General features: G+C 74.7%; 44 protein-coding genes and 6 pseudogenes. 29 read left to right on the forward strand and 21 right to left on the reverse strand.

Translation table 11 applies throughout. From position 1 onward, the window contains the following. The 4 genes and pseudogenes from ABD981_RS09910 to ABD981_RS09925 all read left to right on the forward strand — a co-directional run. A pseudogene (locus ABD981_RS09910) lies at positions 1–364 on the forward strand (radical SAM protein); the annotation flags it as partial. Positions 365–489: 125 nt separating this feature from the next. Beyond that, positions 490–1,443: an adenosine kinase gene (locus ABD981_RS09915; protein ID WP_046910067.1), complete on the forward strand. Its 954-nt coding sequence runs from the start codon at positions 490–492 to the stop codon at positions 1,441–1,443. Positions 1,444–1,472: 29 nt separating this feature from the next. Beyond that, positions 1,473–2,177 (forward strand): ribonuclease H family protein, encoded by a 705-nt coding sequence (locus ABD981_RS09920; protein ID WP_046910068.1) that lies wholly within the window; start codon positions 1,473–1,475, stop codon positions 2,175–2,177. A 262-nt stretch (positions 2,178–2,439) separates the two neighbouring features. Further along, positions 2,440–3,165 carry a GNAT family N-acetyltransferase gene (locus ABD981_RS09925; protein WP_123954868.1) on the forward strand — a complete coding sequence of 242 codons (726 nt, stop codon included), beginning with the start codon at positions 2,440–2,442 and terminating at the stop codon, positions 3,163–3,165. 132 nt (positions 3,166–3,297) lie between these two features. On the opposite strand, the gene ABD981_RS09930 is transcribed toward ABD981_RS09925, so the two are convergent. Both ABD981_RS09930 and ABD981_RS09935 read right to left on the reverse strand, forming a co-directional pair. Next, complete coding sequence (locus tag ABD981_RS09930) at positions 3,298–3,711, reverse strand: STAS domain-containing protein (RefSeq protein WP_046910070.1); 414 nt, start codon at positions 3,709–3,711, stop codon at positions 3,298–3,300. Between the two features lie 163 nt (positions 3,712–3,874). Next, on the reverse strand, positions 3,875–4,789 hold the full coding sequence (locus ABD981_RS09935) for a universal stress protein (RefSeq protein ID WP_046910071.1): 915 nt from the start codon (positions 4,787–4,789) through the stop codon (positions 3,875–3,877). Between the two features lie 144 nt (positions 4,790–4,933). Here ABD981_RS09935 and ABD981_RS09940 point away from each other — a divergent pair, with 144 nt between their 5' ends. The 7 genes and pseudogenes from ABD981_RS09940 (at position 4,934) to ABD981_RS09960 (ending at position 11,846) form a co-directional block, all read left to right on the forward strand. Next, positions 4,934–5,572, forward strand: a complete 639-nt coding sequence (locus ABD981_RS09940) for a choice-of-anchor M domain-containing protein (protein ID WP_165590984.1) — start codon at positions 4,934–4,936, stop codon at positions 5,570–5,572. A 142-nt stretch (positions 5,573–5,714) separates the two neighbouring features. Further along, complete coding sequence (locus tag ABD981_RS09945; protein WP_046910073.1) at positions 5,715–6,848, forward strand: choice-of-anchor M domain-containing protein; 1,134 nt, start codon at positions 5,715–5,717, stop codon at positions 6,846–6,848. Beyond that, positions 6,845–8,407, forward strand: a complete 1,563-nt coding sequence (locus tag ABD981_RS09950) for an anchored repeat ABC transporter, substrate-binding protein (RefSeq protein WP_046910074.1) — start codon at positions 6,845–6,847, stop codon at positions 8,405–8,407. The genes ABD981_RS09945 and ABD981_RS09950 overlap by 4 nt, the downstream gene beginning before the upstream one ends. Further along, a pseudogene (locus tag ABD981_RS38800) lies at positions 8,404–9,594 on the forward strand (choice-of-anchor M domain-containing protein); the annotation flags it as partial. The gene ABD981_RS09950 and the pseudogene ABD981_RS38800, both read left to right, overlap by 4 nt. Positions 9,595–9,667: 73 nt before the next feature. Next, complete coding sequence (locus ABD981_RS38805; RefSeq protein ID WP_425586397.1) at positions 9,668–10,060, forward strand: hypothetical protein; 393 nt, start codon at positions 9,668–9,670, stop codon at positions 10,058–10,060. Between the two features lie 110 nt (positions 10,061–10,170). Further along, positions 10,171–10,911: pseudogene (locus ABD981_RS38810) on the forward strand (anchored repeat-type ABC transporter ATP-binding subunit); the annotation flags it as partial. Next, the gene (locus ABD981_RS09960; RefSeq protein ID WP_046910075.1) at positions 10,908–11,846 is read left to right on the forward strand and encodes an anchored repeat-type ABC transporter permease subunit; all 939 of its coding nucleotides are present in this window, start codon (positions 10,908–10,910) and stop codon (positions 11,844–11,846) included. The pseudogene ABD981_RS38810 and the gene ABD981_RS09960, both read left to right, overlap by 4 nt. Positions 11,847–11,856: 10 nt before the next feature. Here the strand turns inward: ABD981_RS09960 and ABD981_RS09965 are convergent, their stop codons facing one another. Further along, positions 11,857–13,503 carry an FAD-dependent oxidoreductase gene (locus tag ABD981_RS09965; RefSeq protein WP_046910076.1) on the reverse strand — a complete coding sequence of 549 codons (1,647 nt, stop codon included), beginning with the start codon at positions 13,501–13,503 and terminating at the stop codon, positions 11,857–11,859. A gap of 36 nt (positions 13,504–13,539) precedes the next feature. Next, complete coding sequence (locus ABD981_RS09970; RefSeq protein WP_046910077.1) at positions 13,540–14,466, reverse strand: AurF N-oxygenase family protein; 927 nt, start codon at positions 14,464–14,466, stop codon at positions 13,540–13,542. Positions 14,467–14,625: 159 nt separating this feature from the next. Between ABD981_RS09970 and ABD981_RS09975 the strand changes: the two genes are divergently transcribed. Then, entirely contained in the window at positions 14,626–15,021 is a 396-nt protein-coding gene (locus ABD981_RS09975; RefSeq protein ID WP_046910078.1) for a nuclear transport factor 2 family protein, read from the forward strand. A 78-nt stretch (positions 15,022–15,099) separates the two neighbouring features. Next, positions 15,100–16,128 carry a sigma-70 family RNA polymerase sigma factor gene (locus tag ABD981_RS09980; protein ID WP_123954872.1) on the forward strand — a complete coding sequence of 343 codons (1,029 nt, stop codon included), beginning with the start codon at positions 15,100–15,102 and terminating at the stop codon, positions 16,126–16,128. Positions 16,129–16,177: 49 nt separating this feature from the next. Here the strand turns inward: ABD981_RS09980 and ABD981_RS09985 are convergent, their stop codons facing one another. Further along, positions 16,178–17,305 carry a hypothetical protein gene (locus ABD981_RS09985; protein ID WP_345528799.1) on the reverse strand — a complete coding sequence of 376 codons (1,128 nt, stop codon included), beginning with the start codon at positions 17,303–17,305 and terminating at the stop codon, positions 16,178–16,180. Between the two features lie 635 nt (positions 17,306–17,940). Between ABD981_RS09985 and ABD981_RS09990 the strand changes: the two genes are divergently transcribed. The 5 genes from ABD981_RS09990 (at position 17,941) to ABD981_RS10010 (ending at position 21,268) form a co-directional block, all read left to right on the forward strand. After that, a complete protein-coding gene (locus ABD981_RS09990) occupies positions 17,941–18,849 on the forward strand; it encodes an RNA polymerase sigma factor (protein WP_123954874.1) in 909 nt (302 codons plus the stop codon). Continuing rightward, the gene (locus ABD981_RS09995; protein ID WP_046910079.1) at positions 18,846–19,907 is read left to right on the forward strand and encodes a CU044_5270 family protein; all 1,062 of its coding nucleotides are present in this window, start codon (positions 18,846–18,848) and stop codon (positions 19,905–19,907) included. The genes ABD981_RS09990 and ABD981_RS09995 overlap by 4 nt, the downstream gene beginning before the upstream one ends. 186 nt (positions 19,908–20,093) lie before the next feature. Next, positions 20,094–20,258, forward strand: a complete 165-nt coding sequence (rpmG, locus tag ABD981_RS10000; RefSeq protein WP_046910080.1) for a 50S ribosomal protein L33 — start codon at positions 20,094–20,096, stop codon at positions 20,256–20,258. 2 nt (positions 20,259–20,260) lie between these two features. Beyond that, positions 20,261–20,383, forward strand: a complete 123-nt coding sequence (gene ykgO, locus ABD981_RS10005; protein ID WP_046910081.1) for a type B 50S ribosomal protein L36 — start codon at positions 20,261–20,263, stop codon at positions 20,381–20,383. Between the two features lie 87 nt (positions 20,384–20,470). After that, entirely contained in the window at positions 20,471–21,268 is a 798-nt protein-coding gene (locus ABD981_RS10010; RefSeq protein WP_046910082.1) for an aminoglycoside adenylyltransferase family protein, read from the forward strand. A gap of 6 nt (positions 21,269–21,274) precedes the next feature. Here ABD981_RS10010 and ABD981_RS10015 read toward each other — a convergent pair whose 3' ends face one another. Together ABD981_RS10015 and ABD981_RS10020 are read right to left on the reverse strand one after the other, a co-directional pair. Beyond that, on the reverse strand, positions 21,275–21,877 hold the full coding sequence (locus ABD981_RS10015; RefSeq protein ID WP_345528810.1) for a GNAT family N-acetyltransferase: 603 nt from the start codon (positions 21,875–21,877) through the stop codon (positions 21,275–21,277). A gap of 77 nt (positions 21,878–21,954) precedes the next feature. Then, the gene (locus ABD981_RS10020) at positions 21,955–22,584 is read right to left on the reverse strand and encodes a TetR/AcrR family transcriptional regulator (protein ID WP_240495505.1); all 630 of its coding nucleotides are present in this window, start codon (positions 22,582–22,584) and stop codon (positions 21,955–21,957) included. Between ABD981_RS10020 and ABD981_RS10025 the strand changes: the two are divergent. After that, positions 22,549–23,076 (forward strand): annotated as a pseudogene (locus tag ABD981_RS10025) (FAD-dependent oxidoreductase); the annotation flags it as partial. The gene ABD981_RS10020 and the pseudogene ABD981_RS10025 overlap by 36 nt on opposite strands. Positions 23,077–23,085: 9 nt before the next feature. Here ABD981_RS10025 and ABD981_RS10030 read toward each other — a convergent pair. Further along, positions 23,086–23,910 carry a hypothetical protein gene (locus ABD981_RS10030; protein WP_046912493.1) on the reverse strand — a complete coding sequence of 275 codons (825 nt, stop codon included), beginning with the start codon at positions 23,908–23,910 and terminating at the stop codon, positions 23,086–23,088. A 355-nt stretch (positions 23,911–24,265) separates the two neighbouring features. Here ABD981_RS10030 and ABD981_RS38815 point away from each other — a divergent pair, with 355 nt between their 5' ends. Beyond that, positions 24,266–25,453, forward strand: a complete 1,188-nt coding sequence (locus ABD981_RS38815; protein WP_046912495.1) for a chitosanase — start codon at positions 24,266–24,268, stop codon at positions 25,451–25,453. Here ABD981_RS38815 and ABD981_RS10045 read toward each other — a convergent pair. Both ABD981_RS10045 and ABD981_RS10050 read right to left on the reverse strand, forming a co-directional pair. Further along, entirely contained in the window at positions 25,443–25,877 is a 435-nt protein-coding gene (locus tag ABD981_RS10045; protein ID WP_345528814.1) for a hypothetical protein, read from the reverse strand. The two genes, ABD981_RS38815 and ABD981_RS10045, sit on opposite strands and share 11 nt — an antisense overlap. 40 nt (positions 25,878–25,917) lie before the next feature. After that, positions 25,918–26,472 (reverse strand): GNAT family N-acetyltransferase, encoded by a 555-nt coding sequence (locus ABD981_RS10050; protein WP_046907832.1) that lies wholly within the window; start codon positions 26,470–26,472, stop codon positions 25,918–25,920. A gap of 48 nt (positions 26,473–26,520) precedes the next feature. On the opposite strand from ABD981_RS10050, the gene ABD981_RS10055 reads away from it, so the two are divergent. Then, positions 26,521–27,138, forward strand: coding sequence for a TetR/AcrR family transcriptional regulator (locus ABD981_RS10055; RefSeq protein WP_123954479.1), 618 nt, complete (start codon positions 26,521–26,523; stop codon positions 27,136–27,138). Positions 27,139–27,187: 49 nt separating this feature from the next. Here the strand turns inward: ABD981_RS10055 and ABD981_RS10060 are convergent, their stop codons facing one another. Continuing rightward, the gene (locus ABD981_RS10060) at positions 27,188–28,585 is read right to left on the reverse strand and encodes an NAD(P)/FAD-dependent oxidoreductase (RefSeq protein WP_165590935.1); all 1,398 of its coding nucleotides are present in this window, start codon (positions 28,583–28,585) and stop codon (positions 27,188–27,190) included. Between the two features lie 157 nt (positions 28,586–28,742). Further along, positions 28,743–30,995, reverse strand: a complete 2,253-nt coding sequence (locus ABD981_RS10065; RefSeq protein ID WP_046907830.1) for a sulfatase family protein — start codon at positions 30,993–30,995, stop codon at positions 28,743–28,745. Between the two features lie 411 nt (positions 30,996–31,406). Between ABD981_RS10065 and ABD981_RS10070 the strand changes: the two genes are divergently transcribed. Continuing rightward, on the forward strand, positions 31,407–31,868 hold the full coding sequence (locus tag ABD981_RS10070) for a hypothetical protein (protein WP_123954477.1): 462 nt from the start codon (positions 31,407–31,409) through the stop codon (positions 31,866–31,868). A 106-nt stretch (positions 31,869–31,974) separates the two neighbouring features. On the opposite strand, the gene ABD981_RS10075 is transcribed toward ABD981_RS10070, so the two are convergent. Next, a complete protein-coding gene (locus ABD981_RS10075; RefSeq protein ID WP_240495219.1) occupies positions 31,975–32,610 on the reverse strand; it encodes a CGNR zinc finger domain-containing protein in 636 nt (211 codons plus the stop codon). A gap of 65 nt (positions 32,611–32,675) precedes the next feature. Between ABD981_RS10075 and ABD981_RS10080 the strand changes: the two genes are divergently transcribed. Then, a complete protein-coding gene (locus ABD981_RS10080) occupies positions 32,676–33,938 on the forward strand; it encodes an MFS transporter (RefSeq protein WP_046907827.1) in 1,263 nt (420 codons plus the stop codon). Positions 33,939–33,962: 24 nt separating this feature from the next. Here the strand turns inward: ABD981_RS10080 and ABD981_RS10085 are convergent, their stop codons facing one another. Next, positions 33,963–34,421 carry a GNAT family N-acetyltransferase gene (locus ABD981_RS10085; protein WP_046907826.1) on the reverse strand — a complete coding sequence of 153 codons (459 nt, stop codon included), beginning with the start codon at positions 34,419–34,421 and terminating at the stop codon, positions 33,963–33,965. Between the two features lie 139 nt (positions 34,422–34,560). Next, positions 34,561–34,881, reverse strand: coding sequence for an ArsR/SmtB family transcription factor (locus tag ABD981_RS10090; RefSeq protein WP_046907825.1), 321 nt, complete (start codon positions 34,879–34,881; stop codon positions 34,561–34,563). A 100-nt stretch (positions 34,882–34,981) separates the two neighbouring features. Here ABD981_RS10090 and ABD981_RS10095 point away from each other — a divergent pair, with 100 nt between their 5' ends. Then, a complete protein-coding gene (locus ABD981_RS10095; protein WP_046907824.1) occupies positions 34,982–35,332 on the forward strand; it encodes a VOC family protein in 351 nt (116 codons plus the stop codon). A 102-nt stretch (positions 35,333–35,434) separates the two neighbouring features. On the opposite strand, the gene ABD981_RS10100 is transcribed toward ABD981_RS10095, so the two are convergent. Together ABD981_RS10100 and ABD981_RS10105 are read right to left on the reverse strand one after the other, a co-directional pair. Next, positions 35,435–35,635 carry a ferredoxin gene (locus ABD981_RS10100; protein ID WP_046907823.1) on the reverse strand — a complete coding sequence of 67 codons (201 nt, stop codon included), beginning with the start codon at positions 35,633–35,635 and terminating at the stop codon, positions 35,435–35,437. A gap of 14 nt (positions 35,636–35,649) precedes the next feature. Beyond that, entirely contained in the window at positions 35,650–36,840 is a 1,191-nt protein-coding gene (locus ABD981_RS10105) for a cytochrome P450 (protein WP_046907822.1), read from the reverse strand. A gap of 529 nt (positions 36,841–37,369) precedes the next feature. Here ABD981_RS10105 and ABD981_RS10110 point away from each other — a divergent pair. From ABD981_RS10110 to ABD981_RS10120, 3 genes and pseudogenes are all read left to right on the forward strand, one after another. Then, entirely contained in the window at positions 37,370–39,574 is a 2,205-nt protein-coding gene (locus ABD981_RS10110) for an RICIN domain-containing protein (protein ID WP_046907821.1), read from the forward strand. Between the two features lie 55 nt (positions 39,575–39,629). Next, positions 39,630–39,998, forward strand: coding sequence for a VOC family protein (locus ABD981_RS10115; protein ID WP_046907820.1), 369 nt, complete (start codon positions 39,630–39,632; stop codon positions 39,996–39,998). Between the two features lie 349 nt (positions 39,999–40,347). Beyond that, positions 40,348–41,451, forward strand: a pseudogene (locus ABD981_RS10120) (alginate lyase family protein); the annotation flags it as partial. Positions 41,452–41,511: 60 nt separating this feature from the next. Here the strand turns inward: ABD981_RS10120 and ABD981_RS10125 are convergent. From ABD981_RS10125 to ABD981_RS10135, 4 genes and pseudogenes are all read right to left on the reverse strand, one after another. Next, positions 41,512–41,799 (reverse strand): hypothetical protein, encoded by a 288-nt coding sequence (locus ABD981_RS10125; RefSeq protein WP_345528824.1) that lies wholly within the window; start codon positions 41,797–41,799, stop codon positions 41,512–41,514. Between the two features lie 97 nt (positions 41,800–41,896). Then, positions 41,897–42,076, reverse strand: a pseudogene (locus ABD981_RS38820) (HAAS signaling domain-containing protein); the annotation flags it as partial. Next, on the reverse strand, positions 42,073–42,444 hold the full coding sequence (locus ABD981_RS10130; RefSeq protein ID WP_046907819.1) for a PadR family transcriptional regulator: 372 nt from the start codon (positions 42,442–42,444) through the stop codon (positions 42,073–42,075). The gene ABD981_RS10130 and the pseudogene ABD981_RS38820, both read right to left, overlap by 4 nt. Before the next feature lie 98 nt (positions 42,445–42,542). Then, on the reverse strand, positions 42,543–42,887 hold the full coding sequence (locus tag ABD981_RS10135; RefSeq protein ID WP_046907863.1) for an ArsR/SmtB family transcription factor: 345 nt from the start codon (positions 42,885–42,887) through the stop codon (positions 42,543–42,545). A gap of 910 nt (positions 42,888–43,797) precedes the next feature. On the opposite strand from ABD981_RS10135, the gene ABD981_RS10140 reads away from it, so the two are divergent. Both ABD981_RS10140 and ABD981_RS10145 read left to right on the forward strand, forming a co-directional pair. Next, positions 43,798–44,037 carry a hypothetical protein gene (locus ABD981_RS10140; protein ID WP_345528827.1) on the forward strand — a complete coding sequence of 80 codons (240 nt, stop codon included), beginning with the start codon at positions 43,798–43,800 and terminating at the stop codon, positions 44,035–44,037. Then, the gene (locus ABD981_RS10145) at positions 44,019–44,303 is read left to right on the forward strand and encodes a hypothetical protein (protein WP_345528829.1); all 285 of its coding nucleotides are present in this window, start codon (positions 44,019–44,021) and stop codon (positions 44,301–44,303) included. The genes ABD981_RS10140 and ABD981_RS10145 overlap by 19 nt, the downstream gene beginning before the upstream one ends. Positions 44,304–44,345 lie beyond the last annotated feature (42 nt).

Genomic DNA, 44,345 nt, shown 5'->3' on the forward strand with positions numbered 1-44,345 from the left:
GCGGAGGTCTTCGGGCCGCGCAACGTCATCCCCAACTTGCGTGGCGGGCGTCGAGATGGCCGAGCCCTTCGGCTTCACCACCGTCGACGAGGCCATCGCCTCCACCACGGAGGGCCTGGAGTACTTCATGTCGCGCGGCATCACGCCCCGCTTCACCACCTGGTGCCCCGAGCCCACCACCCCGCTCGGCAAGGCCAATCCGGAGGGCGCCCCGCTGGAGTACCACATCCGGCTCCTGGAGGCCTACCGCGCGACCATGGAGGCCAACGGCCTCAGCTCGCCGCCCGGTTACGGCCCCGCGGGCCCCGGCCGCGCGGTCTTCTCGGTGAGCTCCTTCATGGACAGCCTCCCCGCCGAGGACTGAGCGCCACCGGAGCACGACGCCCGGACCCGGCCGCCGAGAGCGGCCGGTCCGGGTGTCCCCCGGCGCCTTGTGAAATTTCTTGCAGGATCTTGCAGGGCTTCCCCGGGCGCTGTTTGACTGCGCGCATGAGCAGCGACAGCCCCAGTGATGCCGAGACCGACATCGACGTCCTCGTCCTCGGCGGTGCCGGCGTCGACACCATCGTGTACGTCCCCGAACTGCCCCTGCCCTTCGCCGACAGCCACATGATCCGGCCCGGGATCGAGACCCGCGCCGGACAGACCGGCGACTTCGTCGCCCTCGGGCTGCACCGGCTGGGGTTGCGGACCCACCACCTCGACCTGGTCGGCGCCGACCCCGAGGGCGAGCTCGTCCGCCGCTTCCACCGGGACCAGGGCATCCCGCTCACCGAGGTGCCCCACCCCGCGGGGACCAAGCGGGCCGTCAACCTCGTCGGGCCCGACGGCCGCCGGCTCTCCCTGTACGACGCCACCCGGGGGCACGACGACGACCGGCTGCCCCCGGAGACCGTGAAGGCGCTCGCCGCCCGCAGCGGGCACGCCCACGTCTCGATCACCCAGCCCTGCGCCCACGCCCTGCCCGCGCTGCGCGACGCCGGGGTGACGCTCTCGACCGACCTGCACGACTGGGACGGCAGCTCCCCCTACCACGAGCCCTTCGCCCACGGGGCCGACGTGGTCTTCCTCTCCGCCGTCGCCCTGGACGACCCCGAACGCACCATGCGCGGCATCGCCGCCCACGGCCGCGCGTCCGTCGTCGTCGCCACCGCGGGTGCCGACGGCGCCTACCTCCTGGACGGCGCCGGGAGCCAGCTCGTCCATGTGCCCGCCGTCACCCCGCCCGCCCCCGTCGTCGACAGCAACGGCGCCGGCGACGCCTTCGCGGCGGGCTTCCTGGCCGCCTGGCTCTCGGGGGCGCCCGTGCGGGAGTGCGCGCTGCACGGCTCCGTGGCCGGGGCGTACGCCTGCACCGTGCCCGCGACCCGTACCGACGCCATCGGGCGGGACGCGCTCCGGGCGGAGGTGGCACGGCTGAGCGCCGCGGCCGGTGGTCACTGAGCCGTCGGGGGACATGTCAGGATCGGAGGATGACAGAGAAGATCATCGCGGCGTGTGACGGCGCCTCCAAGGGCAATCCCGGACCCGCCGCCTGGGCCTGGGTCATCGGTGCGGGGGACGGCGAGATCGCGCACTGGGAGGCCGGACCGCTCGGCACGGCGACCAACAACGTGGCCGAACTCACCGCCCTGCTCAGGCTCTTGGAGCACATGGACCCCGCCGTGCCCGCCGAGGTGCGGATGGACTCGCAGTACGCGATGAAGGCCGTCACCACCTGGCTGCCGGGCTGGCGCCGCAAGGGCTGGAAGACCTCGGCCGGCACCCCGGTCGCCAACAAGGACCTCGTGGTGCGCATCGACGAGCTGCTCGCCGACCGGCGCGTCGAGTTCGTGTACACCCCCGCCCACCAGGTCGACGGCGACCCCCTGAACGACGCCGCCGACCGCGCCGCCAGCCACACCGCCCGCACCCAGGAACCGGCCGGCTCCGCCGCCGGCTCGCCGCTTCCGCCGCCGGAGCCCGGTTCCAGCCGCCCGGCGGCCGCCAAGCGTGTCCCGAAGGCGGCCGGAGCGACGTCCCGAGGACCCCGGAAGGCGGGCTCCTCGGGCGCTCCCACGCTCAAGGCCCGGTTCCCCGGACGGTGCCGCTGCGGCAAGCCCTACGGCAAGGGGGAGACGATCACCAAGAACTCCGACGGCTGGGGGCATCCGACCTGCACGGACGCCGCTTCCTAGGGCCCCTCGGGAGGGGCCTTGGACCATGTGAGGGATCGGGGTGAACCGGACATTCACCCAGCCGTGCGCTCGGGTTCGTGTGGGGTTCTGTTCAGGAGGCGCTGGGGGCTGCATACTGTCCTCCTCGCACCGGTGACGAACCGTTTCATTGCCCGTTTTGCCCATCCGGCGAAGTGGTCGGCATCCGGCGCGAACCTCACCCCGTCATTCCCGCCGTGATCCGGCGTGGGATGTCCCCTGCCCGTGAAAGACCCGAGGTTCCGTGCCAGTACCTGTAGTCCTTGCCGGGCGCACCGTGCGCCTGGAGCCGCTGGCCATGCGCCACGCCGAGGGCATCGCCTGGGCGGGCGCACTGGATCGTGCGGCCTATGCCTACACCGCCGTGCCCCACGGCCTTGACGCCTCCTGCGACTACATCGCCCGCGCGCTCGCCGATCAGGCGGCGGGCCGGGCGTTGCCCTTCGCCCTGGTCAATCCCCGCAACGGCCGGGTCCTGGGATCCACCCGATTCCTGGAACTCGACTACTGGCGCGGACCCCTCGTGTGGCCGCCGACCACCGGCACGCCCCACGGCGACCCGCTGACGGCCGTGCCCGACGCGGTGGAGATCGGCAACACCTGGATCTCCACCGAGGCCCGCGGCACCGGCGTCAACACCGAGGCCAAGTACCTCATGCTGCGTCATGCGTTCGAGACCTGGGGCGTGCGCCGCCTCTCGATGCGGGCCGACGCCCGCAACAGCCGCTCCCGGGCCGCGATCGAACGTCTCGGCGCCACCTGCGAGGGCGTCCGCCGGGCCCACTCCCGCGGCCTGGACGGGGTCGTCCGCGACACCGCGTTCTACTCGATCCTCGACGAGGAGTGGCCGGCCGTGCGCGGCATCATCGAGCTGCGGCTCCCCGGCCTGCGCCCGCAGGGCGTCCTCGAACGGGCCTTCCCCGGCGAGACCCGGGAACACGGCGGCGCGGGCGAACTGCTGCCCGCGTAGCCGGAACACCCGGCGTCCCGCTCTGCCGCCCCGGCTCCGCAGGTCCCGCCCGGTCCGGCGCCGCCCGTCCGTCCGGCCGTGACAGGCCGGGCGGGACCGGGCGGGACCGGGCGGGTCACGGCGGGGCGGAGCTCAGACCGGCAGTCGCCCCGGCTGCCCCGCGCGGGGCGCCGGAGGCCGGGCGGCGCCGTCGGGAGCCCGGCCGCCCGGGTCGGGCACGGACGGCTCCGGGCGCAGTACGTCGTCGAGGCCGGCCAGCCGGATCAGCCGCAGGATCATCGGCTGGTCGCACACGAGGCGCCAGGCCGCGCCCCGCCCCCGCACGCGCTGCGCACACCGCACCAGGAGCCCGAGCCCCGACGCGTCGCAGAAGCCGAGATGGCGCAGGTCGACCGTGAGGGCGGTGGCCTCGCGGGTGAGGTCGTCCAGCTCGGGCCGGACGCGCTGCACCAGCACCAGGTCGAGCTCGCCGTACAGCTCGACAGTGGTCAGGCCCTCGCTCGACCGGACGGCGAGGTGCGGTTCGCGGCGTCGGATCAGATGCATGGACACGCTCCAGTGGATCGGCCCCCGTGGGTCGAGGTTCTCGGCCCACGAGGAGGCAGACACGTTTCTCCACATCTGCCATCACACGAAGAGGTGAATTCGGCGCATTTACGCCCGCTTGTGTCCCGCACTCGCCCCGGCGGCGCCCCGCAGGAGACCGGCCCTAGACCGCCGGCGGCACGACGGCGACCGGGCAGGCCGCGTGGTGCAGTACGGCGTGCGCGACGGAGCCCACGAGCAGGGTCTCGACCCGGTGCCTGCGGTGCCGGCCCACGACCAGGAGGCCCGCCTCCCGGGAGTCCTCCACCAGCCGGCCGGCCGCGTCGACGGGCGTGACGGTGGGGATCACCTCGACCTCGGGGTGGCGCTCGGTGAAGGGCCGCAGGCGTTCCTCCTGGCGGCGGGCGGTCAGGCCGACGAGCTCGGGGGTCTCGTCCGGCAGTGGCGGCGGCACCTGGAGGGCGGGTGCCGGAGCGCCGATGAGCAGGGCGGGGGAGGGCGGTACGGGATAGGCCGTCACCACCTCCAGCGGCACCCCGCGCCGCTTCGCCGCCTGGAAGGCGAACGCGACCACCTCGTCCGGGGTTTCGTCGGTGTGCAGCCCGAGCAGCACCCGCCCCGCCCGCGCCCCGCCCTCCAGTGACGCGGCCCGCGCCTCGTGCGGCACCACCACGACCGGGCAGGGGGCCGACGCGGCCAGGGTGCGGCTCGTCGAGCCGAGGAGCAGGCTCTTGAAGCCGCCCCGCCCCCGCGAGCCGACCACGAGGAGCCGGGCGTCGCGCGCGGCCGCGCTCAGGGCGTCGACCACGGACCCGTCCAGCGAGGCGTACCGCACGTCGAGCCCCTCGGCCTTCGCGCCGACGTGGGCGGCGAGCGCGTCCACGACGGTGTCGGGCATCTCGGGGGCGGGGCCCAGGGAGGCGATCCGGGCGCTGCCGAGCTGGAGCGCCTCGGGGCGGACGTGGGCGACGGTCAGCGGCGCCTCCAGGGCGTGGGCGACCCCGAGGGCCCATTCGAGCGCCCGCAGGCTGTGCTCGGAACCGTCCACTCCCACCACGACAGCTGTCTTCTCACTCATGCTTCGCACTCATATCGGGATCATTCGATGCCTTTCGGATGCCACGCCGGATGCGCCTTGCGCGTTGTTAATGAAAATGATTATCGTCTCGATTGTTCGCGCACACTCAACACAGCCCAAGGGGGGCTTCTTTTGCGTACCTCCATGCGTTCCCTCACCGTCCTCGGCGCCCTCGCCGCCGCCGTGTCCCTCGGCGGACTCACCGCGGCGCACGCCGCCGGGACCACCCTGTCCCAGGGCCACATCGACGCCCTCGACGTCGAGTACGACGGCAGCGCGCTCCAGCTCCACGTCCACGACCACTCCGCCGTCCCGGCCGTGGAGTACGCGCCGGCCGACGTCGTCCTGCGCGCTCTGCCCGCCGCCGCGTACACCGTCCCCGCCGGCACCTGCTACAGCCACCTCGGCACCGCCGGCACGACCGTCTACCGCCTCCCGCAGGTCGAGGCCACCGGACTGCTGTGGCCCGGCATCTCCGGCGAGCACCTCGCCGCCGGCGTCTTCCAGGGCGACAAGGTCCAGGTCAAGCTCGCCTCGGTGAGCGGCCCCGGCAAGATCATCGTCTACAAGAACGGGCTCTGCCCGAAGAACAACCGCTCCTTCGACAGCGGCGACGCCGCCCTCGCCAACACCCGGGACGTCGTCGCCGGCGAGCACGACCACGCCAATTGGGCCTTCACCAAGGCCGGTACGTACACCGCCACCTTCCAGGTGAGCGGCACGCTCGCGAACGGCACCAAGGTCGGGCCGACGTCGGCCGCCTACACCTTCCAGGTCGGCTGACCCCGGGCCCGTACCGCCGAGAGGTGCTCCGGGCCCCACGCCGGGGGCGGGTCGGCCCGCCGCCCGATCCGCCCCCGGCACCGCCCCTCGCCCGACCCGAACGCCGCCCGCCGACCACCCACGCCGAAGGAGCCGCCCCGCCATGCGGGCCCCACTCGCGCCACGCCCCGCCGTCATCGCCGCCGTCCTCGCGGCCGCCACCGCCGTCGTACCGCTCGCCGCACCCCGGTACGCGCTCGCCGCCGACCTGCCGGCGACCGAGGCGCCCGCCGGCGAGCGCACCGTCCTCGACGGCGGTCACCTCGACCTCGCCGCACGGCTGCGCGACGGCCGCCTCGACTTCATGATCAAGGACGGCACGGTCGCGGGCCGCACGGTCTGGCGCCAACCCTCCGACGTCGTCCTCCACTTCGACCCCCGGCACGCGATCGTCGTCCCCCCGCGCGAGGAGGTCCCGCAGTTCGAGGGCTTCGGAGAGCCGGGCGAACGCCTCTGGGTCGACAAGGACTTCGCCTCCCAGGAGGGTCTCCTGTGGCCCGGCTGGAGCACCATGGAGATCCTGCCGTCCGACCTCGCGGGCACCGTGAAGGTGAGCTTCCCGAAGATCACCGGGCCCGGCCGCCTGGTCCTCGGACAGTGGGCCGACGACCCGGAACTCGGCGTCCGCATCGGCGTCACCGTCGACGGCGCGAAACCGGACCCCGGCAGCGTCGACCTCCGGCCCTTCAGCCACTCCCACCCGCTGTGGATCCTCGACACCGAGGGCGTCTACCGGATCACCCTGCAGATGACGGCGACCCTGCCCTCCGGCGCGAAGGTCTCCGACCGCGAGACCCTCGCCGTGGCGGTCGGCGACGTCGACGCGTCGAAGGTCGTGCCGGGGGAGGGAGACGGGGGCGGCGACGGGGGGCCGGGAACTCCGGAACCGAGCGGGTCTCCTTCGCCGACGCCGACGCCGACGCCCACCGCGACGGCGAGCGCCACCACGACCCCCACGGCCACCGCCACCGCCCCCACCCCCACGCGTCCTCCCACCACCGGTCCCGATCCCTCCACCGTGCCCGGCGATACGCCGACCCCGCCCCCCGCTCCCGGCGGCACCACGACGCCGCCGGACCCGCCGCCCTCCGCCACGAACGCCCCGGTCGCGACCGGCGGCGGCCGGCTCGCCGCCACCGGGGCCGGGGTGGCGCTGCCCGTAGGGATCGCCGGTGCCGCGGTGCTCGCGGGCGGGGCCGTCGTCCTTCTCGTACGCCGGAAGAGGGCGGCCCGATGAGCCGCGACCCGGGCCGCGCGCGTACGACGGGAGCGGTCGCGGGACTCCTCGGTGCGCTGCTCGTCGGCGCCGCCGGCTGCTCGGCCCCCGTGGCGGGGCGCTCCGGCGAGGCCGAACTGACCGTCTCCACGACCACCGCGATCATCGCCGACCTGGTCCGCAACGTCGGCGGCGACCGCGTCGACGTCGCCTCCGTCGTCCCGCCGCACGGCGACCCCCACTCGTACGAGCCGAGCCCCGGCGACGCCGCCCGCGTGGCCCGCTCCGACCTCGTCTTCACCAACGGGCTCCTCCTGGAGGAGCCCGGCATCCTGAAGACGATCCACACCAACGCCCCCGACGGCACCCCCAAGATCCCCCTCGGCGAGAAGCTCGAACCGTACGGCGGCTCCGTCATCGAACTGAAGGAGGACCTCGGGCTCGACGTCCTCTGGCTCGGCTGGGCCGTGGAGGGCGAGGTCGCGGGCGACGGCAGTCAGATACGGACCACCGTGACCGGCCTCGAAGGCCCCGGGGACCTGCGCGTCTACCTCACCGACACCCTCGGCACCCCGACCGTCACCGTCGACTCCGCCGACGGCTTCGACTCCGCCGACTCCTTCGTCCTGCCGCCCGAGGCCCACACCCACGTCAACTGGGCCTTCAGCGCCCCCGGTACGTACCGGCTCACCGTCCAGGGCCGCACCGAGGCGCTCGACGGCACCGGCGCGCCGATCGGCGGCGGCACCGTCACCTTCGCCGTCGGCGCGGCGGCGGCCAAGGCGGCCGGCGGCAAGACGCTGCTCGACGGCGGGCACGCCGACGTCGCCCTCGACGCGCGCACGAGGACCGTCCGGATCCGCTCCGACGACCCGGCGACCGGCCGGCGCACCCACCACCCGCTCGACTCCGTCGTCCTGTCCGTCCCCGACCGGGCGCGGGAGGCCGTGCCCGCGGAAGGCGCGTACCGCTTCCTCGGTGCCCCCGGCGCACCCCTCTGGGTCCTGCCGCAGGCCGTCGTCGGCAAGCACGTCCACGGGGACCTGGACCCGCACACCTGGCAGGACGTCGCCAACGCCGAGGCGTACGTACGCCGGATCGAGGCCGAACTCGTCGCGGCGGACCCGGCCGGACGCGCCGTCTACGAGCGCAACGCCGCCGCCTACCTCGCCCGGCTCGGCCGCCTCGACGAGGAGGTCGCCCGCACCCTCGCGGGCATCCCCGCCGGGCACCGGCGGCTCGTCACCACCCACGACGCCTTCGGCTACCTCGCCCACGCCTACGGCCTGGACGTGGCCGGCTTCGTCGTGCCCGTGCCGAGCCGCGAGCCCAGCGCCGCCGAGATCGCGAGGCTCCGCGACACGATCCGCGAGCAGCGGATCCCGGCCGTCTTCCTCGAACCCAACCTCGCCGCCCGCGCCGACGTCCTGCGCCGGGTCGCCGAGGACGAGGGCATCGGCATCTGCACCGTCTACGGCGACTCCTTCGACGACGAGGTCCACGACTACGTCGCGATGATGCGCCACAACGCGAACGAACTGGCCCGCTGCCTGGGCCGGGAGGGGAGTGGAGCCCGATGAGGCTCGTCCACCACAGCAAGACCGCCCTGGCCGCCGCGGGCGCCCTCGCCCTCGCGGGAACGGCCGCGACGACCCTGCCGGATCCGGCGGCGGCCGCGCTGCCGGGGACGTCCGTGCGGGCGCCCGTGGCCGCGGCCGCGCCCCCGTCCGCGTCCGCGGGGGCGACGCCTTCCGCCGCCGTGCCGGGCGGGGAGGACCCGGACGGCGCCGTCCCCGTGCTGGCGCCCGTCACCCTCACGGGGACCGCGGACGGGTACGAGCTGGGCCTCGGCCCCGAGCGCACCCTGGACCTCGACGACGGCCATCGCGTCACCGGGGCCGACGGCGTCACGCGCTGGGAGACGGCCGCCGCCTGGGACACGACCGGTGCCGGCGCGCCCGGCACCCCCGTCCGGTGGGCGCTGACCGCGGCCGAAGGCCCCGGAGCCGTCCGGGTCCTGGAGCCTGAGGACGGGGGAGCGGACCCCCTCGTGCGCTTCGACAGCGCCGACGGACTGCCCGACGGGTACGACCTGCCGGTCGGCCGCCGGGGCGAGACCCGCTGGACCTTCGACGCCCCCGGCACCTACCGGCTGACGTTCACCGCGCGGACCGCGGCGGGGACACGGCCCGCCACGGCCGAGGTCCGGCACACGGTCCGCGTCGGCGGCGGGGCGGCGGAGCCCGGGGAGGCCACCGCTCCGACGGTTCCCTCCGCCCCCGCCGCGCGCCCGCTTCCGGGGCCCCGGGCTCCCCGGGCCGTGACCACCGCGGCGCCGGCGGAAGCGGTCGAGACGGTACGGAAGGTGCTCGACGAAGGACACGTCGACATCGCCGCCCGGCTCGTCGACGGCAGGCTGCAGATCCACGTCAAGGACGGGACCGTCCCCGGCCGGACCGTCTGGCGCGAGCCCTCCTCGGTCGTGCTGCGGGTCAAGCCGCAGGCCAGGAAGACGATCCCGGCCCACAAGGACTTCGCCTTCCTCGGCCGGGCGGGCGACCCCGTCTGGCTGCTCGACCAGGTCCAGCAGCCGGGCCTGCTCTGGCCGGGCTGGTCCACGGACAACCTGCCGGCCGGGGCGACCCGCGGGGACGTGGAGTTCAGGCTGGTGAAGGCCGAAGGGCCGGGCAGGTTCGCGCTCTACAACTACGACGGCCTGTCCGGCGCGACGGTCCGCTTCAACAGCGCCGACGGTGTGCCGGACGCCTTCCGCGTCCCCCCAGAACGCGCACGCGCACGGCGGCTGGGCCTTCGGCAAGGAGGGCGACTACCGGCTCACCGTGTCGATGTCCGGTTTCCGCGCCGACGGCGCCCGCGTGAGCGACACCGAGACCCTCACCTTCGCGGTGGGGGAGGGCGCGGGAGCCGGCCCGGGCGGCGGTACGGGCTCCACCACGGCGGGCTCCACCGGCGGAGGCACAGGAGGCGCAGGAGGCGCAGGAGGCGCAGGAGGCACGGGAGGCACGGGAGGCACTGGGGGTACCGGAGGCCCTGGCGGAACGGCGACGGGCGGGGCTGCCTCCGGGGGCTCCACCGCCGTCGGCGACCCCGCGCCGCGAGGCTCCATGGCCTCGACCGGCGCGGCCTCCACGGCCCTCCTCGGCGGCACGGCGGTGGCCCTTGCGGCGGCCGGCGCGGCGGCCGTCCGGATCGCCCGGAGGCGCTCGGCATGACCACCGCCACGGTGACCACCACCCAGGGCGACTCGGCCCCCCGCCCCCTCCTCCGTGCGGCGTCCGTCTCCGTCGTCCTCGGCGGCCGTCCGGCCGTCCGGGACGCCTCGCTCACCGTGGCTCCCGGCGAGCTCGTCGGGCTGCTCGGACCGAACGGCGCCGGCAAGACCACCCTCCTGCGCGCGCTCCTCGGCCTCACCGCCACCACCACCGGCTCCGTCGAGGCGGAGGGGCCGGTCGGATACGTTCCCCAACGCCACGAGTTCGCCTGGGACTTCCCCGTCGACGTCGCCGGAGCGGTCCTCAGCGGGCGCACCCGGGCGGTCGGCTGGCTCCGGCGCCCGCGCGCCCACGACCGGGCCGCCGCGGACGAGGCGCTGGAGCGGGCGGGGCTCACGGACCTGCGCCGCCGGCCGATCGGCGAGCTCTCCGGCGGCCAGCGCCAGCGCGTCCTGGTGGCCCGCGCCCTCGCGGCCGAGCCCCGGCTGCTGCTCCTCGACGAACCCTTCACCGGGGTGGACGTACCGACCCAGGAGCTGCTGGGCGGGCTCTTCGGCCGGCTCGTCGCCGAGGGGCGGGGGCTGCTGATGACCACCCACGACCTCGCCGCGGCGGCCCGTAGCTGCTCACGGGTCGTCCTGCTCAACCGTACGGTCGTCGCCGAGGGCGGCCCCGAGCTGCTCTCGGACGCCGGGCGGATGCTGCGCGCCTTCGGCCTGGACGCGACGTCCACGACGGTTACGGCCGGCGCGACGGTTACGGCCGGCGCGACGGATACGGCCGGCACGACGGATACGGCCGGCACGACGGACGCGACGGATGCGACGGACGCAGCGGGGGCGGCGGCATGAGCGAGCTCCTGGTCCTCCTCTCCGAGCCCTGGCACCTGCCCTTCATGAGGCGGGCGTTCGCCGTCGCCGCGATCGTCGGGCTGGTCTGCGGGGTGGTCGGCGTGTACGTCGTGCTGCGCGGCATGGCGTTCATCGGCGACGCCGTCGCCCACTCCGCGTTCCCCGGGGTCGCGCTCGCCTACGCCTTCGAGGGCAACCTGCTGCTCGGCGGCGCGACGGCCGGGATCGCCACGGCCGTCCTGATCGCCTTCGTGTCGCAGAACCGGCGGTTGAAGGAGGACACCGTCATCGGCGTCTTCTTCGCCTTCGCGTTCGGCCTCGGCATCGTCCTGGTGTCCACCCGGGACAGCTGGACCACCGACCTGTCCTCGTTCCTCTTCGGGCAGGTCCTGGCCGTCGACGACGCCGACATCCTGCGCGTCGCGTGCATCGGCGCGGTCCTCGTCGCCGTCCTGCTGGCCCTGCGCAAGGAGCTCGTCGCGGTGACCCTCGACCGCGAGACCGCCCGCGCGGCCGGACTCCCCGTCCTGCCGCTCGACCTCACGCTGTACGTGGTCGTGACCGCGACCATCGTGATGTCCCTGGAGGCTGTCGGCAACATCCTGGTCCTCGCCCTGCTCATCACCCCGGCGGCCACCGCCCGGCTGCTGACCGAGCGCCTGTGGGCGATGACCCTGCTGGCCTCCGTGTTCGGCTGCGCGGGCAGTCTGGCCGGTCTGTACGTGAGCTACGCGTACGACCTCGCGGCGGGCGGCTCGGTCGTGGTGGTCCTGACGGCGCTGTTCACGGTGGTCTGGCTGGGCGCGCCCCGGCACGGCCTGGTGGCGAGGCTCCGGCCGCGCCGCCGCTCCCGGAACCCGGGCTCCGGGAGCGGCCCCGGTCCGGCGCCCGCCCCCGCTCCCGCTCCCGTGGGTGGGGCGGGGACGGGGGCGTGACGAGGCGGGCTCAGCGGGTCAGCCGGCGCCTCCCCCGGGCCGCCGCGACGAGTTCGGGTACGGTCCCCAGCTTCACCCGGGGCCGTCCCGCCGCCCCGCCGCGGGCGAGTTCGGCGCGTTCGATGGCGGCGAGGCCGCGGGCGTCGACGACCGTGCCCGCCCGGCCGCGCGCCAGCCGGTCGAAGGCGCGGGCGCTGCCGGCGGGCGGGGGGAGGGTGCCGTCGACGGCGTCGGCGAGCAGGGTGCCGACGGTCTCCGCGGCGCAGGTGCGGTTGGCGCCGATGCCGCCCGACGGGCCGCGCTTGATCCAGCCGACGACGTAGGTGCCGGGCCGTCCCGCCACCCGGCCGTTCTCGTGCGGCACGGTGCCGGTCGCCTCGTCGAAGGGCAGCCCGGCCACGGGCATGCCCCGGTAGCCGACGGCGCGCAGCACCCTGCCCGCCGGGATCTCGGTGGACGTGCCCGGCTCCGGGCCGGTCACCCGCACGGCGCCGTCCAGGATCTCCTCGGGCGCGGAGTGGAACCGGAAGACGATGCGCCGCTCCGGCCCCGGCGGCGCGGACCAGTCCACGTGTTCGCGGTCGGCGCCCCGCAGCAGCGCCGCCTTCTCGTGGGGCGCGGCCGAGTCGACGGCGGCCCAGGTCCGCGGATCGTGGGCGTCGACGACGAGGCGCACCCCGGGCAGCTTGCCGAGCGCGAGCAGTTCGGGCGCGGTGCAGGAGGCGTCCTCGGGGCCGCGCCTGGCGAGCAGCACCACCTCCCGCACGGAGGAGGCGCGGAGGGCGGCGAGGGCGTGGTCGGCGATGTCGGTCGCGGCGAGCGCCTCGGGGTCGGTCACCAGGATGCGGGCGACGTCGAGGGCGACGTTGCCGGTGCCGACCACGACGACCCGTTCGGTGCCCGACAGGTCGACGGCGTCGGGCGCGACCTCGGGGTGCGCATTGTACCAGGCGACGAACGCCGTGGCCGAGAGGCTGTTCGGCCGGTCCTCGCCCGGGACGCCGAGGCGGCGGTCGGCCGCGGCGCCGACCGCGTAGACGACGGCGTCGTGGTGCGCGGCCAGTTCCTCGGCCGTGACGTCCGTGCCGACGTCGACGCCGAGGTACATCCGTACCCGGGGGTGGGTGTGGAAGCGGGCGAAGGTGTCCCCGATCCGCTTCGTCGCCGGATGGTCGGGCGCGACGCCGTACCGGACGAGGCCGCCGGCCACCGGCAGCCGGTCGATCAGGGTCACCTCGGCGTTGGTGTGGAGCAGCAGGTCCTCGGCGGCGTACATCCCGGCGGGCCCGGTGCCGACGACCGCGACCCGGATGGGGGCGAAGTCGGACGGCAGGCTGCGGGGGAAGGACGGCTGCCCCCAGGGGTGGAAGGTGGGTCCTGCCACGGGTTCCGGGCGGGGCCCGCGCTGCTCGTAGTAGGCCGCGTTGACGGCGGCGTACTCCTGCTGGCCCGGGGCGAGGGCGTCCGCGGGGAAGATCGCGTCCACGGGGCAGGCGTCGGCGCACGCCCCGCAGTCGATGCAGGACCGGGGGTCGATGTACAGCATCTCCGTGCGGCCGAAGTCCGGCTCGTCCGGCGTCGGGTGGATGCAGTTGACCGGGCAGACGGCGATGCAGGTGGCGTCGTTGCAGCAGGTCTGGGTGATGGCGTAGGTCATGTCGTCGTCGGCTCGTCCGCTCGTCTCTCGGGCAGGTCAGATGAGGTGGGCGCGCTTGTAGAAGGCGAGCGCGGGACGGGTGAGGAGGCGGCACGAGGCCAGGAACTCCATCAGGCCCGAACAGCTGGACCGCATCAGGGACTTGTGGTGCTCGTTGGCGCGGGCCTCGGCGAGCGCCCGCTCGGTGTCGAGCCCCGCGTTGGCGTACACCTGGCGGTTGACCATGCTGGTCACGATGAAGTACGAGGCGAGGGAGACGACCAGGGCCTGGACGTGCCGGCGCAGCGGTCCGGCGTGGCGCAGCCGGGCGCGGGTCTCCTCGCGGGCGAACTTCATGTGCCGCGACTCCTCGACGACATGGATGTTGTTGATGGTGCGGACGAAGGGGGCGACCCGCTCGTCCCGCATCCAGTCGCGCTGCATGACGTCGAGCACCTCCTCGGCGACGAGGATCGAGGCGTACGCGGCCTCGCCGACGGCGAGCGTCTTGAAGGCCCGGCCGAGTTCGAGGACGAAGCGGCCCGGGCGGTAGGCGGGGGCGCCCAGCTTGGCCGCGCCGCGGCCGAACATGATCGAGTGCCGGCACTCGTCGGCGATCTCCGTCAGGGCCCACTGGAAGCGGGGGTCGGTGGGGTCCTTGGCGTACATGTCGCGCAGCACCATCTGCTGGAGGATCATCTCGAACCAGATGCCCGTGCTGGCCACCGACGCCGACTCCTGCCGGGTGAGCTCCCGGCGCTGGGCCTCGGTCATCTCCTGCCAGTAACGGGTTCCGTAGAGCGTGCTCCACTCGGGGCTCATGCCGTGGAAGCCGTCGTCGAGCGGGGTGTCCCAGTCGACCTCGGTGGCGGGGTCGTAGGACAGCTTGGCCGAGGAGTCGAGCAGCCGGCGGGCCGCCTCGCGCTCGGTCGTGGACCCGGAGGGCCCGGCCTGGTCCGCCGGCCGGACGGTGCTGCTTGCCATGATGCGGCTCCTTGATGACCTCGGGGGGCAGGAACACTCGCTTATTAGACTTCCCGTCTAGCAAGCTATTAGACGGAAGGTATAGCAAGAGCGTCCGGTCGCCTACCCATCGGTACGAAATTCCCCCGGGCCCCGGCGCCTTCGGGGGAGGATGAACGCATGCACCAGGAAAGCGAAGAGGACGCGATCGCCGCCGCCCTCGCCGGCGAACTGCGCCTCATGGACCCGTCCGTCCGCGTCTCCGCCGACGAGGCCCGCCGCCTGCTCGACCCCGAGTTCGTCGAGGTCGGCGCCTCCGGACGGCGCTGGACGTACGAGGAGATGCTCGCGGCCCTCCCCGAACTGGCGGGCGGCGACCCGCGGAACGGCCCGCGGTACGAGCCGTCCGGCCTGCGCGGGGTGCTCCTCGCGCCGGGCCTCGTCCACGTCACCTACGAGACGGTCATCGACGGCCGGCGGGCGCGCCGTAGCTCGCTCTGGCGCAAGGGGGCGGGACCGGGGGACGCCGGCTGGCGCATGTACTACCACCAGGGCACCCCCGTCGCCGACGGGTGAACGCCCCTGCTGTCATGATGCGTTCTGCCGGGCGGGCGTGATCATGAACGCCCGACGGGGAACACGGAGCGGGGGACCATGGGCACCGAGGACGCCAAGGACACCAAGGACACCAAGGATGCTAAGGACACCGAGGGCGCCAGGAGCGGGGACAGCGAGCTGCTGACGCGGCGGTTCGAGCAGGACCGGAGCCATCTGAGGGCGGTGGCCTACCGCATGCTCGGCTCGCTCGCCGAGGCCGACGACGCCCTCCAGGAAGCCTGGCTGCGGGCGGACGCGGCCGGGATCCAGGGCGTCGAGAACCTCGGCGGCTGGCTCACGACGGTGGTCTCCCGGGTCTGCCTGAACATGCTCAGGTCCCGGGACCGGCGACGCGAGGACGCCCTCGACGACCTGCTGCGCGAGGCGGAGTCCGACCGGCCCGACCGTCCCGGCGGGGCCGGGCGGGACCCGGAGGAGGAGGCCCTGATGGCCGACTCCGTCGGCGTCGCTCTCCTCGTCGTCCTCGACACCCTCGCCCCGGCCGAACGCCTCGCCTTCGTGCTGCACGACATGTTCGCCGTGCCCTTCGAGGACATCGCCCCGCTGCTGGAGCGCAACACCGCCGCCGTGCGCCAGCTCGCCAGCCGCGCCCGCCGCCGGGTGAAGGGCGGCACCGCCCCCGCCCCGGCCGGTGCGGCCGACCTGGCCCGGCGGCGCAGCGTGGTCGACGCCTTCCTGGCCGCGACCCGGGGCGGCGACTTCGCGGCGCTGGTCTCCCTGCTCCACCCGGACGTCGTGCTGCGCGCCGACCGCATGGTCGTCCCGACGCCCGAGCCGATCGTGGTCATGGGCGGCCGGACGGTCGCCGAGGGCGCGATGGCCGCGATGGGCCGCGCCCGCTTCACCGGTGTGGCGCTGGTCGACGGCACGGTCGGCCTGGCGATGGCCCCGATGGGCCGCCTGGCCCTCGTGCTCACCTTCGCGGTGACGGACGGTCTGATCACCGGGATCGAGGTCGTCGCGGAGCCCGAGCGGCTCGCGGGGATGCGGCTCGACGTGCTCGGGACCGCCGGGTCCGATGGCGCCGGCGGCGACGGAGGGGCGGGGCTTCCCGCCACGGAGTGAGGCGGGCCGTGAGGGCCGGGCGGGCGGCGGTCCGCCCGGCCCCCACGGGTCACGCGGAGCCAACCCGGTAGGCGCCGACCTGCGTCTGGGTCAGCGTGTTGCCGGCGGCGTCCGTCAGCTCGGTGCGGAACGACACCGTGCCGCCCGGGCCCGGGGTGCGGACCGAGGCGCGGCCTCCGGCCATGGGCGCCCGGGTCCACGTGGCCCCGGCGTCGGTCGACACCGAGACGGCCAGGCACCGCACGCCCGACGTCGCCGCCGCCCCCTGCACGGTCACCGGCACGAGCGAGGTCGTGTACGGCGCGGCGGTGCCGTCCGGACGCAGCTCCGGGGTGAAACGGACGACGCTGAGCGGGAGTTCGGCGGCCTGCGCCGACGCGGCCGAGGTGAAGGTCCAGGTGGCCGTGACCCGCCCGCCCGGACGGGCCGCCGTCGTGGAGAGCCGGTAGTCGGCGCGGGCGGACGGCACGGTGAACTCGGCCTGCCCGGGCGTGCCGCGCAGGGTGCCGACGAGCCCGCCGTTGCGGTGCAGGGTGGTGCTCGCGCCCTCGAACAGCGGATCCCGCGACCGATGTCCCTCGCCGTCCGCGAGCAGGGACAGGTCGAGGCCGATCGTGTTGCCGGTGCGCACGCCCGCGGGCCGTGCGCCGGGCCTCGGGTCGAGGGCGGGGCCGAAGACGGGGCTGTCGAACGCGACGAGGGTGCCGGCACCGGCCCGCACCCGGACCTCGGGCGCCTCGTAGACGGTCGGCGGGGTCTCGTCCGTCACCCGGGGAGTGCTGTAGCCGACGTTCCAGGCGCCGCGCTCCGGGGTCGCGAGGATCGTGGTGCTGCCCGGGACCAGGAGCGGCAGGGGCAGCGTGGCGGCGCTCGGACCGGACGGTTCGAGCGAGACGAAACCGTACCCGGGCCCGGTCGCGGGTGCGGGGGCGCGGACCGTGAGGGCGCCGAGCTCGGCCGCCGTCGGGTGCCGGACGAGGCCGGTCAGCGCGCGGTCGGAGGTGAAGGTGTAGCCGAGCGCGTACCACTCCTTCGCCCCCTTCCAGTAGCTGTCGACCGACTGCCGCACCGAACCGGGCTCGGCCGCCGGACCCTGGTGCGCCATCCGCAGGGTCGGCGTGGCGTTGATGATGTGGACGCTCGCGGTGCCGCCCCCGTGGGCGACCTCGACGAGCACGCCGCTCAGCCGGAACTCGGCCCCCGGCCTCCGGCGGTGCGACGTCCATCGGCCGGGCCGATCGGGGGTCGAAGACGACGGTCGTGTCCCCGTCCACGTCCAGGCGCGGCTGGACGATCCAGTCCGTCTCGATCTGGGGGCTGTACACGGAGATCGAGGAATCCAGGAGGTAACGCCCCTTGGGGACGCGGAGGGTGACGGTCGCGGCCGGCTCCTCGCGCAGCCGCTGCGCGAAGCCGGCGGCGGCACCGGAGACGCCCGTGACGTGGGTGGTGTAGTCGGTGGTCGGCGCGCCGGTGCGCCCGAGGTGGACCAGCGTCAGGGCGTACGTCTCGGTGCTCGCGGCGGTCGCGGTCGTCGCGGCCGGGGCCGGGGCGGCGGCGTGGGCGACGGCGGCGGGGAGGCAGGTGCCGGCGGCGGCGAGGGTGAGACCCCGCAGCAGGGTCCGGCGGGTCGTGCGCGGGGTGGCGATGTTGTTCATGATCAGCACTGGGCGGAAGGGCCGGGGCGTTCCCGTGACCTGCGCCACATGGCGCGGGGCGCCCCCTGAGTCGGGTGCGGCAGATGTGGCGGCTGTGGCGCAGGTCACGGGAACCCGGGCGAACCGGTGCCCAGTACTCCATGTGGAATCACCTATGAGGAATCGTTTCCGTGCCGGGGACACCGCGGCGCTCGGCGAGGCGTACGACGAGCACGCGCAGGTCCTGTTCCGGTACGCGATGCGCGTCTGCGGCGACCGGGCGGCCGCCGAGGACGCCGTCTCCGCCACCTTCCTGGAGGCCTGGCGATGCCGCGAACGGCTGCGCCCCGACGGCGACGGCCTGCGCCCCTGGCTGCTCGGCATCGCGACCAACGTCCTGCGCAGCACCGCCCGCGAGGCCCGCCGCCGCGACACGGCCCTGGCCCGGCTCGCGGACCGCGGCGTCCTCCCGGACTTCGCCGACGACGTCGTCACCCGGCTGTACGACACGGAGCAACTGGACGCCGCCCGCGCCGCGCTGAAGCGCCTGCGCCGCCGCGACCGCGAGGTCTTCGCCCTCGTGGTGTGGGCCGGCCTCGACTACGCGGCGGCCGGCGAGGCGCTCGGCATCCCGGTCGGGACGGTCCGCTCCCGCCTCTCCCGGGCCCGCGACCGCCTGAGGGCACTGGCCGACGCGGAACTGAAGGCGGCACGGAAGGCCCGGCGGGGCGGCGTCGCCGCTGCGACGGCAGGCCCGGCGGCCGAGGGCGTCGGGGCCGCTCCGGTCGCGACGCCCTCGGCACCGTCGGCCGCCGGGCCTGCCGTCGCCGGCGCCGTCGCCCGGGAGCCCGCCTCCCTCCGCACCGCGGTGCGTGCGGGGCCCGACCCCGTCGGTGACGCGGTCGGGGAGGAGCCCGGCTCCGCCCGTACCGCCGCCGCCGGCACAGGTGACGCGGCAGTCGATCACCGCCCGGTCAAGCCCTCCGCGCCCGTCCCTCCCCTCCCGACCCCTGTCTCCTTCCCCACCGCCCCCGTACGCCATCCCGCCCTCGCGCGCCGACCCGCCCCGGAGAACTCGCTGTGAACATCCCCGCCGACGAAGCCCTCCGCGCCGAGCTCGCGGGTCTGCTGCCGCCCCCCGAGGTGCCGGACCTGCCGCCCCTGCGCCACCAGGCGCTCAAGCACCGGATCCTGAACGCGGCCGAAGGACGCGCCCCGTTCCGGTCCCGCCGCCGCGTCCCCCGCTTCGCCCTCCCGGCCATGGCCTGCACCGCGGTGGTGACCGCCGTCGCGCTGACCGTCGTCTCCGGCGAATCGCCCGTACCGCCCGCTCCCGCCCCGCACACCGGGGTCGCCGCGCCCGGATCCGGGCAGATCCTGACGCGGGCCGCGCTCGCGGCGGCGGCGAGCCCGCGGGCCGAGGCGCGCCCCGAGCAGTTCGTCTACATTGAGAGCCTGGTCGCGCACGCCGCCCGGAGCGCCGCGGGCGGCCCCGCCGCGCTGCCGCCGGCCCACCGCCGCCAGGTCTGGCTCTCCGCCGACGGCAGCCGCGAGGGCCTGCTGCGCGAACAGGGCGCTCCGGACAGCCCGCTCGGCGTCCGGGGTCCCGTCTACACGCTGGACCACCGGGGGGCCACGCCCCGCAAGGCGCCCGACGGCGGTCCGGCCGCCTCGGTCCTGGACCCGACCCACAGCTACGTCGCGTCCCTGCCGACCGACCCGGATGCGCTGCTGAGCCTCGTCTACGCCCAGACGCGGACCACGTCTCCCGGCACCGACCCGGACCAGCGTGCCTTCTCCGTCATCGGCTCGCTGCTCGCCGAGACCTGGGCGCCCCCGAAGGTGACGGCCGCGCTGTACGGGGCCGCGGCGCGGATCCCGGGAACCACCGTGCTGCCGTCGGCGAAGGACGCCGCCGGCCGCGAGGGCGTCGCCGTGGCCCGTACCGCCCACGGCGAACAGATCCAGTGGATCTTCGACCGGAAGAGCTCGGCCTTCCTCGGCCAGCGCACGGTGCTGGCCCGGGCGACGGACGCGGGACCGGCCGGCACGGTCCTGAGCAGCACCGCCGTCCTCGCCCGGGCGGTCACGGACCGGCCCGGGGAACGCCCGCTCGGGGCCTCGGCGGCACCGGGGGAGTGATCGCGTCGCCGCAGCCGTACCGGCTCCGCCGTGCCCACCGCACGGCGAGCGCGACGGGCGGCGCGCCCGCGTGATGAGAGGCGCCGGTCCGCGGGAATGCCGCGCCCGGGGTCTCTGTTGCACCGAGCGAAGCTGACATGCCCGACTCAAACGAACCCGGAGCCTGTCGGCCGGAAGGAGCACAGCATGGCCCGCACCACCCAGCGCCCGGTGGTCACCCTCCGGTCCACCGCCGGCACCGGCGTCACCTACGTGACCCGGAAGAACCGCCAGAACGACCCCGACCGCCTGGTCCTGCGCAAGTACGACCCGGTCGTGGCGGCACACGTCGAGTTCCGCGAGGTCCGCTGACGATGAAGGTACGCAACTCCCTCCACGCGCTGAAGTCGAAGCCCGGGGCCCAGGTCGTCCGCCGCCGCGGCAGGACCTACGTCATCAACAAGAAGGACCCCCGCTCCAAGGCCCGCCAGGGCTGACCCGTACCGGCCCCCGGCCGCGCCCCGCGCGGCCGGGGGCCGCCGTCGTCCGCGAAGCCCGCACGCGGTCGCGTCCCCGGAGGGAACATGTCCCAGACCGACGCCGTCGTCCGTCTCGTCCGCGCCGTCCTCGGCGACAACGCCGTCGGCGCGTGCCTGCACGGATCCGCCGTGCTCGGCGGGCTGCGGCCGCACAGCGACGTGGACGTGCTCGTCGTCGTCCGCCGGAGTCTCGGGCGGGACGAACGACGGGCGCTGGTCGACGGGTTGCTCGCGCGCTCCGGGGCACGGGCGTACGAGGGGCCCGCGCGCCCCGTCGAACTCCTCGTCGTGGTCGCCGACCGGGTGCGGCCCTGGCGCTACCCGCCCGTCTGCGACTTCCTCTACGGCGAGTGGCTGCGCGACGGCTACGAGCGCGGCGAACTGCCCGCGCCCGAACCGAGCCCGGATCTCGCCCCGCTGCTCACCATGGCCAGGGCCGGGGACGCCCCGCTGTTCGGCCCGCCGCCCACGGAGCTCCTCGACCCGGTGCCGCCCGCCGACCTCAGGGACGCGATCGTCGCCGGCATCCCCGGCCTGATGGCCGACCTGGACGGCGACACCCGCAACGTGCTGCTCACCCTCGCCCGCATCTGGAGCACGCTGGAGACCGGGCGGATCCGCGCGAAGGACGAGGCCGCCGACTGGGCCCTCGCCCGGCTCCCGGCCGGCCGGCGACCGGTGCTGGCCCACGCGCGGGCCGTGTACGCGGGCGACGCGGAGGAGGACTGGGCACCCCTGCTCCCCGCGGTCCGGCCGCACGCCGCCTACCTGCTGGAACGGATCCGGGAAGCCGGGGACGGCCCGCATCGGGAGGCCGCGGCGGACGGGGGACTCGGGCACTAGGCGGGCTCAGCCCCCGTCGCGGACGTGCAGGTGCATCGGCCGCGGCCGCCCCGGCGGGTCGGCCGGCAGTTCGCCCTCGGCGCGGAATCCTGCGGCGAGGGCGGTACGGCAGGAGGCCTCGTTGCCGACCGCGTGCAGCAGCTCCAGTCGGCGGCCCACGAACGGGCTGTCCGGAGCCTCGGAGGCCCACGCGGCGGCCAGGGCCAGCGCGCGGGAGGCGATCCCGCGCCCGCGCGCCGAGGCGGCCGTCCAGTACCCGACGCGCACGACACCCCCGGCGGCCGTCAGGGCGAGGTGCCCGACGGGCTCGCCCGCGGCACCGCCCGCGCCGTCCGCCGCGCCTCCGGCACCGCCCGCGCCGTCCGCCGCGCCTCCGGCACCGCCCGCGCCGTCCGCCGGGTCCGGAGCCTCGACCACCGCGAACGCGACCCGCGAACCGGCCGCCCGCCCCCGGTTCTGCTCCGCGATCCACGCGCGCGCCTGCTCCACCGAGTCGAGGTGGGTGGCGAGCCAGCGCCGCATCTGGGGGTCGCCGTGGTGCCGCACGAGGACCTCGGCGTCGCCCTCCTCCCACGGCCGCAGCGCCGGCACGGCCCGGGCCGCGCTCACGCCCGCCGCCCCTCGGCGGTCTGGACCCGGACGGCGCGCGGCGGCGGGCCGGGGCTCGTCAGGGCGCGGGCCGGGCGTCACGCCGGCGGCCGGGCGAGTTGCGCGGCGACCGCGTCGAGGACCCAGTCCAGGCCGGTCGCGAAGGACGTCCCGGCGTCCACGTCCGCGCCGTCGTGCACCGCCTTGCTCAGCGCCGGGAAGCGGCCGGTGGCCAGCATTCCCGTCAGGTGCGGGCCGGAGGCGCGCTGCCAGTCGTGCTTCGACAGGCCCGTGGCGCGCTCGGCCCGCAGGTTCGCGATCTCGCGCCTGATCGCGCCGGTGGAATAGGCGCCGACGGTCTCCATCGCGCGCAGGGCCGTGTCGATGTCGGTGACGCTCTCCAGGGCGGCCAGCGTGGCCTCGCCCGCCGCGAGGGCGTGGGGGCCCAGGGCCGGCCGGCCGCCGAGGAGGTCGGCCAGCCACTCGTGCCGGAGGGCGGCGTGCCGGGTGCGGTGGGCGAGGCCGCCCAGCGCCTCCCGCCAGTCACCGGGCGGCTCCTGGGGGCGGATCTCGGCGTAGACCTCGTCCACCATGAGGTCGAACAGCTCCTGCTTGGTGGAGATGTATCCGTACAGCCGCATCGGGCCCGCGTTCAGCCGGGCGGCGACCTTGCGCAACGACACCCCGCCCAGGCCGCCCTCGTCGGCCAGCGCGACGGCGGCGGCCACGTCAAGGTGTACGCCCAGTTCCGCGCCCCGCTGGACTGGCACGCGGACCTGGACCCGGCCGACGCCGAAGCCGTGCGGGCACACCTGCTGGCGCTGTTCGACGGCTGGGCCGAGCCCGTCCTCGACCTCCTCCGCCACGGCGCCGCCTTCGTCCACCGCCCGCTCCACGTCCTGCCCGTGTCCCACTCGTGGACCCACGTCCCCGGGGTGACGCTCCTGGGCGACGCCGCCCACCTGATGCCCCCGCTGGGGGCGGGCGCGAACCTCGCGATGCTGGAAGGCGCCGAACTCGCCGAGTCCGTCGCCACCGTCGCCGCGACCGCCGCCGAGACCGGCCCGGGAGCTCTGGACGAGGCCGTCCGCGCCTTCGAGGAACGGATGTGGGAACGGGCCGGCCGGTGGGCGGAGATCACGACGGCCGGCCTGGAGCGCCTCGTGAGCCCGGACCCCGCCGAAGCCCTGGCCGTCTTCGACGAGGTCCATCCGTCCTGAGCCGGAGCGTCAGCGCCGCTCGGCCAGCACCGCTTCCAGGCGTGCGAGGTGCCGGGCGTCGGCGTCCCTGCGGGCGGCGGCGAAGCGCCGGTCGACGACGAGCACGGGGAGCAGCCACAGCGCGCCCCAGAGGCTGAACGAGTCCACGGCCCCGGTCTCGACGAGGACCCGGTTGGTGACGAAGCAGAGCACCACGGAGACCGCCCAGGCGGCGGAGCGGTAGCGGCCGAGGAGCCGTACGGGCGCGTTCCAGGGACCGGACAGGGCCTCCAGGGTCGCGGTGCGGACGGCGGCCGCGCGGTCGACGGGATCCGCCTGCCCGGCGGCCGGAGCCCCCTCGGGGCCACCGCGCCGCAGGTCCTCGGCGAGCAGCCGGGCCTGCGCCTCCGTGTCCCGCGCGGCGACGGTCCTGACGGCCGCCTGCATGCGGATGTCGTCCCAGTAGCCGCGCCGTGCCCACCGCTCGGCCGCGGCGAGCTGTCCGGCCTCGGCGGACTCCGGGGCCAGCTCCTTCAGCCGCTGGGAGAGCCGGACGGCCCGTGCGGCGCGTCCGGGGTGCTCGAAGGAGTCGGCGCGCAGGCAGAGTTCTGCGTACCCGGCGAGGAGCCCGAGGTGGTCGGCGTCGAGCGCGAGGCCGGCCCGGAACGCCTCCTCCGCGCGGTCGTCGTGGTCGTCGTCGTCCTCGACGGCGTGTCCGAGCGCCAGCCAGCAGTACAGGTCGGCCTGTGGGCCGAGTTCATCGAGTCCTTCCTGCGCCGCTCGCCGCACGGCCGCGTTCCCTCCGGCGTGGAACAGCTGCTCGCAGCGGTCCTCGTAGGTCTCCACGGTGGTCATGTCTGCCCCTCTTCCTGTCGCCCCCCCTGGGGCCGGGCAAGTGTGCGGTGCACGGTTTTCCCAGGTCAAGCGTCCGGCCGTGAGGACTCCCAGAGGACTCCGAAGCGCCGGCCGCCCGCGTCTGACCCGGGGTGGGTCCGGATACCCGCGGGTCGCCTCCAACTCCCTTTCCCGTTCGCCCTCTTGCGCCCCCGGAGGTCGCCCCCTACTCTCGCCTCACCGAAAGTTAGGAACCTTTCCTATCAGTCTTCGGCCCGACGGACCGTCCGAAAGACCGTCCGAAAGACCGTCCGAAAGATCGCCTGGAAGATGGAGTGACATGCCCCCCACGATCAACGCACTCCGGCGCCGTCGCATGGCCGCGCTCGTCGCCGCCGCGGCCACCGGTGTCCTGCTCCCCGCGGTGTCCGGCCTCACGTCCGCCACCGCCGCCGCCGGCAACCTCGCCCAGGGCCGCCCGGTCACCACCTCGTCCGCCGAGAGCAGCTCGCTCGGCGGCGCCAAGGCCGTCGACGGTTCCGCCTCCACCCGCTGGGCCAGCGCCGAAGGCGTGGACAACCAGTGGATACGGGTCGACCTCGGCCCGTCGACCGCGGTGAAGCGCGTCGTCCTCAAGTGGGAGGCCGCCTACGCCAAGGCGTACCGCGTCGAGCTGTCCGACGACGGTTCCACCTGGCGCCAGATCTACGCCACGACCTCCGGCGACGGCGGCACCGACGATCTCACCGTCAACGGCACCGGCCGCTACCTGCGGGTCTTCGGCACCCAGCGGGCCACGACGTACGGCTACTCGCTCTGGGAGGTCGAGGCCTACGGCACCGGCACCACCCCGCCGACCAACGGCACCAACCTCGACGACCCCCGCAAGAAGGAGGTCGCCATGAAGCTGGTCTCCTCCTTCGAGAACTCCTCCCTCGACTGGCGGGCCCAGTTCGCCTACATCGAGGACATCGACGACGGGCGCGGCTACACCGCCGGCATCATCGGCTTCTGCTCCGGCACCGGCGACATGCTCGACCTGGTCGAGCGCTACACGGCCAAGAAGCCCTCGAACCCGCTCGCCCCCTACCTCAACGCGCTGCGCGCCGTGAACGGGACCGACTCCCACCAGGGCCTGGACCCGGGCTTCCCGAACGCCTGGCGCCAGGCCGCCCAGGACTCCGTGTTCCAGCAGACCCAGGAGGAGGAGCGCGACCGCGTCTACTTCAACCCCGCGGTCTCCCAGGCCAAGCAGGACGGCCTGCGCGCGCTCGGCCAGTTCGCCTACTACGACTCCGCCGTGATGCACGGCGAGGACGGCTTCCGCAGCATCCGCTCGGTCGCCCTCTCCCGCGCCCTCCCGCCCTCCAAGGGCGGTGACGAGAAGGCGTACCTGAAGGCCTTCCTCGACGCCCGCGAGGAGGAGATGCGCAAGGAGGAGGCGCACAGCGACACCACCCGGGTCAGCACGGCCCAGCGCCGCTTCCTCAACGAGGGCAACCTCGACCTCAACACCCCGCTGTACTGGAGCGTCTACGGCGAGGCCTTCTCCCTCACCAGCTGATCCCTCCACGGGCGTACGGGGCGGCGCGCGCGAGCCGCCCCGCACGGCCCCAGGGCGCAGCCGCGGTCTCCCGCCAGGCCGCGGCCCGGGTCACCCGCCAGGCCGCGGCCCGGGTCACCCGCCAGGCCGCGGCCCGGGTCACCCGCCAGGCCGCGGCCCGGGTCACCCGCCAGGCCGCGGCCCGGGTCACCCGGCAGGCCGCAGCCACGGCCCCGATCACCCGCCAGGCCGCGGCCCGGGTCACCCGGCAGGCCGCAGCCACGGCCCCGATCACCCGCCAGGCCGCGGCCCGGGTCACCCGGCAGGCCGCAGCCACGGCCCCGATCACCCGCCAGGCCGCGGCCCGGGTCACCCGGCAGGCCGCAGCCACGGCCCCGATCACCCGCCAGGCCGCGGCCCGGGTCACCCGGCAGGCCGCAGCCACGGCCCCGATCACCGACCGGGCCGCGTCGCCGCGGCCCCGGTCACAGCCCCCGGTGGGCCCGCCACTCCGGTGCCAGTACCGCCCAGACCTGCTTGTCGTGCCGCGTCCCGTCGTACGCCCAGGTCTCGCGCGCCACGCCCTCCAGGGTCATCCCGAGCCGCTTCGCCACCGCCGCGCTGCGCTCGTTGTCGGCCCGGCAGTGCCATTCGGCGCGGTGCGCGCCTCGCTCGACGAGCGCGTAGTCCAGCAGGATGCCGCAGGCCCGCGTGATCAGGCCCTTGCCCTCCGCCGCGGGCTCCAGCCAGCAGCCGACCTCGCAGGACTCCGCCGCCGCGGAGAAGTCCGTGAACATCACGCCGCCGACCAGCGTGCCGTCGAGCCATATGCCGAAGAGGCGCGCGCCGTCCGCGGCCTGGCGCTCGGCGTAGCGGCGGAGCGTGCCCCGCGCGGCCTCGACGCCGGTCGTGACGAAGGCCGCGCCGACCCACGGCCGGATGTGCTCGCGCGCCCGGTCCATGTGGGCGGCGAACTCCTCGGCGTGCCGGAGCTCCAGCGGACGGAGCGTGGCGCCGTCCCGCAGCGGGAGGGAGAACATGGTGACCCCATTCACACAACAAGCGTTACGGTTATGTACCGTAGCAGCATGGCACGTACCAAGGGCGACCACGAAGCCCGCCGCCGCGACGTCTCGGAAGCGGTCTGGCGGGTCCTCGCCGCGCATGGCTTCGACGGCCTGACCCTGCGCGCCGTCGCCACCGAGCTCGGCGCCACCACCGGCCTGCTCACCCACTACTTCCCGGCCAAGCGCGACCTGGTGGCGCACGCCCTCGAGCTCCTCGAACAGCGCACCGACGCCCGCCCCCGGCGCACCCCGGGCCAGGGCCTGGCCGCCCTGCGGAGCGTCCTGCTCGACATCCTTCCGCTGACCCCCGACGCCACCGCGAGCAACCGGATCTGGGTCTCCTCCTGGGACACCGCCCTCGCCGACCCGGCCCTCACCGAGGACTACGCGGGGAAGTACGGCCGCAGCCGCGACCGGCTGGCCGAACGCGTCGCCGCCGCCCAGGCCCTCGGCGAACTGCCCCCCGGCGACCCGGCGGGCATCGCCGCCGGCGCCCAGTCCTTCGTCCTCGGCCTCGTCGTACAGGCACTCTTCGCCCCCGCGGAGTTCACGCCCGAGCGGCAGATCCAGCTGCTCGACACCTACCTGGCCGGCCTCGCCGCACCCCGCGGCACGACCCCGGCCGCGCCCCTCCCGTAAGGACGCCGGTACGGGAGGAGTCCGGCTCCGAGCACGTCCCGCCGGGCGCTCAGCGCCCGCCCGCCGGCCTCGAGAAGGCCGTGGCCAGCACCTTGGCCGCCACGGCCGGATGGAACAGCACGGCGGGCGACGCCGTCATGTTGACCACCCGCACGAAACGCGACCACACGGCCGCGTCCTTCACCGCCACCCGGAACAGCCGGCCGTTGTACCAGTGCGCGAAGCGCGCGCCCGCCGGCTGCCGCCGCGGATTCCACATCAGGTCCGAGTTGGTCGACAGCGTCCACGGGGTGAGCACCAGCCGCCCGACCCGCCGCTGGAACTCCCGGGCCGCCCCGTCGAGCGCCCGCCCCGCCGCCCGCCGCCGCGCGAGCATCCCGCCCAGCAGGTCGGCCTCCATCGCCGCCACCGTGAGCCCCTGCCCGTACACCGGGTTGAAGACGCACACCGCGTCCCCCACCGCGAGGAGCCGGTCGGGCCAGTCCTTCACCAGGTGGTACGGCCGCCAGCGGTTGTCGACATTGGTGTAGCGGTACGTGGGTTCCTGCACGCTGCGCCGCTTGAGCCGATCCGCCAGATGCGGGTTGTCCAGGGTGCGGGCGAACTCCAGGTACCCGGCGTCGTCCGTCGGCGGCTGCTGCTGGAAGCCGAACAGCGAGCACGTCCACCGGCCGCCCTCCACGGCCAGCAGCACCCCGGCGCGCGCGACCTGCGGCGCGAACAGCATCTGGTAGGCGACGAAGTAGTCCGGGTGCCCCTCCTCGGGCCGGTCGAAGTTCATCGAGGTGTACGTGACCTTCGCCTTCACCGTGCGCATCTCGGGCACCGTCACGCCCAGGTCGCCCAGCCACGTCTCCAGGGAACTGGACCGGCCCGAGGCGTCGACGACCAGATCGGCCGCCAGCTCGGCCCCCGCTCCCGCCAGCTCGGCCCCCGCTCCCGTGCCCCTGCCCGCTTCCTCGCCGTCGATCCGGCGGTACGCCACCCCGCTCACCCGGCCGCGCCCGTCGCGCAGCAGACCCGTGCACGAGGTCCCGGACATCAGCGTGACCTGCGGCAGCGCGAGCACCCTGCGCCGCAGCCGCCGCTCGAGACCGTCGCGGGTGAAGGTCTGGATCTCGACGCCCGTGCGGGTGCGCGGCGCGGTGCCGGCCGGCAGCAGGAAGTCGATGCCCTCCCCGTAGTCGAAGACCGGCGCCCCGGCCTCGCCCAGCTCCTCGCGCAGCCCGGGGAACAGTTTCTCCAGGACCTCGCCGCCCTTGGCCAGCATCGCGTGCGCGTGATGGCCCTGCGGCGCCCCCGGGTGGCTGCCGGTGTCCGCGTCGACCCGGTCCCGTTCGAGCACGACGACCTCGTCGAAGAAGTCGGCCAGGACCCGCGCGGTCACGAGCCCCGCGTAGCTCCCGCCGACGACCGCCGCCCTGCCCCACCGCTGATGCTTCGTCATGCGGACCAGCATGCTCAGGGCGGCCCGCCGGCCTCTACGGCACACAGCCGACGCCGACCGGCGTGAAGGATCACACCGGGCGCACGCTCCCCGCACGCGTGCCGGGACCGACGCGCCGTGCGCTCCCCTCGGACCGGCGCGGCCCGGACCTCCGCCCTCAGACCACCGTCACCCGGGCCAGTGCCCAGGAGGTGTGGTCGAACGACGTGCGGTTGTCGGCGTCCTCCACGACCAGGCGCAGCACCCGCACCCCGCGGACGTCCACGTCGACCGGGACGGGTCCGGTCGCGGCCGTCAGCGTCGGCGTGGTCAGCAGCAGCCGGTCGTCGCCGTACACCTTCGCCCGGGTCGCGCCGAGCGTGCTCTGCCTCGCCGAGAAGTCGTCGATGCCGACGAGGGCGGTGAACCGGTCCCCGGCGCCGCCGAGGTGGTAGGCGAGCTCGCTGTACGCGTGCGTGCCGAGGCCCTTGGCGTACGGGGTGCCGCCGAAGGCGATCGGCGTGCCGTCCCCGGCCGCGTTCCTGCCGTTGGAGCTGTCGCGCTCGACCGGACCCCAGCCGTTGACCGCGGAGATCCAGGGCAGGTCGGAGAGGTACGCGTCGGCCGTCGGCGGGGGCGGCGGAGTCGGTACGGTCCCGTCGGCGGCGTACCGCACCGGCCCGCCGGGCGCGAGCGCGTCGCCCTCGGCGGTGAGCGTCCAGGCGGTCGCGGGGGCCGTCCCGGCGGGCGGGGTGACCTGCCAGGCGGCGGTGAGCCGGGCGCCCGCGGCCAGCTGGGCGGCGGTGGTCGCCGAGGTGGGCGTCACGGTCCAGCCGACGGGCGCGCGCAGCGTCAGCGCCGCCGTGCTCCACGGCCGGGCCGAACCGTTGGCGAGCGTGGCGGAGACGGCGAAGGGCCGTCCGGGAACGGCCATTCCGGGAAGGGCGAGCGTGGTGCCGAACGCCCTGCGGGGGTAGCCGTCCCGCCAGGAGGAGCGCATCAGGGCGACCAGCTCGTCCGCCTTGGACGGCTGGGACCCGGACAGGTCCTTCGTCTCGCCGGGGTCCACGGCCAGGTCGTAGAGCTCGACCTGCCACTGCGCGTCGGGCAGCGTGTGGTCGCGGACGGGGGCGAAGCGGACGGCCTTGTAGTTCTCCTTGCGCAGGCCCTCGGCCAGCCATGTGGCGCGCTGCGTGTCCTGCGCGTTGGCGCGGCTGGTGACGCCGCTCTCGTCGCGGAACCAGTAGAGGTGGTCGTGGCGGGCGGGCGCGGCGCCGCCCGTGAGCAGCGTGGCGACCGACAGGCCGTCGACGTCGGAGGGCGCGGGCGCCCCGGCGAGGTCGGCGAGGGTGGGCAGCAGGTCGGTGAGCGAGGTGGGGCGGTCGCTCGTGCCGGGCCGCACCCGCCCCGGGCCCCAGGCGATGAGCGGGACGCGGACGCCGCCCTCGTAGAGGTTGCGCTTGTAGCCGCGCAGCGGCCCGTTGGCGTCGAACAGGTCGGGGTTGACGCCGCCCTCCTCGTGGGGCCCGTTGTCACTGGTGACCAGCAGGACCGTGTCGCCGTCGAGGCCGAGGGCGCGCAGCCGGTCGACGACGTCGCCGACGAGGGTGTCGAAGAGGGTCACCTGAGCGGCGTGGCCCTTGTTGGCGGCGCTCCAGCCCGTCCCGGCGTACTCGCCGGTGTCGGGTACGTCGCTGGGGGCGTGGGGGACGGTCGGGGTGAGCAGCAGCAGGAAGGGTTCGGCCGCGTGCCGGTCGAGGAAGTCGAGGGCGCGCTGCCGGATCAGGTCGGGCGCGTACACCGCGCGGGCGCCGCCCGCGTTGGCAGGGATCGGCTCCTTGGCGCCGTTGTGCCACAGATACGCGGGGTAGTACTGGTGGGCGTGCCCGTGGTCGATGTAGCCGTAGAACTCCTCGAAGCCCCGGGCGTTGGGGTGGCTGGCCTGACCGGCGGCCTCCGGCCCGAAGCCCCACTTCCCGATGACGCCGGTGCGATAGCCGCGGGCCCGCAGCAGCTGGGCGAACGTGGTGTCGGCGGCGGTCAGCGCCCCCTGCGCGCCCGAGGGGTTGGCGCGCACGGTGGCGTGCCCGGTGTGCAGGCCGGTGAGCAGCGAGCAGCGGGACGGCGCGCAGACGGCCGCCGTGGAGTACGAGTCGGTGAACCGCAGTCCCTCCGCGGCCAGCCGGTCGATCCGGGGCGTGCGGATCAGCCGCTGCCCGTACGCGCCGAGCTCGCCGTAGCCCAGGTCGTCGGCGAGCACCACGACCAGGTTCGGCGGCCGGTCCGGGCCGCCGGCGGCACCTGCCGCCCCAGCGGACCCCGGTCCGGGGGAGTCGGCCGTGGCGGCGGCGGGGGAGAGGGCCGGGGGCAGGCCGCTCAGCCCGGCCGTGGCGGCGGCCGACCCGGCGAGGAAAAGGCGGCGACTGGGCATGCGGCGACTCCTTGGGGGGAAGGCTGGGGCGGGCCTGCCCCGTACGCGGCCCCGGCGGGCCCGCCCGTACGGGGTAGCGCCGATCATGGGACGCGGCCGCCCGTCGATCCATGCACGGGGCATGAAGATCGTGTGTCACCGGACCCCGCCCCGGGGCCGGCCGCGGACGCTCCTGCGGACCCCCTCGGAATCGGCCGACCGGACGACCTCGGCTCCGGATGTCGGGCCCCGGATGTGAACCTCCGCCCCCTTCGGGGTAAAACCATGACCAACACCCCTCTCATTCGAACGGACACGCGCGCGTTGAGCATGCTTCCCGGATCACGTGTCCCAGGCAGAACCTGGACCATCCGACTCACCGGCCACCCGGACCACTCCGCCACGGTCAGCTGCACGACGGAGGGCTGCCGCATGCCCGCGCGGTCGAAGGACGTCGCGGCCCTGCGCGCCTTCGCCGCCGAGCACGCCCGCGCCCACGCCCGCCTCGCCACCCCGAGGCCGAACGCCGCGTGCGCGTGCGGGGCGAGCGCCTGCCGCCACCACACGGCGCGTGCCACCTGCACCGGGACGACGCTGCTCGTCCTGATCCACAACCCGGCCGTCGCCGAGGTCTGGACGCTCGCCGAGATCTGCCAGGCCTGCGCCCCCCTCATCACGCACGCCACGGTCCTCGCGGGCGGGCGGACCGTGGCCGCCCAGTCCGGCCCCGGCCCCCGCGCCGCCGCCGCGGCCCCCGCGGGTCCGCCGCCCGTGGCGGTCGGCTTCTCGTCGCCGGGCGCCGCCGGGGGAGAGGCCCCGACCCCGCCCTCGGGCCGTCGCCGCACCGGACGCGGCAAGCCCCGGGGCAACCGTTCGGGCCGCCGCCCGTTCTGACGGGCGGTCCCGGCCGGGGCACCGGGCGGGACCCGACGACGGCGGGCGGGAACGAGACGGCCCCGGCCCGCCGCGGCAGCCGCCGGCACCCCCTCGCCCGAGTGCCTCACGCCGGTCCGGACGCCGACTCCGGGGCCGGTGCCTCTTCCGGTTCCGGCGCGCCCTTCCGCGCCCGGAACGCCGCCGCCTTGGTGCGGTTCTGGCAGGCGGTCGAGCAGAACTGGCGGGCGGCGTTGCGCGAGGTGTCGACGTAGACGCGGTCGCAGCGGCCTGCGCGGCAGACGCCCAGCCGGCCGACGAGGCTGCCGCCCACCGCCAGCGCGAGCGCGGTGGCGCAGGCGGCGGTGCTGCCCGCGGCGAAGGACTCGTCGCCGCCGTGGAAGTGCAGCTGCCAGGGCCCGTCCCCGCGCCGGTCCAGGTGCGGCCGGGCGCCGCTGTCCAGCAGCAGGCCGTTCACCGTCGCGGCGGCCGCGTCCAGGTCCCCGTCCTGCACGGCCTGGAACACCGCGCGCATGCGCTCCGCCGCCGAGACCAGGTAGTCCGCCTCTGCGGCGTCCATGGTGCGCGGGAGCGAGGACGAGGCGCGCGGCACCGCTGCTTCGACGGCCTCGGCCAGTCCGGCGCCGCTCGGCGCCGGGTAGTCGCGGCCGCGCGCCTCGCCGTCCGTCAACGTGTTCACGAGCGCGACCGCCTGATCCAGCAGCACCGCCACGTGACTGTCGAACATCACTTGACCAGTCACCCCTTCGATGGTCTGATACGTGACTGACGTTACTGGATTCGACGGTTACGTGAGGGGTGCCGGCGATGCCGAGGATCGTGTGGTTGCTGGTGGTCGCGCGGGCGATCAACCGGCTCGGGGCCTTCTCCCTGCCCTTCCTGACCGTCCTGATCAGCGACGACTTCGGCGCGAGCGTGACCACGGCCGGGCTGCTCTCGGCCGCGTTCGGCCTGGCGACGATCCCCTCGCGGCTGGCCGGCGGCCGCCTCGCGGGAATCCTGGGGCGCCGCCGCACCATCGTGCTCGGCCTCACCGGCTGCGCCGTCGCGCAACTGGCCATCGCCGCCGCCGGTTCGCTCGTCCAGGTCGCGATCTTCGCGATCCTCCTCGGACTCGCCTTCGAGCTGTACGAGCCCCCGAGCCAGGCGATGATCGCGGATGCCGTCGGTCCGGCCGAACGGGTCCGCGCGTTCAGCCTCCTCAACGCCGCGCTGGCCGTCGCCGGCACCGGCGCCGGCCTCATCGCGGCGGCCGTGGGCCGCTGGGACCTGCGCTGGCTCTTCGTCGTCGACGCGCTGACCTGCCTCGCCTGCGCCGTGGCACTGCGCCTCGCGCTGCCCGCCGACCACCCGGGCCGCCGCCCGGCCGCAGCCGCCCCGGGGAGCGGCACCGGCGGCGTCGACGCCGCCGCCGAGGGCCGCGGTGGACCGGTGCGCCCCTGGCGGGACCGGGCGCTGTGGGCGATGTTCGGGTGCGGCACCGTCTTCGCACTGGTGGCCATGCAGGTCGTGATGGGGCTGCCGCTGACCCTCGCCCGCCGCGGGCTCGAACCCGCCGACGCGGGGCTGCTGTTCACCGCCTCGGCCGTCACCGTCGTCGCGGCCCAGCCCGCCCTGCGGCTGCGCCGGATCGCCGCGCTGTCCGACCCGGCGGCCCTGGCCCTCGGCTATGCGCTGATGGCTCTCGGCCTGGCCGGATACGCCCTTGCGTCGTCGCTGCCGGCCTTCCTCGTCGGTACGGGGCTGTGGAGCCTGGGCGAGGTGTTCGTCCTGGGCCGGGTGTTCGGCGTCGTGGCGGCACTGGCCCCGCCCCACGGCTCGGACCGCTACCTCGCCGCGTACGGCATCAGCTGGGGCGTCGCGACGACCGCCGCCCCGATCACCGCCACCCAGCTCCTCGACCGCTTCGGCGCGACGACCCTCTGGGCCTGCACCGCGGCCCTCTGCCTCGCCCTCGCCGCCGCGCAACCGCTGCTGGTCGCCCCCCTGCTCGGCCGGCACCGCCCGCCCGGCCCGCTCCCGGAGGCCGCGCCCGGCGCGCCCCGGCTCAGGGGCGCGCGGGCGGACTGAGGGCGGGGGCGCGTGGTCCCCGGGTCAGGAACCCGGCGTCATGTCGTACGTGACCCACATCGTCCGCGTCGCCACCTGGTCGTACTTCGCGCGGGCGCGGTGGTTGTCGTCGGCGGTGATCCAGCGCACGACGCTCCAGCCGCGCTCGGCGGCGAGCTCGCGCAGGGCCGCGAGCAGCGCGTCGGCGGCACCGGACCCGCGGCTCTCCGGGGCGACGAACAGGTCGTCCAGGAAGCAGCCCGTCGTGGCCGAGAGCGGCCGAGCGAAGGGCCGGTAGTGCGCGAGCCCGACGAGCCGCCCGTCGAAGTCCTCGGCGACCAGGGCGTTCACCTCGTGCCCGGCGTCGCCGATCCACGACCAGACCCGCTCGGCGGCCTCCTCGGTCTGCTCGACCCGGTAGAACTCGGCGTAGCCGCGGTACAGGGCACGCCACTGCGCGAAGTCCTCGGGGGTGACGGCACGGACCTTGATGTCGGCTGACATGGACTCACACACTTTCTCGCTCTTGCCGGGGAAGCGGGTGCCGCGGGCACCGCACGGAATCGATCATGCGGGCCGGGCGGCGGCACCACGCCTGACATCGCGTCCAAAAGCTGCGCCCGCCGCGCACCGGGATGGACAGTTACCGGCCGGAACCGCTCGCCGCGATCTCGTCGAGGACGGCCCTGAGGAGCAGGGGGAAACGGGCGTCGAGCTCCGCGCGGCGCAGTGTGACCAGACGGGTCTTCCCGCTGACGCGCACGGTGATGGCGCCGGCCTCGCGCAGGATGCGCCAGTGGTTGGACAGGGTCGAGCGCGGGACGGTGAGCCCCTCGGGACTGCAGGTGGTCTCGCCTTCCGCGGCGAGGCGCCGGACGAGTTCGAGCCGTACCGGATCGCCGAGGGCGTGCATCACGGTGGCCAGATCGAAGTCCTCCGGCTGGGGCTGGGGCAGGGCGCGCACGGTTCCTCTTCCGCTGGTGATGTGCCTAGTATGGCGCCCGGTTCGACAGTTCGGGAAAGTCGAATTGATCTTGAGGAACCGCTCGATCTCGGGGGTTGTCATGAAGGCACTGAACACACTGGCCCGCCTGTACGTCGACGACGTCGACCGCGCCCTGCCCGCCCTGCGCGCGCTGACCGGCGAGGAGGTCGGGCTGAGGTTCCCGTACGCCGGGGTCGAGGTGGCCGCCATCGGCGGGTTCCTGCTGGTCGCGGGGACGGACGAGGCCCTCGCCCCGTTCCGTGCCGTCCAGAGCACGGTGCTGGTCGACGATCTCGACGGGCTGGCGGAACTCCTCGCGACCCACGGCGGGGAGATCGTCTCCGGCCCCAACCAGGTGCCCACCGGCCGCAACGCGATGGTCCGGCACCCCGGGGGCGTCGTCCTGGAGTACGTCCAGCACTCCGCGTAGCAGCGACCGGACGGCCGCCCGGCAGCGACCGGACGGCCGCCCGGCACGCCCCTCCTCTCCTGCTCCTCCCCGCCTTCCCCGGCCTCCTCGCCCCGCCTGCTCCTACCCCTCCCGCTCCTCGACCGTGATCGCCTGGACCGGGCACGCGCGGGCGGCCTCGCGGACCAGCGGCCCCTGGGCTCCGTCCTCGCGGCCCGGGACGACCGTGCCGAAGCCGTCGTCGTCCTGGGTGAAGAAGTCCGGTGAGGTCAGGGCGCACTGTCCGGCGCCGATGCAGAGGTCCCCGTCGATCGAGATGCGCATCCGTGCGGGTCCTTTCACCACGTGACGGGGAGTTCGAGCATCCCCTGGATCGTGTCGCCCGGCTTGAACGGGATCTCCTCGGCGGGCACCGCGAGCCGCAGGCCCGGCAGTCGCCGCAGCAGCGTCCCGAGGGCGATCTCCATCTCCGCGCGGGCCAGGTTCTGCCCCAGGCACTGGTGGATTCCGAAGCCGAACGCCAGGTGGTGACGGGCCGGGCGGTCCCAGTCCAGCGAGTCGGCGTCGGCGTAGGCCGTGGCGTCCCGGTTGATGACGGAGGTGGAGAAGACCACCCCCTCGCCCGCGCGGATCACCGTGCCGCCGATCTCCACGTCCTCGCGCGCCACCCGCAGCAGTCCGTCCGCGATCGACAGGAACCGCAGCAGCTCCTCCACGGCCGCCGGCACGAGACCGGGGTCGGCCTTGAGTTCGGCCAGCCGCTCCGGATGGCGCAGCAGCGTGTACGTACCGAGCGAGATCATGTTCGCGGTGGTCTCGTGCCCCGCGACCAGCAGGATCGTCGCGAGCTGCACCAGCTCCTCGCGGTCCGGCCCGCCCTCCCGGAGCTGCCGGGCCACCAGATCGTCCAGCACCCCCTCGCCGGGCTTGTCCCGCTTCCGCTCGATCAGGTCGCCGAGGTACCCCTCCAGCTGTGCCAGCGCCTCCTCGGTGTCCGCTCCCGTCGGGCCGCGCAGCAGCCTCCGGGACTGCGCCTCGAAGAAGTCGTGGTCCTCGTACGGAACGCCCAGCAGATCGCAGATCACGATCGAGGGCACCGGCAGCGCGAACGCGCTCACCAGCTCGGCCGGCGGGCCCGCCGCCTCCATCGCGTCGAGGAGTCCGTCCACGGTCGCCTGGATGCGGGGGCGCAGCCGCTCGGCGCGCTTGAGCGTGAAACTGGGGATCAGCATCCGGCGCTGGACGTTGTGCTCGGGATCGTCCCAGCCCAGGAGCGCGGCCCGCCGGGACCTGCGCAGGGTCGCGGCCCGCTCGGTGGGCAGGGGGAAGTCCGGCCGGGTGGAGTCGGTGGACAGGCGCGGATCGGAGAGCAGCGCCCGGGCGGTCGCATGTCCGGTCACGGCCCACACCGAGCGCCCGTCCCAGAGCGTCACCCGCGACAGCGGGCGCTCCTCGCGCAACGGGTCGTAGGCGGTGGGCGGGTGGTAGGGGCAGGTCCGGTCCTGCGGGAACGCAACGGCTTCCGTCATGGGGGGCCTCGCAAGGGCGAATCGGTGGCTCTGACGTGGGTTGCCGTCTCCACTACATGCCTCAGGCACCTATCTGGTCTACGCACAGTTCGGCCAATCCACCGGAACGGGATCGTCCATCCTGCGGCCGGTGGCGGGCATGAGAAGAGCCCGGCCTCGTACACGGGGGAGGTACGGGGCCGGGCCTGAGACCACAGTACCGCCGAATCTCCGCTTCGTGGTGCGATGGCGGCAAATCGCCCCCCGGCTTCCGGAATCCGACGCCCTGGCCGGGAGCCCCGCCGGGGAGCTCAGTCGTCAAGACTTCACGCCAGGAGCGGCCGGAATTCAACTCTGAGGCCGGTTGGGCGAGTTGTGCGTTCAGGATGTGAACGCAGGAGGTCTTGACGCCGGCCCGTCCCGGCAGTTCACTCACGCCTCAGCTCCTCCTCGGACCACCGGCCCCACACGCTCCTCCGAGAAAGGCCCCCCACCCATGCCCCTCGCCGTACCCATAGCAGTGCCAGTGCCAGTGCCAGTGCCCGCGCCCATGTCCGCCGCCCCGTCTCCCCGGCGCCGCCGCGTCGGCACCGCCCTCGCCCTGGCTGCCCTGCTGTGCTCCGCACTCGTGGCGCTCACACCCCGTACCGCCTCCGCGGCGCAGACCGCCGCGCTCCCCACCGGTTGGGCGACCGTGGTCAACGCCGGCAGCGGCAAGTGCCTGGACGCCCGGGCCGCCGCCACCGTCGACGGCACCGCCGTGCAGCAGTACGCGTGCAACGGCACCGCCGCCCAGCAGTGGATCCTCACCCCGACCTCGGACGGCTACGTACGGATCGGGAACCGCAACGACTCCGCCCAGGTCGTCGACGTCAGCGACGTCTCCACCGCCGACAACGCCGCCGTCCACCTGTGGGGCTACGGCGGCGGCCTCAACCAGCAGTGGCGGGCCGTCGACGACGGGGGAGGGGCGTACCGCCTCGTCAACCGCAACAGCGGGAAGTGCCTCGACGTGCCCGCCGCCTCCACGGCCGACGGCGTCCAGCTCGTGCAGTACACCTGCAACGGAACGGCCGCCCAGCGCTTCCAGGTGACCGCGGCCGACACCCCGCCCGGTGACGTCGACCTCGGACCCAACGTCGTCGTGTTCGACCCGTCGATGCCCTCCGCCACCATCCAGGGCCGCCTCGACGCCATCTTCCGGGGCCAGGAGAAGAACCAGTTCGGCGGGCAGCGGTACGCGGTGCTGTTCAAGCCGGGCAGCTATGCCAACGATGTCAACGTCGGCTTCTACACCCAGGTCCTCGGCCTCGGACAGTCGCCGGACGCCGTGACGATCAACGGCGCGGTCCACGTCGAGGCGGACTGGTTCCCGCCGCAGAACGCCACGCAGAACTTCTGGCGCGGTGCCGAGAACCTCTCGGTCACCCCCACCGGCGGCACCGACCGCTGGGCCGTCTCGCAGGCCTCCGCCTACCGCCGCATGCACGTCCGCGGCAACCTGGAGCTCAGTGACGGCGGCTGGTCCAGCGGCGGCTTCCTCGCCGACACCAAGGTCGACGGCCAGGTCCGCTCCGGCACGCAGCAGCAGTGGCTCACCCGCAACGCCCAACTCGGCGGCTGGACGGGATCCAACTGGAACATGGTCTTCGTCGGCAGCCAGGGCGTCCCCGGCACCACCTTCCCCGACCCGCCGTACACGACCGTCGACCGCACCCCCGTCGTCCGTGAGAAGCCGTTCCTGTACGTCGACGGCGCCGGCGCCTACAAGGTCTTCGTGCCCGCCGCGCGGACCGACTCCACCGCGACCGGCTGGGCCGCGGGCACCCCGGCCGGCAGCTCGCTCGGCCTGGACACGTTCTTCGTCGTGAAGCCGGGCGCGAGCGCGGCACAGATCAACAGCGCGCTCGCCGCGGGCAGGAACCTGCTCGTGACGCCCGGCGTCCACCACCTCGACCAGACCCTGCGGATCACCCGTCCCGACACCGTGGTCCTCGGCCTCGGCCTCGCCACCTTCGTGCCCGACGGCGGCATCACGGCCATGACCGTCGCCGACGTCGACGGCGTGAAGCTGGCGGGCGTCCTCTTCGACGCCGGACCGGTGAACTCGCCGACCCTGCTGGAGGTCGGCCCGGCCGGCTCCGCCGCGTCGCACGCGGCGAACCCCACCTCGCTGCACGACGTCTACTTCCGCGTCGGCGGCGCGGCCGTCGGCAAGGCGACCACCAGCCTCGTCGTCAACAGCGACCACGTCATCGGCGACCACATGTGGATCTGGCGCGCGGACCACGGCACCGGTGTCGGCTGGAACACCAACACCGCCGACACCGGGCTCGTCGTCAACGGCGACGACGTGACGATGTACGGCCTGTTCGTCGAGCACTACCAGAAGCACCAGACGATCTGGAACGGCAACGGCGGCCGGACGTACTTCTACCAGAACGAGATGCCCTACGACCCGCCCGGCCAGGCGGCCTGGATGAACGGCTCCACCCAGGGCTACGCCGCCTACAAGGTCGCGAACTCCGTCACCAGCCACCAGGCCTACGGCTTGGGCAGCTACTGCTACTTCAACGTCGACCCGGGCGTCACGGCGGACCACGCCTTCGAGGCGCCGAACACCCCGGGGGTCCGCTTCCGGGACATGGTCACCGTCTCCCTCGGCGGCACCGGCACCATCCGCCACGTCGTCAACGACCGCGGCGGTCCCTCCAACGCGAGCACCAACGTCGCCAACCTGGTGAACTACCCCTGAGGGCAACGCTTCTAGGGTGGTGGGCCGAGCAACCGTCGACCGCCCCGGAGGCGCCATGTCCCCGCTGATGAAGCTGAGCGCGATCACCCTGGACTGTCCCGACCCGCTGGCCCTGGCGGCCTTCTACCGGGAGGTCACCGGCCTCGAGGCCCACCCGAAGTCGGACGCGGAGTTCGCGAGCCTCGTCCCGGAGGGCGGACCGACGATCGGCTTCCAGCGGGTGGACGACTACCGGGCCCCGACCTGGCCCGACCAGGTCGTCCCGCAGCAGCTGCACCTCTGCTTCGACGTCGCCGATCTGGAGGAGGCGGAGGCGCGGCTGCTGGAGCTGGGCGCGGGGAAGCCGGACCCGCAGCCGAACGAGGAGCGGTGGCGGGTCCTCACCGACCCGGCCGGGCACCCGTTCTGCATCATCGCGGGCTGAAGGGTGATCGAGTGCGATGTTCATGCACATGAACATCGCACCCGGCTCTCCCTGCTCCCGCCGACGCGGCGATGTCGCCCGTCTCCCAGGCCAGTTCGTCCGTGACGGTTGACGGCACTGGTTCAGACCTTTACTTTCGCAGCGCGAGAACACGACCGGAGTTCACATACTCGAACTGGAGTCGCGATGCGAAGCCACCCCCACGCCGGCCCTCACGCCCAAGCCCGAGCCCGCACCGGCGCCCGCACCCCCTCCCGGCGCCGTCCCCGCCTCCGCCGGGCCCTCGTCCCCGCCCTGCTGCTGTCCGTCCCTCGCCGCCGTCCTCACCGGACTGCCCTCCGCGGACCGGGCCGAGGCGGCGCCCGCCTCCTTCGTCCACCCCGGAGTCCTGGTCTCCCGCGGGCAGCTCGACTTCACCCGCGAGAAGGTCCAGGCCGGCGCCCAGCCCTGGAAGGGCGCCTACGACCAGATGACGGCGAGCAAGTACGCCTCCCTCACCCGTACGCCCAAGCCGCGATCCGTCGTCGAGTGCGGCTCCTACTCCAACCCCAACTACGGCTGCACCGACGAGCGCGAGGACGCCCTCGCCGCGTACACGCTCTCCCTGGCCTGGTACGTGAGCGGGGACGGCCGCTACGCCCGGAAGGCGATCGAGATCATGGACGCCTGGTCGGCGGTCATCACCGACCACACCAACTCCAACGCCCCGCTCCAGACCGGCTGGGCCGGCTCCTCCTGGCCCCGGGCGGCGGAGATCATCCGCTACACGTACACCGGCTGGCCGCAGGACCGCGTCGACCGCTTCAAGACCATGCTCCGCACCGTCTACCTCCCCGAGGTCGCCAACGGCTCGCAGTCGAACGGCAACTGGGAGCTGAGCATGACCGAGGCGGCCATCGGCATCGCGGTCTTCCTGGAGGACCGGGCCGCGTACGACAAGGCCGTCACGAAGTTCCGCGGGCGCGTCCCCGCCTACATCTACCTCACCACCGACGGCAGCCTCCCGAAGACCGCGCCCGGCAGCGGCCTCGACACCCGCGACGAGATCGTCCGCTACTGGCAGGGGCAGACCACCTTCGTCGACGGCCTCACCCAGGAGACCTGCCGGGACCTCACCCACACCGGATACGGACTGTCGGCCATCTCCCACATCGCCGAGACCAGCCGCATCCAGGGCCAGGACCTCTACCCCGAGGTCGCCGACCGGCTGCGCCACGCGCTCGGCCTCCAGTCGCGCTACGAGCGGGGCGAGACCCCGCCGAGCTGGCTGTGCGGCGGCACCCTCAAGGACCACCTCGGCCCCGTCACCGAGGTCGGCTTCAACGCCCTGCACCAGCGCATGGGATACGCGATGTCCCAGACCCAGGCGCTGACCGAGCAGGGCCGTCCGGCCGGATCCAACAACCTCTTCGTCGCCTGGGAGACCCTCACCCACGCGGCCAACCCCCGCTGACCGGAAGCGCGTCGGCCCCCGCGCGACCCGAAGGGTCCCGCGGGGGCCGACGCGGGTGACTCAGCGGCGCACGGCCCGCAGCAGGGCGACGGCGCCGACCACGGGCACGACCAGCGAGAAGCCGGCGATGAGCAGCAGCTCCACCGGTCCGATCCGGGAACCGGCCAGGGCCAGCGCGCCGACGACCACGACGAAGGGGACGGCCGCGCAGGTGACCGTCCCGATCACCTTGTGGCGGCTGCCCCACTGCGGGGAGGCCCACAGCAGCGCCAGGCCGACGATCATGGCCGCCGTGCCGAGGAACGGGCTGAACAGCGCCAGCAGGCCCGCCAGTGCCAGCAGGCCCACGGTGAGGCGGGTGCGTGCGGGACGGACCTCCGGGGCCGCCGGAACCGCCGCCGCGGCGTGCGGCTCCTCGGCCAGGGCGGAGGCCCGCGACCGTACGGGGGTCGCCCAGGGCGGCCAGGACCTCGCGGACCCGGTCGTCCGCCTCGGCGCCGCTGACCTCGATGTGCTCGCGGAGGTCGGCGAGCAGCTCGGCCCGCCGCTCGGCGGGGAGTCCGGCGGTCTCGCGGGCGACGCTGTCGAGATAGGCGGTCACCAGCGGGTGGTCGATGGCGTTCATGCGGATTCCCCCTGCGGGTCGTTGAGAAAGTGGTCGACGGCGTCCCGGAACGACGGCCACGCCTGCGTGAACTCGGTGAGGGCCGCACGGCCGAGGCCCGTGAGCGTGTAGTAGCGGCGCGGCGGCCCGCTGGGGGATTCGCGCAGCTCGGTGTCGACGAGCCCCTCGCGGCGCAGCCTCGACAGCAGGGGGTAGATCGTGCCCTGACTGGTGGTCATGACGCTGACCGCGGAGAGTTCGGTGAGCAGCTCGACGCCGTACCTCGGCCCGTCCCTGAGCAGTGCGAGGACGCAGTGCTCCAGCACCCCCTTGCGGAGCTGGCTGGGGACCCTGCCTCCCGCCTCGTTCTTTGCGTTACCAGGAACCATGCAATGCAAGATAGTGCGGCCGCACGTCCTTCCGCAAGGCGGGGCGGCTGGCACGACTGCCCGCCCGCCCGGCCGGCCGCGCGGTCCGCGCGGGTGGGTCAGTCGCGCGGGCGGGCCGTCGACGCCCGCAGGTCGGCGAGGAGTTCGGCCTGACCGGCCAGCACGCCGGAGAGGATCGAGCGGGCGACCGCGAGCAGGTCCGCGACCTCCGGGTCCACCAGGGAGTAGTGCACGGTCGCCCCGTCACGCCGGGCGACGACCAGATTGGCCCGGCGCAGCACCGCGAGCTGCTGGGAGAGGTGCGCCGGCTCGACACCGACCTCGGGCAGCATCTCCGCCACCGCGTGCTCGCGCTCGCTGAGCAGCTCCAGCACGCGGATCCGCACCGGATGCCCCAGCGTCTTGAAGAACTCGGCCTTCAGTCGGTACAGCGGCGCACTCACCCGCGCCACCCCCGCCGCGCCCGAGCCGTGCACCGTGTCCGTCGTGCTCTCATCGCCATGGCTCCATCCTCGCGCCCGGACGCCGACAGGACGACATCGGGAACTTCCGCGACGGGCCGTGCGTCGAGTTCGCCGGCCGGGTCCGGGCAGAGGTGGGCGTACCCTCCACTGACCAGGCGCATCGCGAGACGCGCGCTCATCACGGGGGACGGCACATGACATACCGGCGCGCGGCGATACCGGCACTGGTCGGGGGACTTCTGCTCACGGCCCTTCTCTGGTGGGCGGGTGCGAGCGCCGACGCGCTCCACCTGCCGGGCAGCGGAAGCGTCCTCGGCGGACAGGCCGTCACCGAACTCGAACGCTGGCTCGCCCCTTGGGCGTACGACCCGCCGGCCGCGCTCCGGCCGGGCGCCGGGACGTACGACGGGACCGGCGACGCGGCCGTCACCGACGGCGGGCGCTACCTCTCGCTCCACACCACCGCCCTGCAGATCCGCTTCTGCGCGGTCTTCGCCTTCTTCGTGCCCGGAGCCCTGTTCCTCGTCCGCCGGCTGCCGCCGGTGCACGGACGGATGCCCGCCGCCCTGCTCACGCTCTGGGCCTGGGGGATGGTGGCGGGGACCCTCGCGGTGGGCGTCTCCACCCCGTGGCTGATCGCCGCGGGGGGGCCACGGCAGTTACCGCTTCCTGCCGCAGCTCGCCGGCCTGATCTCCTCCGGCCGCCAGATGCTCGTGGTGACCGCCCTCGTCGCGGCGACCGTGACCGCCCTCGTCGCCCGCGCTCGACCGCCCAGGGCGCCGGCCCCCTCCCGCGCACACCCCCGTCCCGGCCCGCCCCGCGCGCCTGGCCGCCACCGCCGGGACGGCCGCCGTCGGATTCTCGCTGCTGGTCCTCTCGTACGAGACGGTGGCCGCCGCCATCCAGACGCTGCCGTCCCCCGGCGGCCTCCTCGACGAACCGGGCGACCTCCTGCGCCAGTGGCTGCTCCTCGGCGCCGTGACGAACCCCGCCGGCGCGCCCCTGGGGGACTGGCTCCTCTACCGCGCCGTCGACGTGCTGGTCCTCGTCCTCGTCTGGTGGGCCCTGCGCCTGCTGCCCGGCTGCTCACCCGGGTCACCGTCCCGGCGATGGCGGCGGGCGCGGTGAGCGCGACGGTGCTGGGACTGCTGGTGAGCCAGGTGCTGAGGATCGCGCTGGACGCCCAGGGCATGCGGTACGGGCTGCTGTACGCCTCCGGCAACCTCGGCAACGGCGTGCCGGCCGCGCTGACCTGGGGCGTCGTGGCGGGGCTGGTGGCGACGGCGACGCTGCGGGCGGCGACGAGCGGGGAGGAGCCCGCGCAGCCCGCGGAGTCGTCCGAGGCGGGTGGGTTCCCCGAGCCCGCGTCCGCGACGCCCCCGGTCGAGCCGTGACCCCGGACCGACTACCTCCCGAGCCAGCCGCGCAGCAGCCTG

It is taken from the genome of Streptomyces showdoensis, from assembly GCF_039535475.1.
Taxonomy (GTDB): Bacteria; Actinomycetota; Actinomycetes; order Streptomycetales; family Streptomycetaceae; genus Streptomyces; species Streptomyces showdoensis.

Bases quoted from the DNA above. Each gene is read 5' to 3' on its own strand.
- ABD981_RS10095 (WP_046907824.1), top strand. From the start codon at position 34,982: ATGAAGGCACTGAACACACTGGCCCGCCTGTACGTCGACGACGTCGAC.
- ABD981_RS09940 (WP_165590984.1), top strand. From the start codon at position 4,934: ATGCGTTCCCTCACCGTCCTCGGCGCCCTCGCCGCCGCCGTGTCCCTC.
- ABD981_RS10010 (WP_046910082.1), top strand. From the start codon at position 20,471: ATGTCCCAGACCGACGCCGTCGTCCGTCTCGTCCGCGCCGTCCTCGGC.
- ABD981_RS09950 (WP_046910074.1), top strand. From the start codon at position 6,845: ATGAGCCGCGACCCGGGCCGCGCGCGTACGACGGGAGCGGTCGCGGGA.
- ABD981_RS10110 (WP_046907821.1), top strand. From the start codon at position 37,370: ATGTCCGCCGCCCCGTCTCCCCGGCGCCGCCGCGTCGGCACCGCCCTC.
- ABD981_RS09965 (WP_046910076.1), bottom strand. From the start codon at position 13,503: ATGACCTACGCCATCACCCAGACCTGCTGCAACGACGCCACCTGCATC.
- ABD981_RS09970 (WP_046910077.1), bottom strand. From the start codon at position 14,466: ATGGCAAGCAGCACCGTCCGGCCGGCGGACCAGGCCGGGCCCTCCGGG.
- ABD981_RS09930 (WP_046910070.1), bottom strand. From the start codon at position 3,711: ATGCATCTGATCCGACGCCGCGAACCGCACCTCGCCGTCCGGTCGAGC.
- ABD981_RS09990 (WP_123954874.1), top strand. From the start codon at position 17,941: ATGAGGAATCGTTTCCGTGCCGGGGACACCGCGGCGCTCGGCGAGGCG.
- ABD981_RS10145 (WP_345528829.1), top strand. From the start codon at position 44,019: ATGGCGGCGGGCGCGGTGAGCGCGACGGTGCTGGGACTGCTGGTGAGC.
- ABD981_RS09915 (WP_046910067.1), top strand. From the start codon at position 490: ATGAGCAGCGACAGCCCCAGTGATGCCGAGACCGACATCGACGTCCTC.
- ABD981_RS10085 (WP_046907826.1), bottom strand. From the start codon at position 34,421: ATGTCAGCCGACATCAAGGTCCGTGCCGTCACCCCCGAGGACTTCGCG.
- ABD981_RS10100 (WP_046907823.1), bottom strand. From the start codon at position 35,635: ATGCGCATCTCGATCGACGGGGACCTCTGCATCGGCGCCGGACAGTGC.
- ABD981_RS10105 (WP_046907822.1), bottom strand. From the start codon at position 36,840: ATGACGGAAGCCGTTGCGTTCCCGCAGGACCGGACCTGCCCCTACCAC.
- ABD981_RS10070 (WP_123954477.1), top strand. From the start codon at position 31,407: ATGCCCGCGCGGTCGAAGGACGTCGCGGCCCTGCGCGCCTTCGCCGCC.
- ABD981_RS09980 (WP_123954872.1), top strand. From the start codon at position 15,100: ATGGGCACCGAGGACGCCAAGGACACCAAGGACACCAAGGATGCTAAG.
- ABD981_RS09935 (WP_046910071.1), bottom strand. From the start codon at position 4,789: ATGAGTGAGAAGACAGCTGTCGTGGTGGGAGTGGACGGTTCCGAGCAC.
- ABD981_RS10115 (WP_046907820.1), top strand. From the start codon at position 39,630: ATGTCCCCGCTGATGAAGCTGAGCGCGATCACCCTGGACTGTCCCGAC.
- ABD981_RS10080 (WP_046907827.1), top strand. From the start codon at position 32,676: ATGCCGAGGATCGTGTGGTTGCTGGTGGTCGCGCGGGCGATCAACCGG.
- ABD981_RS09945 (WP_046910073.1), top strand. From the start codon at position 5,715: ATGCGGGCCCCACTCGCGCCACGCCCCGCCGTCATCGCCGCCGTCCTC.
- ABD981_RS10030 (WP_046912493.1), bottom strand. From the start codon at position 23,910: ATGACCACCGTGGAGACCTACGAGGACCGCTGCGAGCAGCTGTTCCAC.
- ABD981_RS09975 (WP_046910078.1), top strand. From the start codon at position 14,626: ATGCACCAGGAAAGCGAAGAGGACGCGATCGCCGCCGCCCTCGCCGGC.
- ABD981_RS38815 (WP_046912495.1), top strand. From the start codon at position 24,266: ATGGCCGCGCTCGTCGCCGCCGCGGCCACCGGTGTCCTGCTCCCCGCG.
- rpmG (WP_046910080.1), top strand. From the start codon at position 20,094: ATGGCCCGCACCACCCAGCGCCCGGTGGTCACCCTCCGGTCCACCGCC.
- ABD981_RS10130 (WP_046907819.1), bottom strand. From the start codon at position 42,444: ATGGTTCCTGGTAACGCAAAGAACGAGGCGGGAGGCAGGGTCCCCAGC.
- ABD981_RS10055 (WP_123954479.1), top strand. From the start codon at position 26,521: ATGGCACGTACCAAGGGCGACCACGAAGCCCGCCGCCGCGACGTCTCG.
- ABD981_RS09960 (WP_046910075.1), top strand. From the start codon at position 10,908: ATGAGCGAGCTCCTGGTCCTCCTCTCCGAGCCCTGGCACCTGCCCTTC.
- ABD981_RS09920 (WP_046910068.1), top strand. From the start codon at position 1,473: ATGACAGAGAAGATCATCGCGGCGTGTGACGGCGCCTCCAAGGGCAAT.
- ABD981_RS10060 (WP_165590935.1), bottom strand. From the start codon at position 28,585: ATGACGAAGCATCAGCGGTGGGGCAGGGCGGCGGTCGTCGGCGGGAGC.
- ykgO (WP_046910081.1), top strand. From the start codon at position 20,261: ATGAAGGTACGCAACTCCCTCCACGCGCTGAAGTCGAAGCCCGGGGCC.
- ABD981_RS10065 (WP_046907830.1), bottom strand. From the start codon at position 30,995: ATGCCCAGTCGCCGCCTTTTCCTCGCCGGGTCGGCCGCCGCCACGGCC.
- ABD981_RS10050 (WP_046907832.1), bottom strand. From the start codon at position 26,472: ATGTTCTCCCTCCCGCTGCGGGACGGCGCCACGCTCCGTCCGCTGGAG.